Here is a 57,671-nt window from a genome sequence, read left to right as displayed (position 1 = left end):
GATGTAGTGGACGTTATTCATGAGCAGGCTGATCACTCCCTCATGAGCCTGGCTGGGCTCGGTGAGGAAGATGACATGTTTGCGCCCGTGGTCGTCAGTGCCAGGCGGCGCGCAATCTGGCTCGGCGTTAACTTAGCGACCGCGTTTCTGGCGGCGTGGGTGATTAGTCGCTTTGAGGCGAGCATCCAGCAACTCGTTGCGCTCGCGATACTCATGCCCATTGTTGCGAGCATGGGGGGTATTGCCGGTGTTCAGACACTCACCATCGCGATTCGGGGCATCGCCCTCGGGCAGCTCGGCGCCGCAAACGCGCGCGCTCTCATGCTCAAGGAACTCGCGGTTGGCCTAATCAATGGCCTATTCTGGGCGATGGTTGTTGGTGGACTTGCGATGTTGTGGTTTAGAGATGTTGGGCTTGGATTGATCATTGGGCTTGCTATGGTCATCAACCTCCTAACAGCGGCGTCGGCCGGCGCACTGATCCCACTTGCCCTGAAGCGCCTTGGAATCGATCCGGCCCTTGCCGGCGGTGTGCTTCTGACGACGGTGACGGATGTTGTGGGTTTCATGGCCTTCCTTGGCCTTGCGACGATTTTTTTAATTTCCTAATGGGAGCACCTGTCTGGCACGGGAGGCAACGTGGGTCTGCAGAAATCAGTATGGTGCGCCCGAGGCCAATCGCTCTCAATCCCATAGATCTCGCAATTCGGCAGCATGCTCAATGCGGTGGCGTAGGATAAGCTTGAATACATCCGGATCCTTAATGTGGGTGATTTCGCCTTGCCGCGGGAAGTACATGTCATGCAGCCGTGACAGCCAGAACCGAAGTGCACCGGCCCGTAGCATTACTGGCCAGGCGTCTTGCTCCTCAGGCGCAATGGGCCGAAACTGCTCCGTATAGGCATGGAGCATGGCCCGGGCGCGGTCTGTGTAGAAATCTCCATTCTCCACGTTGCACCAGTCATTAGCCGTCACAGCGAGGTCATAGATCAGGGCGTCATTACAAGCGTAGTAAAAGTCAATGACGCCGGTCAGCTGATCGCCCACGAACAGTGCATTGTCGCGAAACAGATCTGCGTGAATTACCCCGCGTGACAGTTTGTGATGGCGAAACTGGGATTGGTACGCAAGTTCCTCGGTAAGCAGCGATGCGTCGTCAGACGTTAGCTTGGATAAGACCTTCGCTGCTGTTTGTCTCCACCAACTCGGTCCGCGATCATTTTCCCTGTATAACCGAAACTGTTTTCCTACGGTATGTATCCGGCCGATGAATTCGCCAATAGCGAAGCACTGCTGTACCGTGGGCGCTTTGACGCTGAAACCTTTTAGACGTCGTACTAAAGCTGCAGGTCTACCATTCAGTTGGCGTAAGTAAGTTCCATTATCATCGCCAATTGGATGTGCGCTCGGAATATTATGCTCGGCGAGAAACGCCATAAGTTCGAGGAAGTATGGTAGCTCGGTGGCTTCTAGCGCTTCGAACAGGGTCAATACGAACTCCCCGTTGCTGGTAGTGACGAAGTAGTTCGTGTTTTCTATGCCTTCACTGATTCCTTGGAAGTGACTTAACTCCCCTAGTGAATAGTGTTCTAGAAATTTTTGAAGCTCTTGGCGTGAAACGGATGTATAGACAGACATGCGATTCCTGTGTCACTTGCTTTAGTTTGACACCGGTTCCGCAACGGCGACTCACGCTGCTTGCGCCGGTTCATTCCAGGCCTAGTTCTTAATCGCGCGTGTTATTAGAGTTCTGTGGAGTCACGAAGGACTATTTTGGCTGCATCCGTTTACCAGCTAAACAAGACCCATTGAGGGACGACGGGATCGGCGTATATACCGTCCATTTGCGTCTCCATCACCCCATCGCCGTCCTGGTCGATGAGATAATAGGGTAGTCCAACGCTCGGTGTGACTTTCACCATGTACAGGATCCCGTTAATGCGGTATTCCTCGACGGTGACCTCTTCCTTTTGAATAATGGTGATTTCCGGCTCAAGTACCTCCCCACTTTGTACAGGTTCCGGCAATGGCGGAGGTTCAGGAACGACTTCAAGGCCGTCCGGGTTAATAGGCTCACCAAGTATTTGCAGGGACGCTAAAAGGCCAATGACACAATATAAAATTGTGGAGGCTCTCACAGTGGTCCACCTGGTAGATATTGTATTAATTGGCTCAAATGATCTAACAAAGACGCGTGTTCGTCCATGTACGCAGGCAGTTTTGATCTTCTTGGTACCTCAAGATAGCATCCACTACTTCCGGTCGTCTGTCTACTTGATCGGGCGATTTTTTGGGCAATTGGGCGTCCGTGCTGTCAAGGCTCCGTCGTTGGGCCATGGGCAATCGATCCATGCAACATTACAAGATAGGCAGTCGCTCGCGAATCATCCATAATGTTACCTCTTAATACACGTCACCAGTCTCATATCGCATGAACAAGCCCACGTTGGTTCTGGTAGACGGCTCTTCTTATCTCTACCGAGCATTTCACGCGTTGCCCGCCCTATCCAACTCTAAGGGGGAACCTACTGGAGCGATCTATGGTGTGATCGGAATGCTGCGCAAATTGCAGAAGGACTACGAGCCGACTTATATGGTGGTTGTATTCGATACGAAAGGTAAGACTTTTCGTGACGAACTCTATCCGGAGTATAAGGCGAACCGCCCACCCATGCCGGATGAACTTGTCAGCCAGTTGCAACCATTACATGATGTCGTACGTGCCATGGGACTGCCGTTATTGATGATCGATGGTGTGGAAGGGGACGATGTTATGGCCACACTCGCCGCTCAGGCTAAGGCACAAGGACTTGAGATCGTCATAGCGACGGGCGATAAGGACATGACGCAGGTAGTCGATGAGCACGTTCGCCTCGTAGACACGATGACCAATGCAGTCTTGGACATAGATGGAGTGGAACGCAAATTTGGTATCCCGCCTTCACTGATGGTGGATTATCTGGCCTTGATCGGGGACAGTGTGGACAATGTGCCCGGTGTACCCAAGGTTGGTCCAAAGACAGCAGTCAAGTGGTTGAAGACCTATCGATCATTGGATTCGATTATCGCTCACGCGAACGAGATCCCGGGCAAGGTGGGGGAGAATCTGCGTGCGAGTCTCGATCAATTGCCCCTATCGCGTGAGCTAGTCACCGTCCGCTGCGACGTGCCACTTGAGCGAAAGCCCAAGGAGCTTAAACCTCAGAATCCGGATCGCGCTGCGCTAAGGGAATTGTTTACGCGCCTCGAATTCAAGTCGTGGCTTTCCGAATATTGTAGTTCCCCGGATGCGGCCTGCGAGACTAAAGCGGGAGAAACCGAGCATCAGCACAATTACGAGACGGTGGATTCCGAACGTAAGTTTCAGTCATGGCTTAGGCGCCTAGAAAAAACAGAGGTCTTTGCCTTTGACACTGAGACCAACAGTCTGGATTACATGGAGGCTGAGATCGTGGGCATCTCGTTTGCAGTGAGCCCAGGCGAGGCAGCTTATGTACCGTTAGCACATGATTATGAGGGCGCGCCAAAACAGCTATCGAGGGACGCAGTGCTGGCCGCTCTTCGACCACTCTTGGAGGACCGAGGTCGGGCAAAACTTGGACATAATCTTAAGTTTGATATGAGCGTTCTGGCTAATCACGGCATTGCACTTAATGGGATCCGCTTTGATACGATGCTTGAGTCCTACGTTTTGGACAGTACCGCAACTCGACACGATATGGATTCTCTCGCGCTGAAGTATCTGGGAGAAGATACTATCCATTATGAAGATGTTGCAGGAAAGGGGACGCAACAAATCACCTTTAACCAGGTCCCCGTTGAGCAAGCAAGTCCCTACGCGGCGGAGGACGCCGATGTTACGTTGAAGTTACATCTCGCCTTGTGGCCAAAGCTAGAGGCGGAACCCGGACTACAGAAGTTATTTGAAGACATTGAAATGCCGCTGGTCCCTGTCCTCTCGTGCGTTGAACGAAACGGTGTGATGGTGGACGCTGCGCTCCTGCAAAGGCAAAGTGAGGAACTTGCGGTCCGTGCACGCGATATTGAACGTCAGGCCCACGAGCTTGCGGGCCAAGCATTCAACATCGCGTCTCCCAAACAGATTCAGGGTATTCTGTACGACGAGCTGCAATTACCGGTGCTCGCGAAAACGCCTAAAGGACAACCGTCTACTGCCGAATCTGTCCTGCAAGAGCTGGCCCTGGACTATCCCCTCCCCAAGCTGATTTTAGAGTACCGGACCTTGAGCAAGCTCAAGTCAACCTATACCGATAAGTTGCCTGGCCAGATCAATCCACACACGAGACGTGTCCATACATCCTACCATCAGGCAGTGGCGGCCACGGGCCGGCTCTCGTCGTCTGACCCCAACCTGCAAAATATTCCGGTACGCACTGATGAGGGTCGGCGCATTCGTCAAGCCTTTGTCGCAGCGCCTGGTTACCAATTACTCGCCGCAGATTATTCGCAGATTGAGTTGCGTATTATGGCGCATCTATCAGGAGATCAAGGACTGACAGGCGCCTTCGCTAAAGGCGAGGATATCCACATGGCAACAGCAGCGGAAGTCTTCGGTATTTCTCAGGAACAGGTGAACAGCGAACAGCGCCGAGCCGCTAAGGCAATCAATTTCGGGCTCATCTATGGCATGTCGGCCTTCGGGCTGGCAAAACAGCTGGGAATCGACCGCAGTGCCGCACAGGTCTATGTTGATCGATATTTTAATCGTTATCCTGGGGTCAAGATCTTTATGGATGAGACGCGTGCGACGGCTTGTGAGCAAGGCTTTGTTGAGACGGTGTTCAAGCGACGTTTGTATCTTCCGGATATAAATGCCCGGAACGCCCAACGCCGGCAGTACGCGGAACGAACGGCGATTAATGCTCCTATGCAGGGGACCGCAGCTGATATTATTAAGCGTGCGATGATAGCAGTGCATGCCTGGTTGGCCGAGAGCGGTATCGATGCCAAGATGGTCATGCAAGTTCATGATGAGCTGGTTTTTGAAGTTGCCGAAGAGGCAGTTGATCAGGCGGGAAAAGTGATTTGCGAGATAATGGAGGGTGCAGCGCACCTGACCGTGCCACTCGTTGTTAGCGTTGACAGTGGCTATAACTGGGATGAAGCGCACTGATAATTCCTGCGTAATGCGAGACAGGCGGGATCAACTGGTTTCCTGTGCTACCATTTAGTAAACAAGCAATTTGGCGTAATAATTACCGAATCCCCATCCTGGCCTAACCTCCTGAAATCCACGATCGTCAGAAGCAAGCCGTCATGCTGTTGATACCTGCGATTGATATCAAAGACGGAAAATGTGTGCGTCTGCGTCAGGGCTGCATGAATGATGAAACAATCTATGCTGAGGATCCGGCTGCCATGGCCAAACGCTGGCTAGAAGCCAGCGCGCGGCGTCTGCACGTCGTTGACCTGAATGGTGCGCAAGCCGGACGGCCGGTAAACAGCGAGGTTGTGCGTGCTATTGTCGAGTGCTGCCGAGATGTTCCTGTACAAGTTGGCGGAGGCATACGTGACGAAGACACGATTCAAGCCTATCTAGATACTGGCGTGAGCTATGTCATTGTCGGGACCAAGGCGGTCACTGACCCTCATTTTGTTGCCAACGTATGTATGGAGTTTCCGGGACGTATTATCGTCGGGCTCGACGTGCGTGATGGCAAGCTTGCACTCGATGGTTGGTCCAAATTATCGCACCACGATGCCATCGATATAGCACAGCGATTTGAAGACGATGGCGTAACGGCGATCATTTTTACTGATATTGGCCGAGATGGCATGATGACGGGGCTCAACATAGACGCTACAGTCGCGCTTGCTCGCGAGGTCAATGTCCCGGTCATTGCTTCTGGCGGAATCACCGATCTAAATGACGTGCGCGCCTTGTGTAATGTCGCCGAAGAAGGGATTGAGGGAGCCATCACAGGGCGGGCAATCTATGAGGGTAAACTGGACTTCGCCGAGGCGCAGCGGCTTGCCGACGCACTAAGCAACCAGGGCGCGGGATAATGGCGTTGGCCAAACGCATTATTCCCTGTTTGGATGTGGATGCTGGCCGCGTCGTCAAAGGAGTGCGATTTGTTGATATTCGAGATGCAGGAGACCCGGTTGAAGTGGCGAAACGCTACGACGAACAAGGCGCCGATGAGCTGGCGTTTCTCGACATCACGGCAAGTAGCGAGGAGCGCGAGACCCTGGTGCACGTCGTGGAGGCCGTTGCAAGTCAGGTATTCATTCCACTCACCGTAGGCGGCGGCATCCGCACGGTGGAAGACATCAGGGGCCTGCTAAATGCAGGAGCTGACAAGGTCAGTATCAATACGGCCGCAGTTGAAAATCCTGGATTTATTGCTGAGGCTGCGAGACGCTTTGGATCACAATGTATTGTCGTTGCGATCGATGCCAAACAAGTGGAGCCCAAAGAGAATGCGCCGCGCTGGGAAGTTTTTACCCATGGCGGGCGCAGGGCCACAGGTATTGATGCTGTTCTGTGGGCTAGGAAGATGGTCAAGCAGGGTGCAGGGGAGATCCTGTTGACGAGCATGGATCGGGACGGGACCCGCAATGGGTTTGATCTGAATCTGACCCGTGCCGTCAGTGAGGCTGTGTCTGTTCCGGTAATAGCATCCGGCGGCGTCGGGTGCCTTGAACACTTGGTTGAGGGCGTCACACAGGGTAAGGCCGACGCCGTGCTCGCGGCCAGCATATTTCACTTTGGTGAGCACACGGTGCGCGAAGCGAAGGAGGTCATGGCAGCACGGGGAATTGAGGTGCGGTTGTAGAGCATGGAAGACATCCCGGACGCAGCATGGCTTGATGATGTTAACTGGGACAGTGACGGATTAGTGCCAGCCGTCGCGCAAGCAGTCGATAGCGGTGAAGTTCTGATGGTTGCCTGGATGAACCGTGAGGCCCTTTATCGCACAGTTGCCGAAGGACATGCGTTCTACTGGTCCCGCTCCCGTCAGTGTGTGTGGGAAAAGGGTGAGGAGTCCGGACACGTCCAGAAAGTGTCCGAAGTTCGCCTGGACTGCGACAAGGATGTTATTCTACTCGCCGTCGAACAAGTGGGTGAGATTGCATGTCACACAGGTCGGCACCGATGTTTCTTTCACCGTCTGGATGGGGATCGATGGGTTGTCGTGGAGCCGGTGATCAAAAACCCCAAAGAGATTTACGGCAGCAACTAGGATGCATATCCAGGCTTCTATAAGCGGCAGCCGATATTTGGGAGCAAAGAAGCTATCTTAGCTTTTTTGTGCCGCGGGCGAGACGCATAATCGACATTGATCCGATGACGATGCCCGATGTCCTCAGCCGCCTAGCGGATATCATTGAAAGCAGAAAACAGGCAGACCCGAGTGTGTCCTATGTCGCAAGTCTCTATGAAAAGGGCCTGGACAGCATTCTCGAGAAGATCGAGGAGGAAGCCGCAGAGACCGTACTCGCTGCAAAGGAGGGTGAAGCGAAGCGCATCGTGAGTGAAACAGCCGATCTGTGGTTTCACACGTTGGTGATGCTGGCACACCAGGGGCTCGGGGCGGCGGACGTACTGGCCGAACTCGAACGGCGCTTTGGACAATCAGGCCTTGAGGAGAAAGCGAGTCGCGAAGGTGATCATGGTTGAATTCGTCCGACGGCGGACGTTGACGATTTTGAACGGGTTTGAAGAGGTGGAGAGACAGCATGAATCTTGGGATCACAGAGTTGTTGATTATCTTGGTGATTGTGATTCTGCTATTTGGGACCAAGAAACTACGCAGTCTGGGTAGTGATATTGGCGGCGCCATCAAGAGTCTTCGGAGCGCCATGGCAGAGAGCGACGAGCAAGTTGAGGCGGGTAGCTCGAAGGACAATGATGGGGAAAAACGGACCGACGTCAGTGACGATGCGCGCCCTAAGGACGATAAATAGGCGAGCACGAGGCGTGGATCATGTTTGACGTTGGATTCTGGGAGCTCGTGCTCATCGGGATCGTCGCCCTTTTGGTGGTTGGTCCGGAGAGATTGCCAAGGCTTGCACACACGTTGGGGCTGTGGCTGGGGAAGGCTCGCCGGTTGGTTGATTCCGTGAAGGCCGAGATCGAGCAGGAACTGCATCTTGAGGAAGCCAAACGCCTGGTTAATGAGTCCCAGCTCTCTGGCCTCGATCCAGTGCTTGAGGATGTAGTACCCAACGTAGTTAAGAAGGAACGCGTGGCCAGTGGCGGAGATGCAAAGCGCCAGGCGTCGTCTAAACGTAGTGATCGCAGAGCTCGGGGGCGATCTGCAAAAACATCATCGTCTGATGCTGGCACGTAAACCGCGTCACGAAAACACTCAGGATCGCGAGCAATCATTTCTTTCTCATCTGATCGAACTCCGCGATCGGCTCTTGAGAAGTGTTCTCTGTATTCTCCTGATTTTTCTTGTGCTATTCCCATTTGCCAATGACATCTATCTCCTCGTTGCGACGCCGCTGATTGCACAGCTTCCGGCAGGGAGCGCCATGATTGCTACCGAGGTGGCTGCACCCTTTCTTGCACCTTTTAAGGTCACCGTGATGATGGCGATCTTCATCGGGATGCCGTTCGTGCTTTATCAGGCGTGGGCTTTCGTTGCCCCGGGACTCTATCGACAAGAGCGCGTCTTGGCGCTACCGCTTGTCATCTCTACCGCACTCCTGTTTTATCTCGGCGTTGCATTTGCCTACTTTCTTGTGTTCCCGCTCATCTTTGCGTTTTTTACCGCGGTTGCGCCGCAAGGGGTGACCGTGATGACCGACATCAGCAGATATCTGGATTTTGTCCTTAAGTTGTTCTTTGCGTTTGGCATGGCATTTGAGGTGCCCGTTGCCACAATTTTGCTGGTCTGGGCGGGTGTTACCACGCCAGAATCGCTGGCGGCGAAGCGCCCGTATGTGTTTGTTGCCGCTTTTATTATGGGAATGTTACTCACACCGCCCGATGTAGTCTCGCAGATACTCTTGGCAGTCCCGATATGGCTGCTTTTCGAGCTCGGATTATTTTTTTCCCGAACCTGGGTTCAGGGTAATGGCCCTAGCCGGGCGCCTACAATTGCCCAAGGGCGTAAACGTCGCTCGACCCGGCGCAAAAAGGTGGGTAAGAAACCTGGCGATAAGGATCCGGGAAGCCCTGAATCGGGTTCGTGACGGCTCGCAATGTGAAGCGACGGGAGTTTATTGCCGCGATTGGAGCAGGACCTGTGCTGCTGACAGGGTGTCGTCCGTGGCTTGATGAAGGTATCAGCAATCCGTGCCTTGCCGCTGCACTGCCTGATGATTTATCTCAGCATGAACTGATACTTGCTGCATTGGCGGATCTTGATGGCTCAGAGCTATGGGACTGCCACGTACACCTGCTAGGAACTGGCGATAGCGGCAGTGGGATCTGGGTAAACCCCAACCTGCGTAGCCTGGCCCATCCATTGCAATACGCCCGGTTTCGCTTCTATCTGGATGCGGCTTGTCTCGATCCCAATGCAGGAGTCGATCAGGGTTATCTCGAACGCCTCTTGGCATTACAGGACGGCCTCCCGCAAGGGGGGCGAATCATGCTGCTGGCATTCGATTACAACTACGATGAGGCAGGCCAGCGCGATCTTGTACACACTTTTTTCTACATCCCTGACACGTATGCGGCGTACGTTGCCCGCAAACACCCAAGACGCTTCGAATGGATCGCATCAATTCACCCCTATCGGTCGGATTGCATTCCGGCCTTGGAAAATGCGGTTACATCCGGAGCACGGGCGGTCAAATGGTTACCGAATACCATGGGGATTAATCCGGGATCGCCGCTATGCGATCGCTTCTACGAAGCCATGGTGCGTATGGACATCCCTTTGCTTGTTCATTCCGGCGATGAACACGCTGTACCGACTGGCGAGGCGCAGTCATTGGGCAATCCTTTGTTGCTGAGGCGCACGTTGGATCATGGTGTGCGGGTCATCGTTGCTCATTGCGCCTCAAAAGGGGTCGCCACGGATATTGACAAAGGCAAAACCGGGCCAACAGCCTCCAATTTTTCACTGTTTGCACGGATGATGGATGAGGTGGACTCCGAGGACCTGCTGTTCGGTGACATTTCCGGCTTGGCCCAGGTCAATCGCATCGGAGAACCGCTTACGACGGTAATCAAAAGAGGAGATTGGCACCACAGGTTACTGAATGGTTCGGACTATCCCTTGCCGGGGGTGATGCCCCTGTATTCTATGAATCAGCTGGTCAGCCTTAAGCTTTTGACCCGCGATGAGGCAAATGTTCTCTCGGCCATACGTCGCCATAACCCGTTATTGTTTGATCTTGTACTGAAGCGTTCCTTGCGGGTAAACAATCAAGGTTTCAGCCCAGCAGTCTTTCACACGCGACACATATTCGAACGACAGGCAAATAGGCCGGTCGCTTAATGTCAATGCGGGTTCTTTTCGGTCTGATCACAGGCGTCATCGCTGAGTGCCTACTTGCGCATTATCCACATCAGCGCAGTCACCAGAATACTGACGATGATCCCCGTCGTTAGCGGCAGATAAAATCTAAAGTTTTCTCGCTCGATGACGATATTACCGGGAAGTCGACCAAGTCCGATTTTGCTTAGCCAGGGCCACATGACGCCAAGGAGCACAAGCGCCAGGCCGATGCTAATTAGTAAACGAGACATCGTGGTAACGCGCGCATCAACGATCGTATGCCGTCATGTGAGTGTCCGAACGCCTTCATCGCTACCTACGAGCAGCACGTCAGCTGGACGCTGGGCAAATATACCGTTGGCTACGATGCCCGCGATATTATTCAAGGTTACTTCTAATTTGACTGGTTCTACGATGGATAGATTGCGGATATCCAAGATGAGATTACCGTTGTCGGTGGTAACACCGTCTCGTAAGCTTGGTTGGCCACGCAGCTTAGCGATCTCACGAGCGACATAACTGCGTGCTATCGGGATCACCTCAACTGGTAGTGGAAAGCGCCCTAACACATCAACGAGTTTCGAGTCGTCGACTATACAGACGAATTGTCTGCTTGCGGCGGCGATTATCTTCTCTCGCGTCAATGCACCTCCTCCACCTTTGATGAGGTGAAGAAACTTGGTCGCCTCATCACTGCTATCAACATAGACTGCGACCTCGTGGACGTTATTCAAATCGACAATTGGGATGTTGTGTTCCCGAAGGTGTGTGGCTGTCACCTCGGAACTGGCCACCGCACCATCGATTTTGTGCCTGACTCGGGCAAGGCACTCAATGAAATAATCGACGGTGCTCCCTGTTCCCACACCGATAGTCATTTCAGGCTTAACATAATCCAATGCCGCTTCCGCCGCGTGGCGCTTCTTCTCATCTTGTGTCATGGATTGACCTCCTCAATGGTATTTTACGCAAACGCCCCTACATGAAACAGCGTCTACGTCACCTAGGCGAGGGTTATTGTAGGGGGTTAAGTGGTATCTTATGCGTATGCTTGAACGATATGTGAAGATGATACTCCAAGCTCGCGTCTACGACGTGGCTAAGGAGACCCCCTTAGATTACGCGCCCGAATTATCGCGGCGGCTCACCAATCGCGTGTGGCTGAAGCGCGAGGACCTGCAGCCCGTGTTCTCCTACAAGCTCCGCGGCGCTTACAATTTGATGTCAGCGTTGTCTGAGCAGCAGCGAAAGCACGGCGTCATCGCGGCGTCTGCTGGGAATCATGCGCAGGGCGTTGCGCTCGCGGCCCAAAAGCTCGGGATCCGGGCGGTCATCGTGATGCCTAAGACGACGCCAGAGATTAAGGTGGTAGCCGTACGCCGCCTCAGCGCTGAAATCGTGCTCCAGGGGAACACCTATGACGACGCAAATGAACACGCGCTGCACCTTGCAACAGATGAAGGACTGACCTTTATTCCACCATACGATCATCCCCTGGTTATTGCCGGACAAGGCACTGTGGCCATGGAGATACTGCACCAACACCGTGGGGAGTTGGATACCATTTTTGTGCCAGTCGGTGGCGGTGGGCTTATCGCCGGGATTGCAGTGTACTGTAAACATCTCTCCCCAGGTATCCGCATCATCGGTGTCGAGCCTGACGAGGCGCCTTGTATGCAGCGTGCGCTGGAGGTCGGAAGACGCGTGGTTTTGGATCAGGTTGGAATCTTCGCCGATGGCGCTGCGGTGCGCCAAGTAGGTAGAGAACCATTCCGTATTGCCCGCAAATATGTCGACGACGTGTTGCTCGTGAGTACCGATGAAATTTGTGCAGCGGTCAAGGACACTTTTGAGGATACTCGATCCATTCCAGAGCCTGCGGGCGCTTTAGCTCTTGCTGGATTGAAGCAGTATGTTGGGCGAAAGCGTGTCAAGAACAAAGATCTGGTGGCGATTTTTAGTGGCGCTAACGTTAATTTTGACCGTTTACGGCACATCGCTGAACTGGCTGAGCTTGGCGAACAGCGCGAAGCGCTTTTAGGCGTGACAATTCCTGAAAGACCCGGTAGCTTCAGAGCGTTCTGTCATGCATTAGGGCCCCGCTCTATCACAGAATTCAATTACCGTTATTCCGATGCTAAAGAAGCACATGTTTTTGCTGGTGTGCAGTTACGGCAAGGGATTCCTGAGAAGAACACGTTGATTAAGAACTTGAGGAGCAAAGGTTACCGTGTCGTTGATATGAGTAACGACGAGGTGGCAAAGATGCATGTCCGCTATATGGTAGGCGGTCACGCGGGCTTTGTTGACAACGAATTGCTTTATCGGTTTGAATTTCCGGAACGACCTGGGGCCTTATTGCATTTTCTAACGCAGATGGGTGAACGTTGGAACATCAGCGTGTTCCACTATCGCAACCACGGCGCGGCCTACGGACGTGTGCTCGTGGGTACTCAGGTCAAAGACGAGGAACGCGACGAGTTTCAGTCCTTTCTCGATGGGTTAGGCCTGAATTATTGGGAGGAATCGAACAATCCGGCATACAGGCTATTTCTTAGCTAAATAACTTGGTGCGCGGCCATACTACGCGAGCTCGAGTCCTAAAATAAAGTCCCACTCTAATTTGCTTATCGGCATCACTGAGAGCCGGTTGCCCCTCTGAAGTAGCGGCACATTTGCAAGTGGTGGGTGCTCCCGTAACTCAGCAAGTGTAATAGCTCGTCCTAACTTGTGCTGAAAGCGAACATCGATGCGATACCACTTCGGACTGCCGGGATTACTCTTCGGATCATAGTGCTTATCCTTTGGATCAAATGCTGTGTTATCCGGGTAGCCTGCGCGGACAATGTCCATAATCCCGACTATCGCGGGTTCTACGCAGTTTGAATGGTAGAAAAAGGCTAAATCGCCAACCTTCATGTCATCGCGCATCAGGTTGCGTGCTTGGTAGTTGCGTACACCATCCCATGGCTCAGTCTGCCCAGGCCTCGCCATCAAGTCGTCGATGCTGAATTCGCTTGGCTCTGATTTCATGAGCCAGAATTGCATGGCTTCTCAGATACGCTTCTTTGAGTGTACGGTACGCTTTCGTCATGGAAGGCGGAGGAGGGAGGGTTTCCCCCGCAGAGCCGTTGCAGACCTTCATCTTGAACCAAAGGTTCAAGTGGGAACAACAGGCAGCGTATCAGGCTTTCCACTGTGCGGTGGACATGCTCAACAACACCGCCGTTTTGTCCCCAAGGTTGTGGTAAATAGGCTCAAGGATATCTCGGCCTACTGACGCACTCCGCAGGGGAAACCCAAATTAATTCCGTCTAAATTTCGAATTGCTTGCCCTTGGTCAGGGCGTCGTCAATCTTACTTTGCAAGCGGCGGATACTCGAGTCTACTTTTACAGTATAGTCCTCGCGTCGGTCTTTGCATTCTAGGTAATCATGCGCAATGTTGAGTGCTGTCATAACGGCAATTCGCTCAGTTCCGATTACTTTGCCGCTCTGCCGCAGCTCTCTCATCTTTGCGTTCAAATACTCAACGGCAGCATGAAGAGACTCTCGCTCACTGTCATCGCACGTTACCAGATATTCCTTGTCTAAAATAGTGACGTTGACGGGGGTCGTTTCTGCACTCATGAGCGCGTTTCCATTGCTCTGAGGCGGGATATCATGGACTCAATGCGGGTGCGCGCCTGTTCGGTCTTTTCAATCAGTGCGGCACGTTCGGTCACAAGGCTCGTTTGCTGGCCACGCAGAGCCGTGTTTTCAGTTTTTAACTGTTCGACCGTTCGGATGAGGTCGTCGACGCGAGCCTCAAGTGCTACCAGATCTAACTTGTCAGTGTCCTGCTCGCCCATCGTGCCTTACCTAGGAAATTGAGGATATGAATGCATAGGTGCCCGCGGTACATTATTATTTGACGCTCAATATAGAGCGGCCTGTCATAGCGGTCAACAGGCGATGCAGTCACGCCGGTCAGCACAATGTCCTATCAGCAGTTCAAGTCGCTGTGTGATTCGTTGTAGGTAGCGTCTGTGGGCACATATAGGCGTGTAGTGGAATACGTACAGGAAATACCTGGTCCTGTGCCTAGCTTTGATGATGTGCGCGAGGCCCTAGGGCAGATCGGCGCCAGCACGGGTGCCGCAGAATGGCATGGGTTGGTCTGCGGTCAGATCTGCGCTATCGGTGGGGTAGACGAAGGATCCTGTCTTCGAGAAGTACTAGGCGAGCATCAGGTGGATGAAGGGATGCTGGATGAGTCTTGCGTCGTGCTACGAGCCCTCGCCAGGGATACGGTGCGGCAGTTTAGTCCTATGGAATGGGGATTTTACCCCTTGCTTCCGGATGATGAAGAGCCGATGCCGGTACGGAGCGCGGCAGTGGGTGAGTGGTGCCGGGGTTTTCTGTACGGGATCCGTCAAGGCGGGGTCGGCGAAGATGCTTGGTTATCAGACGATTGCAGGTAAATTATGGATGACTTTACGAAAATATCAGGTCTAAGAGACTTGGACGAGGTGGCCGATGAGGGTCAGGAAACGGCCTATCTCGAGATTGTGGAGTATATACGTATCTGCGTGCTGCTCATGCACGAGCAGCTTCGTGGTGGAGACATCCGTGGTCATGGGCCAGATGGAGCGAATTAATGGATCGAAAAGAATTTGCCCGCCGACGTAAACGGCTAATGGATATGATGAACGAGGGGAGTATGGCCATATTCCCTACTGCGCCGGTGGTAGTGCGGAATCGCGATGTGGAGTATCCCTTTAGGCCCGACAGCGATTTTTTTTACCTTACGGGTTTCCCGGAACCTGATGCCGTCGCGGTGCTCGTCCCCGACCGTCCCCAGGGGGAGTATGTGCTCTTCTGCCGGGAGCGGGATCCGAAGATGGAAACGTGGCACGGTCGCCGTGCGGGCCTTGAAGGTGCTTGTGAGATCTACGGAGCCGACGACGCCTTCCCGGTAGATGATTTGGATGACATTGTCCCTGGGCTTCTGGAGGATCGTGACCGCGTATTCTACACCATGGGGTTCCACCCGGCATTCGATCAACGGGTGGTGGGCTGGGTCAACCAGGTCCGTAGTCGTGGCCGGGCGGGCGTCAACGCGCCAGGTGAGTTTATTTCCCTTGGGCATCTGCTTCATGAGATGCGCCTATACAAGAGTCGGCATGAAATTAAGGCGATGCGCCAGGCAGCCAAAATCTCCGCTGCGGCTCACATTCGCGCCATGAAGGTTTGTCGGCCAGGTCTTAAGGAGTATCAAATCGAAGCGGAATTACTGCACGAATTCATGCAGAGGGGGGCGCGTGTTCCGGCATATCCCCCAATCGTGGGAGGGGGTGCCAATAGTTGCATTCTGCACTACGTTCAAAATTCGGATGTACTCAATGATGGAGATGTATTACTTATCGATGCGGGCGCGGAGTACGACGGGTACGCAAGCGACGTCACCCGGACATTTCCTATCAACGGGCGTTTCACAAAGGAGCAAAAGGCAGTTTATGAAGTAGTCCTCGAAGCGCAGCATGAGGCGATCAAAAAAGTAAAGCCGGGTAACCATTGGAACGAACCTCACGAGGCTGCGGTACGCGTTTTGACCGGGGGTTTGATTGACCTTGGTATCCTCAAGGGCCGGGTAAAGACGCTTATTAAGCAGCAGGCTTATGGAAAGACGTTCATGCACCGAACTGGACACTGGCTGGGCATGGATGTCCACGATGTGGGTGACTACAAGGTAGACGGCGAGTGGCGCATGCTGGAGCCGGGTATGCTCATGACAATAGAGCCAGGGCTGTACTTCCCAGCCGGTAGCAAGGGTATACGCAAAAAGTGGTGGAACATTGGGGTGCGCATCGAGGACGATGTGTTGGTGACCCGTGATGGTCATGAGGTGCTCAGCAATGACGCTCCTACGGACCCGGACGATATTGAGACGTTAATGGCGAACGGCCATGCCGCGTGACTATGATGTCTTAATCATCGGTGGCGGCATGGTGGGAGCAAGTCTGGCGTGTGCCCTGGCTAGCCAGCCGTTGCGCATTGGTGTTGTTGAAGCGGTACCGTTCCAGGACGAAGGTCAGCCAAGTTACGACGATCGGGGGCTTGCACTCGCTCTGTCTTCTCAACGCGTTCTCGCGGCGCTTGGGCTGTGGGATCGGATAAGCGAGGAGGCTAACCCGATACGTCGCGTTCATGTCTCTGACCGAGGTCATTTCGGTTTCGTGCGTATGGACGCTGGGATGGTCGGTGTGGATGCCCTCGGTTATGTCGTACTGGCGCGTCTGCTCGGCAAAGTGCTGTCAGAGAATCTGATCTCTTTCGCGAACGTCGATCTATTCTGCCCAGCCCGACTCCACGCAATTCACCTTGGTGAGGAGAAAGTAGAGGTCTCCGTTCAGCTTAACGGGGATTGCGTTAGTCTGAAAACTCGCCTTGTGGTGGGGGCCGACGGGACCAACTCGAAGGTACGGCAAGCGCTCGGGACAGAAACCCGTGAGCGGGACTATGGTCAGACCGCGATTGTCGCAAATGTCACTCTTGAGAGACCGCATCGCGACACTGCGTATGAGCGGTTTACCGAAACCGGCCCGCTCGCGTTACTCCCGTTATCGGATGGGTGCTCAGCGCTTGTGTGGACCGTGGCCAGTGCTGAGGCGGACCGGATCTTGGCGATGGATGAGCAAAGTTGCCTTAGCAACTTGGAGAAATGCTTCGGTGGCCGGCTCGGCCGATTTTTGCGTATAGGCCAACGTAAGTCATACCCCTTGTGCATGATTGAGGCTGAGCAGCAAGCGGGTCCGCGGATCGTTGTGCTGGGAAACGCAGCCCACACGGTGCATCCCAATGCGGCTCAGGGGTTCAATCTCGGTCTGCGCGACGTTGCGGCGCTCGCCGAAGTGATATCGGATGCCATTCGTGCCGGGGAAGATCCCGGATCAGAGCAATGCCTCAAACAGTACGTTGCATCAAGGAGATCCGATCAGCGCCGGGTCATTGCGTTTACCGAAGGACTGGCCAGCCTTTTCTACAATGATTACCTGTCCCGGATCATGGTGCGCGATATCGGAATGCTGGCCGTAGACTTAATTCCGCCACTGAAGCGACAGTTCATGCGACAGGCAATGGGGCTCTTTGGACGACAACCACGCTTGGTGCGAGGGCTTGCGTTGTGAGCATTCGCAAGGCGCCCTGCACGGACACGGATATCGTCATTAGCGGCGGCGGGATCGTTGGTAGCACCTTGGCGTGCATCCTCGCTCGGCAAGGACTGCGCGTCGCTCTCGTGGAGGCGAGCGAAGCTCGGTCAATGAACGACACGCAGGAACATGACCTTCGGGTGCTAGCTATCACTCCTGCCTCTGCACAGATTTTCAAGGCTGTCGGTGCTTGGGGGCCTATTGAGGAAGGTGACATCGGATACTTTCGACGGATTGAGGTTTGGGACGCCAACGGGGACGGTAGTATCTGTTTCGATAGTGCCGATCTGTGTGAGCCGACGCTCGGCTATATCGCTGCAAACCAACTGATCCAGTCAGCGCTCGAGAGTGTAATCGCGAAACTTCCGGGGATCACATCGTATCGACCCACAGCACTCAGAAAATTTAACCTGGTAGATGATCATATCGCGGTTGAACTCGAGGACGGTATCTCACTAACCGCACGCCTTGTGGTGGGTGCTGATGGTAGCCGCTCCACCGTGCGGGATCTCGCCGGTATCGAAAATTCGCTGCACGATTACCATCAAAAGGCCCTGGTGTGTATAGTGACTACGGAAAGATCGCATGGCAACGTCGCCAGACAGAGGTTTCTGGCAACGGGGCCGCTTGCCTTTTTACCGTTAGCTGATGCACACCAATGCGCCATCGTGTGGTCCACTAAACCGGAAGAGGCAACGGCTCTTTTGGGACTGAATGAAGATACGTTTCGTACAGCACTAAAAAATGCTTTTTGCGGTCGCTTGGGGGACATTACATGGAGTAGTTCGCGAGTTGCATTCCCATTACAGCGTGCCCACGCGAGGCGTTATTGCCAGCAGCGGGTTGTCTTAGTGGGGGATGCGGCCCATTGTGTACACCCGCTTGCTGGCCAGGGTGCAAATTTAGGATTGTTGGACGCGGCGGCGCTCGCCGAGGTGCTTGATGATGCGAGCGCTGCTTCGTGCGACATCGGCGGCTTAAGCACATTAAGGCGCTATGAACGTTGGCGTAAGGGTGAAAACCTTGCGATGATGATGTTTCTAGACGGCCTGAATCATCTATTTGCTAACCAGTTCGAGCCTGTACAGTGGGCGCGCAATCTCGGATTGGATGTGGTCAATGCCATTGAGCCAATGAAGCATTGGTTTATGCGTCGAGCGATGGGGTTAGCTGGCGATTTGCCAAGGCTGGCACGAGTAGTGAGTTAAGGCGCGGGGTTTGTTGCGAGGCTTGGTCGCCGTTCGCTTGAGCGGTTCGATTGGCTCGTCAGTTGCGGCTTAGATTCCGGCCATAGAAGATCTCGACCATCTCCCGATGTAGCCGCTCCTCGATTTCCAATTGCTCCCTGGGATCAAGATCGTCCTTATCGATCCCAAATAGATAATCATCCAGATCAAATTCCTTAAGCATCATTTTCGTGTGGAAAATATTTTCTTGATAGACATTGACGTCAATCATTTGGTATCGGTTTTTCGTAGACCGCGAAATATAGTTTTGGATGGAGTTTATTTTGTGCTCGATGAAGTACTTCGTGCCATTGACGTCGCGGGTAAAGCCTCGTACACGATAGTCAATGATAACGATATCTGAGTCAAAGCTGTGGATTAGAAAGTTCAGCGCCTTTAGTGGCGAGATATGGCCACACGTAGCAACATCGATGTCGGCTCGGAACGTACTGATCCCAAAGTCGGAATGACCTTCTGGATAGGTATGGACTGTAATGTGACTCTTATCGAGGTGGGCAACGACTGCTTCAGGTAGTGGACCTGGCGTCTCGCTATTGGTTACGCCCTCAGGGACCGGCGCTTCTTCGGATACAAGCAGGGTAACGCTCGCGCCAAGGGGTTCATAGTCCGCTTTCGCAACGTTCAGGATCCGAGCGCCAATAATGTTCGCCACCTCTGTCAATATTTGGGTAAGTCGATCTGCGTTGTACTCATCGCTGATGTATTGCATGTATTCGCAGCGTTGCGCGTCGGTCTGCGCGTAGCAAATATCGTAAATGTTAAAGCTCAGCGTCTTGGTCAAGTTGTTGAAACCGTGCAACTTGATTCTGTTGGATATCTTGAACATGGTTGACTGCCGCTCAATTTGCCCGTACGTGCGATGTTTCAAGAATCGGCGATCGGCGGATGATAAAGCATCTGCACGGTATTGCCATCTGGATCATTACAGTAGAAGCTGCGAGCCCTATCGCGGTGTGTCTTAGGCACTGCTGTGATAACTACCCCATGGGTGCGCAAGTAGTCGTACCATGCGTCCACTTGGTCAGGTGTTTTAAGGATAAAGCCAATATGATGTAGGTGTTGGGGGCCGTCTAGTCGTTGGTCATTTGACATCCGGTGCAGTGCAAGATTGTCATTACCGGAGCAGAGATAAACATTATCCGCGTCCGGGCGCCATTCGACTTCCATCCCCAAAAGCTCTACATAGAAGCGCTCGCACGCTTCAAAGTTGCGTACATTGAGCGCAACGTGACGCAGTCCAGCCGTCGGTTCAGGTCGATTCATTGGCGTGTGACTTGAGGATTGGTTTGAAGCCATCGGGGTTGTGTTCGGCTTGCCGGCAGTGCCCCCTTTAAAGAAGCGGCACATTATACCAGTGGTGTGAGATTTGGAAGACGAGTCTCCGGTGTCGGCGGCTGGATTGCCGTGTCGCTGCCGTTTGACGAGGGACACCAACTTCCGTATGCGTTCTGCTCGCGCTGCAATGATGGTGGCGGCCCCTCGCGTATGGGAAAATCGGCACGGGGAATCGGCACAGGGCACACAGCCTATGAATGATCCAAAAACGGCACTCTTTCAGTCCGATATCGCAAGCTTGCCGCTTATTCATCGTGGCAAAGTAAGGGATATGTACGCGATTGGCGATGAACACGTGCTTATTGTGACCACAGACCGGATCTCGGCATTTGATGTGGTCTTGCCGAACCCCATCCCTGGTAAGGGCGTGGTGCTGACCGCCCTATCCAATTTTTGGTTTGGAAAGACTGCTCAGATCGTGCCTAACCATCTGGCGGGTATTCGCCTGGAGGACGTCTTGCCTGATGTTGCCGAACGCGAACCGGTCGAGGGTCGCGCCGTTGTGGTAGGGAGGCTGAGGACCCTCCCCCTCGAGGCGATTGTGCGTGGGTACTTGATCGGTTCGGGATGGAAGGACTATCAGAGGACCGGTGCGGTGTGCGGGATCCACCTGCCGAAAGGTCTGGAGCAGGCAGCGATGTTGCCTGAGCCTATCTACACGCCGTCCACCAAGGCGGAGGTTGGTGAGCATGACGCGAACATCAGTTTCGAGAAGACAGTTGAGCTTTTAGGCGAGGCCGTTGCTTCAGAGGTTCGTGATCTCAGTGTTGCCATCTACCGATATGCGGTGGACTACGCACGTCAGCGCGGGATCATCATAGCGGATACGAAAATGGAGTTTGGTCAGGATGAGAAAGGGAAGCTCGTGCTCATTGATGAACTTTTAACGCCCGATTCATCTCGTTTTTGGCCGGCAGACTCCTACCGTACCGGCACAAGCCCGCCTAGTTTCGACAAGCAGTTTATTCGAGACTACCTGGAGACCCTGGGGTGGGATAAGAAACCACCTGCCCCGGAACTTCCCGAAGATATCGTGTTAAAAAGCGCCGAGAAGTACCAAGAGGCGATGACGCGATTGGTGGAGGCTTGATAAGGCAGCGGGCCCCGGCAGTTCCAAGATGAGCGGCAATTCAGGAGAGCAGTAGGCGCAGTCGGCGAGCCTAAATTTGTTGAGGGTATGACCGATGCTCAGGCGGCCAATTCTTTTTCCAACGCCTCCGTGTATCGTCCAAGTGTTGCAAGCCCATTGCACTTTTCTCTGTGAAACAGGGCTTTTTGTGCCTCGTCCACGTTGTCCGCGTTTCCGCTCCAGATCTTCAGTGCGAGAGCCTGCAGTGCGCGCCCGTAGGAGAAGCTTAAAGGCCACGGATGGGTGACGGACATGGCATTCATCGCGTTCAGATGGGCTGTCGCGAGTTCCGCGCTTTGTCCGCCAGACAGGAAGACTACCCCGGCTATCGCCGTAGGCACCGCGTTCCGCAAACAACGCGTTGTTTGTTCGGCCACCTGAGCCACGCTGGCTTGCTTTTGGCATTTCTTGCCGGCGATGACCATGTTGGTCTTCAACACCAGCCCCTCGAGCTTAACACGCTGGTCATATAAGGCATTGAACAGGCATCTGAGCGTCGTCTCGGTTACCTCATCACAGCGTTCGATGGAATTGTCACCGTCCATTAAGACTTCCGGTTCAACGATCGGCACGAGCTCTTCCTCCTGGCACAGCGCAGCGTAACGCGCCAGCGCGTGGGCATTGGCCTTGAGGCAGCTGAGCGACGGTATGCCTTCGCCGATGGTAATGACGGCGCGCCACTTCGCAAAACGGGCGCCGAGTTGCCGGTATTCAGTCAGGCGCTCGCGCAGCCCGTCGAGTCCTTCAGTGACCTTCTCGCCAGGATGGCCAGCCAGCGCCTTGGCACCTTTGTCGACCTTGATTCCCGGCAGGATGCCCTCTTTGATAAGTACCTGGGGAAATGGCGTCCCCTGGGTGGTGGCCTGTCTGATGGTCTCATCAAAGAGGATCATGCCACTGATGAACTCATTGCTACCGGGTGATGTGATCAGCAGTTCCCGATAGGCCCGTCGGGTCTCCTCCGTGGACTCAATACTGATGCCATCAAAGCGTTTTTTGATGGTCGGAAAACTCTCGTCAATCGCCAGGATCCCCTTGCCCGCGGCGACCATCGCATTGGCGGTCGTTTGAAGATCTTGTGTACTCATCGATTTCAACCTCGCATACGGTAATTGACCACGGCGACCTGTAGGGAGAGGCAGGCTAAATCTGTATATTATAAATCGCGAGTCTGGAGTTCCAGTGAAATACCGCAATTGATCATGTAGCGACTAGTCTGTCCCGTGTCATGGCGGGTTTCATGACCTACACCATGTGATCGATTGGCTCTCCGACGCGCACAATCTTCATATTGTTCGTACCGCCCGTTCGACCGCGTAGATCACCCTTGGTAATGATCACCAGATCGCCATCGTCCACAGTGCCACGCTTTACAAGCTCACCGATCATCTCTTTATTAGCTACCAGTGGATCCGTGTGGGTGATATCAAATCCGATCGGATAGACTCCCCGGTAAAGCGTCATCTTTCTGCCGGTTTCTACATGTCGGGTAAAGGCAAAAATAGGGATGCCCGAGCTGATACGGGACATCCATACACAGGTTGCCCCTGTTTCGGTTAAGGCTGCAATGGCTTTCGCGCCAATGTGATTGGCCGCGTACATCGTAGACATCGCAATCGCTTCATCGATTCGCTTGAAGCGTAGATTGATGCGGTGATCGGACGTCCGGGCGATGTGTTGTTTTTCCGCCTCGAGACAAACCCTGACCATAGCCTCGATAGCCTTATCCGGATAATGTCCAATGCTGGTTTCCGCGGATAGCATCACCGAGTCAGTCCCGTCGAGTACTGCATTAGCGACATCAAATACTTCAGCCCGTGTTGGCATTTGATTATCGATCATTGACTCCATCATCTGGGTGGCGGTGATAGCTGCGCGGTCCATGTCACGAGCGAGTTTGATAAGGTTTTTCTGTACCGGTGGGAGCGCGGCGTCGCCAATCTCAACGCCAAGGTCACCCCGAGCGATCATAATGGCCTCTGACGCATCAACAATCGCGTCGATTGTATCCAGCGCCTCGGCCCGCTCGATCTTGGCGATGATGCCTGCTTTACCTCCGGCATCTTCAATAAGCCGACGAGCTTCGTGAAGGTCGTCCGCGGAACGCGCAAAGGAGATGGCGATGAAGTCGACGCCGATTTCGACAGCGTGCCGGACGTCAGCCCGGTCTTTGGCCGTCAGCGCCCCGGCCGACAATCCGCCACCTTGTCGGTTGATGCCCTTGTTATTCGATATCTCGCCTCCTAGTACGACCTCGCATTCTACTCGGCTTCCGCTCACTTTTTTTACCTGTAACACAACGCGCCCGTCATCGATCAGCAGCTTGTCCCCGCTGTGTACATCCCTGGGCAGATTCTTGTAACTTACACCCACGTGGTGCGCATCACCTTCATCCTCTCTTAGATCTGCGTCGATGGTAAATGGTGCACCCTCAGGCAACTGTACCTTTCCGGCCTTAAAGCTCCCGATCCGAATCTTAGGTCCCCTAAGATCTGCAATAATGGCAACTTCGGTGCCCAAGGCTCTTGATGCCGCGCGCAATTGCGTTGCGCGTTGCTTGTGCTTTTCTCGCGTTTCGTGGGAGTAGTTGAGGCGAACCACATCGGCCCCGGCCTTAACGATCTTCTCCAGCATGCCGGGCTCATCCGTCGAGGGGCCTAGTGTCGCGACTATCTTGGTCCTTCGTATCATCGATTTAATATGTACGTAATGCAGCTTTGGTATATAAGACGCCTCGATGGCCTATTCGTTGCACGAGTGGCCAGCTAGAGTATCTCCGCGGGCGCGCTCCTCTAGAATGCTGACAGCCGGCAAGACTTTACCTTCGAGGAACTCCAAGAAGGCCCCGCCGCCGGTGGAGATATAGGAAATGTCTTCCGCCACACGATACTTAGCGATGGCAGCAACCGTATCGCCTCCGCCCGCGATCGAATAAGCATCGCTTTGGGCAATGGCCTTTGCGATTGCCTTGGTTCCATCACCAAAACGGTCAAATTCAAACACGCCGAGTGGGCCGTTCCAGACGATTGTGCGCGCTTCTTTCAACAGCGCGACAAGGCGTTTCGCGGTCTTAGGACCCACGTCCAAGATCATGTCATCGTCCGCGAGCTTGCTAACAGGTTTTACAATGGCCTTGGCGTCCTCACGAAGTGCCTTTGCGCAGACAACGTCGATTGGAAGCGGAATGTCGCTACCGCGGTCCTTTGCCAATTCAGATAGATGCTGTGCCTCGGCGATGAGATCCGGTTCATGCAGCGAGCACCCAATGTTGTACCCTGCGGCGCGAAGAAACGTATTGGCAATCCCTCCCCCCACAATGAGTTGATCTACCCGCTCGATGAGTGAGTCGAGGAGCGTCAGTTTGGTCGATACCTTCGCTCCTCCCACAATGGCAAAAAGGGGTCGTGCGGGTTTCTCCAAGGCTTTCGCAAGGGCCTCAAGCTCCCCAAGAAGCAGCGGGCCGGCGCACGCGATAGGCGCGTACTTTGCAACTCCATAGGTAGATGCTTGAGCCCGGTGAGCGGTCGCGAACGCATCATTAACAAATACCTCACAGAGTGCGGCCATGCGCTGCGCTAAATCATCATCATTCTGTTTCTCACCCACTAGAAATCGTACGTTCTCGCAAAGCACCACGCCGCCATCTTCGACGTCCACACCGTCAAGCCAGTCCTGTACAAGCGAGACATCTTGACCGAGTCTAGCCGATAGGCATGCGGCAACTGGGCGGAGCGAGAGTGTCTCGTCATATTGCCCCTCCATTGGGCGTCCAAGGTGCGAGATCAGCATGGTCTTAGCTCCCATATTCATCGCGTGCTGCAATGTGGGCAGGCACGCCTGGATACGCGTGTCATCCGCCACTGTGCCGTTTTTCAGCGGCACATTGAGATCTTCGCGGATCAGTACGCGTCTGCCCGAAATGTCTACATCGGTCATTTTGATGACGTTTATCAAGGACGGCTCCGTTGACTAGCGGCACGCTATCGAAGCTCGGTTACTTAGCATGCATGAGTGCGACAGTGGTATCCAACATGCGATTGGCGAAACCCCACTCGTTGTCATACCAGGCAACGACCTTAACGAGCGTACCATCGATCACCTTAGTCAGCGACGCATCGTAAATTGACGATGCTGGGTTATGGTTGAAGTCGATTGACACGAGCGGTTTATCATTGAATTCCAGAATTCCGTTGAGTGATCCCTTGGATGCTTCTTTCATGATATTGTCGATTTCATCCTTACTGGTTTCTCGTGCCGCCTGAAAGGCAAGATCTACGATCGAGACATTCATGGTCGGTACGCGAATGGCGTAACCATCGAGCTTGCCATCCAACTCCGGTAATACAAGGCCCACAGCCGCTGCCGCCCCAGTTTTCGTCGGTATCATTGACTGAGTCGCCGAGCGGGCGCGCCGTAAGTCTTCGTGAAATACATCAAGCAATACTTGGTCATTCGTGTAGGCATGTACCGTCGTCATGACGCCGTGCAATACCCCGATATGCTCATGTAGAGGTTGGACTAGCGGCACGAGGCAGTTCGTAGTGCACGATGCATTGGAGATGACGGTATGAGATGCTCTGAGAACGTTGTGATTCACTCCAAACACGATGGTGGCATCTACATCTTTTCCCCCAGGTGCTGATATGACCACTTTTTTTGCGCCGGCGACTAAATGGGTACTTGCCTTATCTTTGCTCGCGAACAGTCCGGTACATTCCAGCACGACATCAATGCTCAGATCCTTCCACGGTAACTTTGCTGGGTCTCGCTCAGCCAAAACACTGATCTTGTCACCGTTGACGATCATGCAATCCTCGTTGACACTGATCTCACCAGGAAACTTACCGTGAACGCTATCGTATTGTGTTAGGTGCACATTCGTACGGGCGTCGCAGAGATCGTTGATTGCGACTATTTGGATTTCGTTTGTGCGACCAGATTCGTATAGCGCGCGGAGTATGTTGCGCCCAATGCGCCCATATCCATTGATTCCCACTTTAATCGCCATTGGTTGTCTCCGCTTTGGTTTCGATGATGCCATGCCTGGCCAAAACTACGGTGTTCTTCTTTCTGTGCACCATCTAATTCTGCGATAGTGCTATTTGTCAGGCCGCTAGAAGGTCTTTGACGACATTGATTACGTTGTCCACCGTAAAGCCGAAGTGTTTGAACACCACCTGAGCCGGTGCTGACTCGCCGAAGGTATCGATTCCAATCACCCTGCCGTTCAAGCCGACGTATTTGCGCCAGTAATCAGTGACACCCGCTTCCACCGCTACTCGCTTGCCGCACTCGCACGGCAGAACCGACTCCTTATATACATCATCTTGATTGTCGAAGACGTCGGTGGACGGCATGGACACAACCCGGATTTTTATGCCATCGATCTTTAGCTGTTCGGCCGCATTGACTACAAGTTCTACTTCTGATCCCGTGGCGATGATGATGGCATCTGGCTTTCCTTTGCAGTCAATTAACACGTAACCTCCTCGCGCAATGATGCTAACCTGCTTCGGTGTCCTTGAGTGGTGGGCAATCTTCTGGCGCGTAAATAATAATGCTGTTGGCCCGTCCGTCCTTTCAATGGCTGCCTTCCACGCCACTGCAGCCTCCACCGCGTCGCAGGGTCGCCAGACAGACATGTTGGGCATGAGCCTGAGGCTTGCGGCATGTTCAACCGCCTGATGAGTTGGGCCATCCTCGCCGAGACCGATGGAGTCGTGGGTCAAGACAAGGATGCTGCGGATCCTCATTAGCGCAGCCAATCGTAAGGCATTGCGGGCGTAATCGGTGAACACAAGGAATGTGCCACCGTAGGGAATGAAGCCACCGTGCGAGGCGATCCCGTTCATGATGCCGGCCATGGCAAATTCGCGAACACCATAATGAATATAGTTCCCGTCCACTGACGCCTTCGTGATGGGTTTGGACCCGGACCACTTGGTGAGGTTGGATCCGGTAAGGTCTGCCGAGCCGCCGATGAGTTCCGGGAGTAGCGGTCCGTACGCGTCTAAGGCGTTTTGCGAGGCCTTGCGCGATGCCATCGCATCGCTCTTCGATTGTGTCTCGCGAATGTAATTTTTTGCCTTCTTCTCCCAGTCAACAGGGAGATCACCGTGCGTGCGGCGTTCAAACTCTGCCGCGAGGTCAGGATATTCCTTACGATACGCAGCGAATCTGTCATTCCACTCCGCCTCGAGTCTTGCGCCACGAGCACGTGCATCCCAGCCCGCGTAATGCTCATCAGGGATCACAAATGGCTCATGGCGCCAGCCAATGGCTTCCCGCGCCAGTGCTACTTCGTCTTCGCCCAGCGGCGCGCCGTGACTGGCCGCTTTGCCTTGCTTGTTAGGTGATCCCCAACCGATCACGGTGTTGCAATTGATGACGCTCGGCTTATCCAGAACAGTGCGGGCCTTCTCGATGGCCTGTGCGATTTCATCGGGATCGTGTCCGTCGATGTTCGGGATCACGTGCCAGCCGTAGGCCTCAAACCGTTTGTTTGTGTCATCGGTGAACCAGCCTGCGACCGGTCCGTCTATAGAAATCTGGTTGTTGTCATAAATGGCAATGAGCTTGCCAAGGCCAAGCGTGCCGGCAAGAGAGCAAGCCTCGTGAGAAATGCCTTCCATGAGGCAGCCATCTCCCATGGTGACATAGGTATAGTGATCGACAATGTTATGGCCGTCCCGGTTAAACTGGTCAGCGAGTACCTGCTCGGCAATGGCGATACCAACAGCATTTGAGAGCCCTTGACCTAACGGTCCGGTGGTTGTCTCGACGCCGGGCGTAGCGCCATATTCCGGGTGCCCGGGTGTCTTCGAGTGCAGCTGACGGAATTGTTTTATCTCTTCCAGTGGCAGGTCGTAGCCCGTGAGGTGCAACAGCGCGTACCACAACATGCAGCCGTGCCCGTTAGACATGATGAAACGATCGCGGTCAATCCAACGAGGATTGGCTGGGTTATGGCGTAGATAATCATTCCATAGCACTTCAGCGATATCTGCCATCCCCATGGGCGCACCCGGGTGTCCGGAATTGGCTTTCTGTACTGCATCCATGCTCAACGCCCGGATGGCATTGGCAAGATCTCTCCTAGAGAGCATATAAGTCTCCTGTTTACGGCGCTGACCCATTTAGTCTACGGCAGGTTTGGCTGCATAGTTTGGACGGCTTGACGTTGCTAAAAATTGATTGCCTGTCAAATAATTTCGTTGTTCTTAATTGTTGGCTCAAGGCGATGTTTCGCCACTTTTCCAAGCGCTTTGAGCACCACCCGGGAGGGTGTGATGTGAGGATTCAAATGACAGGTTTGAGTCCCTGAGTCAAGGGCGATATTCTCTCGCAGCTTCCCAACAGCGGCAATAGCAAGCGGTCTGACGGACGTGTTTTCTGATCACATTGTTACCGGGTTTCGTGCTTCCATTTGATGGAACATCCCATACTGGGGAACTGTTCTTTTGGCCCCTCACCGCTCTCGGCGATCTGTTTTATTGCTTCAAACAGATCGTGCTGCGCGTCGGGTGACGCTGGTTTTATGCCGCTGGCGTCCAGTCGTCCACGGTACTGAAGTTCAAGCGCCGCGTTATAGCCAAAAAAATCGGGAGTGCAGACAGCACCGTAGGCCCTGGCAGTTTCCTGGGTTTCGTCAAAAAGGTACGGAAATGAATAATCAAACTTGGCTGCAACTATCTTCATGTTCTCAAACGAGTCTTCGGGATAATCGGCAGGGTCGTTCGGCATGATCGCGACGCTCTTGACACCGTAGCCCAATAAGTCGCTTGTATCGCGCACGAGGCGTTCCTGTATGGCTTTCACGTAAGGGCAATGGTTGCAGATGAACATGACGAGCGTGGCACGTTCCCCTGTGCAGTCCGCCAAGGTCCAGGTCTTGCCATCGATGCCGGCCAGCGTAAAGTCAATAGCAGGTTTACCGAACTCGCAAACTTCGGTTTCCATAGGAACCATAACGAGGACTCCGTGATATGAGGTTAGTTAGCTATTACGCAATTTCGGCAAGATTTGCAATTCTTGCCTCGTAGGCCGTCTAGGTGCTACGGGACAATGGTGTAAAAAGACCGAAAGAGCGGATACACTACGCCAAAATCGGCCAATAGGGCCAGGAAGTTGCCATGCTAGAGAGCCGTCTATTTACCTCTGAGTCAGTATCTGAAGGGCATCCGGATAAGATTGCGGATCAGATTTCAGATGCCATATTAGACGCGATATTGAGCGACGATCCGCGCGCGCGTGTAGCATGCGAAACGCTGGTTACCACGGGGGTTGTGATGCTGGCCGGCGAGATAACGACCTCTGCCAAAGTTGAGTATCGTGACGTTGTCCGCGAGACGATCCGGGACATCGGCTATAACGACCCTGATATAGGATTTGACTGGGAGAGCTGTGGGGTCCTGGTCTCCATCGGTAAGCAATCGCCCGATATTGCCATGGGGGTCGATGAGAGCGAGGGCCATGAACAGGGCGCGGGCGACCAAGGCATGATGTTTGGGTATGCCTGCAACGAAACTGAGGTGTTGATGCCCGCGCCGATTACTTACGCGCATCGGCTCGTCATGCGCCAGGCGGAGGTACGGAAGAACGGGACCCTACCCTGGTTGCGCCCCGACGCAAAGAGCCAGGTTACCTTCCGGTATGAAGAGGGCCAGCCCTGTGGTGTTGAAGCCGTGGTCTTATCCACACAGCATACCCCTGAGGTTAGTCTGTTGGATCTTAGAGATGCCGTGATTGAAGAAATCATTCGGCCGGTCCTGCCGGCCCATTTTGTAACGAAGGACACGCATTTTTACGTCAATCCGACGGGGCGGTTCGTGATTGGGGGGCCGATGGGGGACTGTGGCTTGACGGGCCGTAAGATCATTGTGGATACCTATGGGGGTCTGGCCCGCCACGGCGGCGGGGCATTCTCCGGTAAGGACCCATCGAAGGTCGATCGGTCAGCTTCCTATGCTGCGCGTTATGTCGCGAAGAATGTGGTTGCGGCAGGTTTGGCGGACCGTTGCGAGATCCAGGTTGCCTATGCCATCGGGGTTGCCGAGCCGATGTCCCTCAGGGTCGATACATTTGGTACGGGTAAGGTAGATGAGGCGCGGTTAACCGATGTGATCCGGGAACATTTCGATCTAAGGCCAAAGGGGATAATTAAAATGCTCGACTTATTGCGCCCGATCTATCGTAAAACGGCGGCCTATGGGCATTTCGGTCGTGAGGAGCCGGAGTTTAGTTGGGAGCACACAGACAAAGCCGAGGCGCTGCGTGATGCACTCGGGAATTCCCATTCCCATGAGGTGATAGAGCATGTGCAAGCTGGCTGATAGCATGGTAAGTCTGCTTGAAGGAGCATGGGTATGAGCGGCCAACCGATTGAGAGCATTAAGCTGGATTATAAGGTTGCGGACATCTCACTTGCCGAATGGGGTCGCAAGGAGATCCGTATTGCGGAGAAGGAAATGCCGGGCCTCATGGCGTTACGTGAGGAGTACCGAGGCAAAAAGCCACTGGCGGGAGCACGTATCGCCGGATGTATCCACATGACTATCCAGACGGCGGTGTTGATTGAAACACTCGTAGAGCTAGGTGCTGAGGTTCGTTGGTCTTCCTGCAATGTCTTTTCAACCCAGGATCATGCGGCTGCGGCAATGGCGGCTGAGGGGATCCCGGTCTTTGCGTGGAAGGGTGAGAGCGAGGAGGAATTCTGGTGGGCCATCGAGCAGACGATCTTTGGCCCCGAGGGTTGGCGGCCCAACATGATTCTCGATGATGGTGGGGATCTCACCAAAGTTATGCATGAGAAACATCGGGACCTGTTAGAGGACGTCAAGGGGCTTTCTGAGGAGACAACAACCGGGGTCCATCGTCTGTACGAGATGATGGAGCATGGGACGCTCGCCGTTCCAGCGTTTAACGTCAATGATTCGGTAACCAAATCAAAATTTGACAACCTCTACGGTTGTCGGGAATCGCTAGTGGATGGGATCAAGCGGGCGACAGATGTCATGATCGCTGGCAAGATCGTCGTCGTGTGTGGTTATGGTGATGTTGGCAAAGGTTGTGCGCAAGCGCTTCGTGGCATGGGCGCTACCGTGTGGGTGACTGAAATCGATCCGATCTGTGCGCTACAGGCGGCAATGGAGGGTTATCGGGTGGTCAGTCTGGACGAGGTTGCACCGCTGGGCGACGTTTTTGTGACCGCCACCGGTAATGTCCATGTGATCACACAGGATCACATGCTGCGCATGAAGGATGAGGCTATAGTCTGCAATATTGGCCATTTTGATTCGGAGATTGATATCGATGCACTACGGCAGTATCAATGGGAGAACATCAAGCCACAGGTGGACCATGTCATCTTCCCGGATGGCAAGCGGCTCATCGTGCTGGCCGAGGGTCGTTTGGTTAACCTAGGATGCGCGACTGGGCATCCTAGTTTCGTCATGTCTGCATCCTTTACCAATCAAATCCTTGCTCAGATTGAACTCTGGCAAAACCATGCAAGCTACGAAAAGAAGGTATACATGCTACCAAAGAAACTGGATGAAAAAGTCGCACGACTGCATATGGAGAAGATTGGGGCAAACTTGACCCGACTTACGGCGGAGCAGGCAGATTACATTGGCGTAGACAAGGATGGCCCGTATAAGCCTGACTATTATCGCTACTAGTTAGTTCTTGCAGGCGGCAATTTGCGGCTGCTTGGTTTATGCGTTAAGTCGCTTGTCGATAGCCAGTATGAAATCGCAAAGTAAGTTCCCTCAAACATATAGTTTTGAGTTCTTCCCGCCCAGGACGCCGGAGGCGGTCGGTAAGCTGCAAACTGCCCGCGATAGACTGGCGCAACTGAAGCCCGATTATTTCTCAGTCACATTTGGTGCCGGCGGCAGTACTCGGGAACGAACGTTCGAGACGGTTCTCGAGATCAGGGACAAGACAGGCATTGAAGCGGTGCCGCATATCTCATGTATCGGCTATCCAACCGACAGTATTCGCGAGGTCCTTAATCTTTACAAGGCGAACGGTATACGTCACGTAGTAGCCCTCAGAGGCGACCTTCCGTCCGGATCAGTCGGTTTTGGGGAGCTACGTTATGCTAATGAACTCATCGCGTTTATCCGAGCAGAGACAGGCGATCACTTCCATATCGAAGTGGCAGCTTATCCCGAATTTCATCCTCAGGCGCCGAGCGCCGAGAGTGATTTTGATAATTTTGAACGCAAGGTAAAAGCTGGGGCAGACAGTGCAATCACCCAGTACTTCTATAATCCCGATGCGTATTTCTACTTTGTCGACGCTTGCGAGAAGCGTGGGTTAGATATTTCCATCGTGCCAGGCATTATGCCCATCATCAACTGCACGCAACTGGTTCGTTTTTCCGAGGCCTGTGGTGCGGAAATACCGCGCTGGATCTTGCGCCGGTTGAAGGACTTTGGTGATGATAGGGTCGCCATCAGGCGGTTCGGCATAGACGTCACGACCGAACTATGTCAACGATTGTTAGAAGGTGGCGCGCCTGGCTTACACATCTATACAATGAATCAGGCGGAGGCCAGTGAGGCGATCTGGCAAAATCTGGGGTTGACCGACGCAACGCAAAAGAAAACCCCTGCATCCGTTGGCTGAGGTGTTCCGCGCTCTAAGCGGTTAGCTCTGCCTCGTTCCAAATTCCCCAAACGCGCAAGTCCCAAGTGAGTTCGTTGTATCATCACGGGACGCCGCTCAGTTGCTCGATTTATTTGAACGATGTATGTTGATTGTAGGGCGTTTATTTAGGAGAGCCTCTCTTGCCTGATGATATTGCCAAGGTCTCTCGCGCCGAGCCTCACAACAAGCCGGGCCTGATCCTCATTGATGACGACCCGCTGATCGTCGAATCGCTGTCGTTCGTATTAAAGGAAGACTATGAGGTCTATACGGCGGCGACCCGACCAGATGCCAAGTCCCTGTTGGTAGAATTGGAGATCATGCCATCACTTGCGTTGGTGGACCTTGGGTTGCCTCCGACGCCGCACGTACCCGACGAGGGTTTTGCACTCATCTCTGAGCTTTTGGGCCTTAATCGATCCATCAAGATCCTAGTACTATCCGGCCAGAGCGCGCGTTCTAACATCCAACATGCACTTACGCTCGGTGCGGTGGACTTTATTCCGAAGCCGTGCGATGTGCTGTTGTTAAAGGCGCGTCTCCAACATCAGTTAATGATCTTGGATGCTGAACAGCACGAGACACGCGCAGATGTCGAGGAAGGAGGGCTTTTGGGACAGAGCTCGGCGCTTGAAACGCTGCGGGCACTGATTACGCAATTCGCGGACACGCCCTTCCCAGTGCTGATTGAAGGTGAATCAGGCAGTGGCAAGGAACTTGTAGCGCAGTGTCTCCATAACCAGAGCGCGCGATCCCAAGAGCCTTTTTTGACAATCAACTGTGCGGCTTTTACTCCAGACCTCCTCGAGGCACAACTGTTCGGTCATGCCAAAGGCGCGTTTACCGGGGCAGCGACAGCTCGGCCGGGCTTCTTTGAAGAAGCAGGTGATGGGAGTCTGCTTTTTGATGAAGTAGGGGAGTTGCCATTGGAATTGCAGTCGAAGCTCCTGCGTGTGTTAGAGAATGGTGAATATTACCGTCTGGGTGAAACGCGGCCACGAATTGCCAGGGCAAGAATGATTGCAGCGACCAATAAAGATCTTCGGGAAGAGGTCCGCGCCCGCCACTTTCGTCAGGACCTATACCACCGTTTGAGCGTGTTAACGATTAATGTCCCACCGTTGCGTGAGCGTGGCGTAGATTGCTTATTATTGTTTGAGCACTTTCGGCAGTTGTACGCACCGACGGTAACGCCGTTTACTCTAAGTAAGGAGGCAGAAAAGTATCTCGAGCAGTATTCGTTCCCAGGCAATGTGAGAGAGCTTCGCAACATCGTGATCCGTCTCGGAGCCAAGTATCCGGGCAAGTGCGTCGGCGCCGAAGAGCTGAATGCCGAACTCGAGTCCGCGTTCGTGGAGCCGATCGGGACAACAAATTCGGATCTGGATGAAGCGGCCGAACGTGAACTTATGTCGTCCGGGTTTAGGTTGGATGAAACGCTTAACGAATGCGAGCGACGCTATATCAATGCTGCACTGAAGCTTAGTGACGGAAATTTGAGTAAAGCAGCAAAGTTGCTTGGCATAAATCGTACTACACTGTATAGCAAGCTTCAGCGGCTCTCGTTGGGAGAGGTGTAATATGTATTATGGTTATTTCGGCCTGAAGCAACCGCCTTTTAAGATAACGCCAGATACACACCTGTTTTTCCCGGGTGGTAACCGCGGCCCCATTTTAGAGGCCTTGATGTATGCCATTGTTAGCGGCGAGGGGATTGTCAAGGTTGTTGGCGAAGTGGGAAGCGGCAAGACTATGTTGTGCCGCATGTTGGCAGTCGAGTTGCCGGCCAACGTTGACGTCGTCTATCTCGCTAATCCCAGTGTCGCGCCGGAGCATATTCTGGACATCATTGCTTTTGAGTTAAAGCTCCCGATTCGTGCCTCCGATAGCCGCTTGCAAGTCATGCAGACCCTGCAGGATTGGTTACTGAAGCGGCATGCTGAAAACCATCTAGTGGTGGTTTTTATCGAGGAGGCTCAGAGCATGCCGGTCGAGACGCTAGAGGAGATCCGGCTACTTAGCAACCTCGAGACCCAACAACACAAGCTGCTTCAGATCGTGCTTTTCGGGCAGCCCGAACTCGACCAGCTCCTGGGCAGGGCTGAAATTCGCCAGCTGAAGGAACGCATCACTTACAACTTCAAGCTTCTCCCGTTCAAGCCGGGTGAGATCCGGGATTACGTCAACGCGCGCCTGAGGACCTGTGGTTATATGGGGGCAGAGCTCTTTACGCCAGCGGCGATCCGTGAAGTTGCTCGGCGCTCTAATGGTTTGGTTCGACGCATCAATATCCTTGCGGATAAGTCTCTGTTGGCGGCCTACGCAGCCAATGGCAAGCGGGTCACCTCAAGGCATGTGAAGGCGGCCGCGCGGGACAGCGAGTTCGTGGCTCGGTGGGGGTGGCTGCGCGCTGCCACTCAGGCCGTAGTGGGCTTCGTGATTGTGGGGGCCGTCGTGCTGTGGGCGTGGGATCAAGCGCTCTGGAAAAGCGACGCGTTTTCTGAGCTGGCTGCCCTTGCCATGGGCACCGTAACCCATGAACTGACGGTGGGGGGCGGCGGTGAGGAGGCCATTGACGAGGTGGAGCCCGTGGAGCCGGCTGAACCCGCGAGTGCGCCCGATGCGGTCCCAGACGCCTCTTTGGCCGAGACGGATACCGTAGCAGTGGACGCCCCGGCCGATGGGCTCGCGCATTCACGGCGAGCGGAGGAAGTGGCATACCGTAGCGCATCCCTTGACCTGTTTCCCATCGCTGAGGAAAGTCGGGACGTGGTCGCAGTGGGGCCCGATGACGAGCTGGTCTTGGCAATGGATCTGCCCGATGAGCGCCAGCCAACGGCAACCTCCTTGCCCTCGAATGCGGTCCAAGTTCAACTTGAGACGGCGCTTGGCATTGCCCCGGTGTCTCAGGTCGATGATATGCCCCTGGGTCAGCTCTCAGCCAAGGAGGCGGCACGCCTTGAGCAGCAGATTGCGGTGTTGCCCCCCGAGGTCGTCTTCGACGACGGACCGGTCCTGTCTGAGAAGGCCTGTACCCGCTGTACGTCCATCATCTATCGGGCCATTCCTGCGAGCGACGCCCACACCCGCCCCGGATCGCCCGAATCCCGGTAGGGGTATGGGCATCCCGGGCTTTATTGCCGTTCTCTATTAGCTACACTTTAGTATTGCGTCCGGCTTCATGCCCCCTCGCCGATGTCTGGCTTCCATGAGAGCCCCGCATTCGAAAACCGATGTAAGTGAATTGCTTCTATAATATTTATAATATGCTAGTTTAGAGAGGTGCCGAATCTTGTATAAAGCCAATAATGGGGCCCACACGATGGGTAAATTCTCATTAATCAGTAGCTTAACGATCCTATTGGCCGCCTGTTCCCTGAACTGGGACGGGCCCGAACCTTTCGAGCCCTCTCCTGGCCACCTAGTCCCGGACAAGGAGGTGGCGCCCGCAGAAGAGATCCCCGAGCTGGTGCAGGCAGCCCCGTTCGTCCCGGCGCCTGAGCCTGTACCCGAGCTCGAGCGATATACGGTGGTCGTGAATCAGGTGCCGGCCGGTGAGCTATTGTTTGCCCTTGCCCGTGACGCCAATCTGAATGTGGATATCGACCCCAGCATCGAGGGCGTCGTCACCCTGAATGCGGTGGACCAGACACTCCCGCAGATCCTGGACCGGATCGCAAGGCAGGTGGATCTCCGCTACGAATACAAGCGCGACACTTTGATTCTCTCGCCGGATCGCCCCCATCTTAGGACCTATCCGGTGGACTACGTCAACATCACCCGGGAGACCACCAGTAGCAACCAGGTGACCACGGAGGTCGCGACAACGGGCCTCGCGGCGCTTGGTGAGGGAGGGGCAGGCGGTGCTGCCGGGACCAATGCCTCTACCACAAATGTAACTACACTCCACTTTAATCGCTTCTGGGAAACGCTCAGCAGAAACATCCTGGCGATCATCGGCGAAGGGGCGGGCGCGACCCTGGGAGGCGGGGGCGGCATCCCCTCCTCGGAGTTCGTGATCGTGAACCCCGAGACCGGGCTCATCAGCGTCGTGGCCACCGCCCGCGAGCACGAGCAGGTGCAGGCCTTTATTGACCAGGTCATGGCGAACGCCGAGCGCCAGGTGCTGGTTGAGGCCACCGTGGCGGAAGTGACGCTGTCGGATAAATACCAGGCCGGAATTGACTGGTCCGTAATTAACATAGGGGGCGAGGCCATCGACATCACCCAGCTGCTGCTCCCGGCTGCCCCGGCCCTGACAACGACGTTTTTTACCATCGAGCGATTCCCAACCGGCGGCAACAATGACGTGACCGCCTTGGTCAGTCTACTCGATGAGTTTGGTGACACCAAGGTCCTCTCCAGTCCCCGGCTGATGGTACTGAACAACCAAACGGCGTTGCTTAAGGTGGTTCGAAATGAGGTTTATTTTACGGTCGAACAGACAGTCGATACGACGCAGGGGGTATCCTCTCAGGCCACTTCGTCGACGGTGCATACGGTGCCCGTCGGGTTCATCATGACGGTAACCCCGCAGATTAGCCAAGACGGTGCCGTGACGCTCACCGTGCGCCCAACCATCTCTCGGATTGCCAGTTTCGCGACTGATCCGAATCCTGTTTTGACGGTGCAGAACCAGGTCCCCGTGATCGCGGTACAGGAGATGGAGTCGGTGCTCAGGATCAACGATGGTGACATTGCCGTGCTTGGCGGTCTGATGCAGGATATCACTGACGACCTTACCACCTCGGTGCCGTTTCTCTCCAAGCTGCCGCTCATCGGCGAGCTGCTCTTTACCAGCGTGACCAAGGACTATCTAAAGACAGAGCTGGTCATCTTCTTGCGCCCCGTGGTGGTGCACAGGGCGAGCCTTGCTGGGGACTTGGCCGATTACCGGCCCTTCCTGGAGGACGTTACGGCGGGGGCCCCGCCTGCAGAATACGCCGGTTCGGAGAGTGGACTATGAGCCTCTTGATGGACGCGCTCAAGAAGGCCGAAAAGGAGAAGAAAGCGGCGGCTAAGCGCCGGCGCGAGGCGGAGGCCGAAAAACCGGAAGGGGAGATTTCGAGCGCTAAGCCGGCTGCCACGGCCGAGACCCCAAAGGCCACGCCACCGAGCGCGGAGGACGTGCCCATTGAGGCAAGCGTCGATGATCTCCCAGGCGAAGAAGAGGGCACGCGGCTCGGCCTCGAACCCATGGAGGCGGAGGCAGAGGACACAGCGCTTGGCCCCGAAGGGTCTCACGACCCTGAGAAGACCACAGAGCTCGCAGCGGACACCATGGTCCTAGAAGGGTCAGCTGCGCCCTACGATAACGAGGACGGGCAGACGGATCCCGAGATGCAAGTCCTTGGGGAGGACTCCTACGATCAGGTCTCCACCCTGCCGTCACAGCGCGCGGTGCGGAGTTCGCTTGAGGGCTATTTTGATGCCACCGGCTCGTACGACAGGACCGTGACGGGGGAGCCCGGGATAGGTGCCCGTGGGATTGGCCCGGGCGTGTCCGAGCAACCGACACCGGTTGCAGCGCAGACGGTATTCACTGCCGCCGGGACATCCGCCTCGGGCAGCGGTCTGAAATGGGGCGCGTTCAGCGGTCTTGTGTTGGTGGCGGTGCTCGCGGGCAGCGTCATCTACTATCTGATGGTGACGCCCATATCGCGGGATGTGCCCTCACCGTTGGTGGCAAAGGGCATTGAGTCTCCACTTCCAGTTCAGCCGGTTGCTGAGCCGCCTATCGGGGAAGTGGTCGTGCCCGCCCCAGATGTTGCGGTGGCCGGCGAGGTGGAAGTTGAGACGGTGGCGTCCGTACCAACCAGCCCCGAGGTTGCCGTGGGGACGCCGCGGAGCTTGGCGGGTGAGGCCGAGGTGGCAGCCGGTGCGCCACCCCAGACGCTCCGCACCGAGCCTGAGGTCAAAGTAGCGCCTACAACCCGATTCGCCGCGCAAGCCCCAGCGCCCATGAGGGGTGAGGGTGAAAGCCTGATGTCCCCCGGACAGTTCGTGGTGGAACCCAGGCTGATCAGGATCACGCGCAGCCGGTCCCCCGATCGCGTAGCCAGCTTGGTGACGAGTGCCTATCAGGCCTACCTTGCAGGGAACTACCCTCAGGCTGCGGCAGGCTACCGAGAGATCCTAAGCACGGAGCCGGAAAACCGGAATGCGTTACTCGGGCTTGGAGCCATTGCCACGCACCATGGCGATTTGCAAATAGCGTACCGGATATACAGTCAGCTGTTGACACTTAATCCCAAGGACACCGTCGCCCAAGCAGCCATGTTGAACCTGCGGGGTAGTGGAAGCGATCCTGTCTTGGTTGAGAGCCGGGTCAAGCTTTTGATCGCTGAGAATCCCGGTGCACCCTACCTTAAGTTTGATCTCGGTAATGCCTATGCAAGACAGTCGCGTTGGGCGGAAGCACAGGGCGCCTATTTTAATGCGTATAGTGCCGATAGCACTAACTCAGACTATGCGTTGAATCTTGCGGTCAGTCTGGATCACTTGGGACAGTCGAAATCAGCGTTGACCTATTATAATCGCGCATTGGAGTTGGCCGGGCGAGACTCGGTTAACTTTAATAACACTGCAGTCAAATCACGTATAACATCCCTGTCTGCTGCAGTTACTACGGAGTAACCGTGGATGCCCCGAAGAAAAACCTTCGTATCGGCGAGCTACTGGTAAAAAAGGGGGTAGTCAGCCTCGACCAGATCCACATCGCCCTCACGGAACAGCAAAAAAATCGAACAAAGGAACACCTCGGTAAAATCTTGGTGCGCTTGGGTTTTGCCACAGAGGCGATCATCCGGGATGTGGTCGGAGGCGCGCTGGGGCAGGAAAGTATTGATCTATTAAAGGTCGTAGCGGACAGCGAGGCCATCAAGCTTATTCCCAAGGAAATGGCAGGGCGCTTCCATATCCTGCCCATTACTTACGATGAAGATAGTCATCAATTGACCGTGGCTATGGCAGACACATTTAACGTGGTCGCATTGGATCAGATCAGTGCGCAGTTAGGGAACAATGTGGAAATCGTTCCTTTGCTGGCGGGCGAGGCGGAGATCCAAAAGGCGATCGACCAGTTTTATGGTTTCGAGCTATCCGTTGACGGCATCTTGCATGAGATCGAAACCGGTGAAATAGATTACCAAAGTTTGGATGCGGAGAGCGACGAGTACAGTCAGCCTGTTGTACGCCTCGTGAATGCATTGTTGTCCGATGCCGTTAAGCGCGGGGCGTCGGATATTCACTTCAATCCGGAGCAGGATTTTCTACGCTTCCGTTATCGCATCGATGGCGTGTTACGGCAGGTTCGCAGTCTCCACAAGAACTATTGGTCGGCCATTGCCGTTCGATTAAAGGTCATGGCTGGGATGGATATCGCAGAAACCCGCGCGCCCCAGGATGGTCGAATTTCCCTGTCGCTTTCTGGACGGCCCATCGACTTCCGGGTCTCTACGCTTCCTATTGTCCACGGCGAGAATATTGTGCTCCGTATCCTCGACCGCCAGAAAGGGATCATGCAGCTGGAAGAGCTCGGATTACATGAAGAGGCGCTTGAGACGCTTAAGGTCATGGTGGCGCGTCCGGAAGGAATCATCCTGGTGACAGGCCCGACAGGGAGTGGCAAGACCACGACGCTTTATTCGCTACTGAACTATTTAAATGACGAGTCTGTCAACATCATGACCTTGGAAGATCCTGTGGAATACCCGACGGCCATGATACGTCAGACCTCAGTGAACGAAGCCATAAGGCTCGATTTCGCTAGCGGTATTCGTTCTGTGATGCGCCAAGATCCAGACATCGTGCTGGTCGGCGAGATACGTGATGTAGACACTGCAACAATGGCGTTCAGAGCTGCAATGACCGGACATCAGGTGTTTTCCACCTTGCACACGAACTCTGCTATTGGCGCCATCCCGCGCCTGCTCGATATTGGTATTTCGCCAGACATCATGGCTGGAAATATCATCGGTATTATAGCCCAGCGCTTGGTCAGAACGCTTTGTTCGAACTGCAAGGAGGCCTATGAACCGTCAGATACGGAAAGACACTTGTTGGGGCTCAAGGTCACTGACAAGTCCCAGAGCATCTTCCGCGCCAAAGGGTGTGATGCATGCGACCATCAAGGATACAAGGGTCGCACAGCACTGATGGAACTGTTGCATTTTGATTCAAGTTTGGATGAACTGATCGCGCGCCATGCGACTCGGCGTGATCTCACTAGGGCCGCGTTGGCCACGGGGTATCGACCTCTCGCCGAGATGGGTGCTAATCGCGTACTTCAAGGTATCACCAGTCTCGATGAAGTTGCCCGTGTCGTCGATTTGACAAGTCGCTTGAAGCAATAACCACCTATCATGGAATACTACAAATACAAGGCGATGAATGCGGACGGCAAGGTCCTTCAAGGACGCGTTGATGCATTTAATGTTTCTGATCTTGAGCTACGCCTCAAGAAGATGGGGCTAGACCTTGTTAACTTTAAACAGCTTGCTTTTCGTGGCCTAAGCATCGCTAGGCGGGGCGTAAAACGCCGAGACCTGATTACTTTTTGCTTTCACCTTGAACAGACGTCACGAGCCGGCGTGCCAATTCTGGAAGCGCTAACCGATTTGCGGGACAGTGTAGACAACCCGCGCATGCGTGAAGTTACTTCAGCGATGCTTGAAGCTATTGAAGGCGGAAAAACGTTGTCAGAGACGATGTTTGAGTTTCCCTCCGTTTTTAGCGACGTATTTGCAAACCTCGTCAAAGCGGGGGAGCGCAGCGGTCAGGTTAGCGAGGTGTTCCGGAATCTTGCTGAGAATCTTAAATGGCAGGATGAGCAGGTGGCCCATACCAAAAAGTTATTCATCTATCCCTTGTTTGTAGTGGGTGTTGTGATCGCTGTTCTTTTTTTCTTGATGACCTATTTAGTGCCTGAACTTTTGAAGTTTGTTCAAAGCATGGGGCAGGAACTGCCGATGCATACCAAGGTGCTTATCGGCGTATCAGGAATATTTGCTAACTATTGGTATATCATTTTACTTGTGCCCGTCGTCGTGATTGTCGCCTTAATACTAGCGGTTCGGGTGAGTCCCGCAATGCGGTACAAAGTTGATTATTATAAGTTGAAAATCCCGATTTTCGGGCCTCTGCTTAAAAAGATCATACTCACTCGCTTGGCGAACTTCTTTGCTATGATGTATGCATCAGGTATCACGATTATGGAGTGCATACACGTTGGCGAGGAAATTGTGGGTAATAAGGCAGTTCAAGAAGCAATGCGCCAGGTTGGCCGGCAAATTGCCGATGGTGCAAGCCTGAGTGCAAGCTTCCAGGCGACTGGGCTTTTCCCGCCCCTCGTAGTTAGAATGTTGAAGGTTGGTGAGACTACAGGCGCGCTCGAAAATGCTCTTTTGAATGTGAGTTATTTCTACACCCGCGACGTTAAAGAATCGATCGAGCGACTACAAGCGACGCTTGAACCCGCTATGACGGTGACATTAGGCCTTATCGTTGCTTGGGTAATGCTATCTGTTTTGGGTCCGATTTATGATGTCATTACTCAGATCAAAATTTGATTTTCTTGGTAGACGGGTTTTCTTTTTGGGCGGTGGCAAGCTTACTGTCTACCATTGGCACAAAGGTGGTTTGAGCAATTCTTATGTCTTTGATGCCACCGAGGAGGGGTTATTTCATTTTTCGCGATATCTAGAGGAAACACCGGACGTGCCGGTTTATTTATTAGTGGATATCGTGGAGGAGGAATTTAGGCAGGAACACATCCCTCATGTTTACCTCGCCGACAGGCGGACCCTGATCGCTCGAAAGAAGAACCGGCTATTTAGGGATTCTCCTTACATCTGTGCCTTGATGCAGGGACGTGATTCAGAGGGCCGTCGTGATGACAAGGTGCTATTCACGGCGCTGATGAATCAGGAGATCCTGAAGCCCTGGCTTGAACTATTACCACAGCACAAGATACCACTAGCCGGGATCTATTCTGTCCCAATCCTGAGCGAAACGCTATTGAAATCCTTGCCGGGCTCATCAACTTACACTTTGATTGTGAGTTTTCAGCAGACGAGCGGCTTGCGGCAATCGTTTTTTCACAATCAGCAGCTTAAGATGAGTCGTCTCGCGACAACGCGGCGATTGGGTGAGGTACCGGATGCGTCATACATCCTGGAAGAGGTTGGAAAGATCCACAAATATCTTAATAGCCTCCGCCTCACATTGCCGGATGAAGCGTTAGACGTTTACCTGTTGAGCCATGGCAGATTGCTCTCCGATCTTAGGACGCAGTGTAACGACTCGGCGTTGATACGCTACCACTTAGTGGATGTTAATGAGGTAGGCCGACGGATCGGTATGAAACGCATGCTATCGTCGCCGTTTTGTGAGCCACTGTTTGCCCACCTGCTATTGAAATCTCCTCCGAAGCACAATTATGCGACTCCCAGTCAAACTCCGATTTATCAGTTGCATCGGATTCGCAATGGGATGCTGGTTGGTAGTCTACTCTTGATACTTGGAAGCGCATTATGGAGTGGCTTCACATTAATGGAAGGGATTGGCTTCAGGCAAAAACGTATCGCTGCCGAACAAAAAGCGGATTTTTACGAGGCGCGCTACCAGATGGCTCGGGAGCGATTAAAGGATACCCCGGTATCTCCCGCAGAGATCAAGGTGGCGGTCGATTTGGTTGACACAATAGATCAGTATAAGACGTCACCCTTTGAAATGATGAAGATAATTAGCAAGGGACTGACTAGGTTCCCAAACATACAGCTGGAAAAATTGGATTGGAGTGCAAGTACGGATCCCAACGATCAGATCGGTAACATCCGTACGCGGGGAAGTGAGAATCGAATTGCTGCGCCAGCTACAGCCGAGGCAACGAATACATCATATCGATTTTTCCAAATTGCGTTGGTCACGGGTTATCTTGACCGATTCGATGGTAATTATCGCAAAGCTTTGGCAACCATTAGTGAGTATGCCGAAACGTTACGAACGATGGACTCTGTTTACGATGTGAGTGTCGTTACATTTCCGTTAGATACGAGTTCGGACGCACGCCTTCGTGGTACCACTGGCAGTGAAGCGGGCAAGGCTAACTTTTCCGTAAGAGTCGTCTTGGGTATGGGCAATGAAGCTAGCTGACATAAATTGGCCTATACTTCGTGGCGCACTCACTGTGTTTGTGCTTTGTTTTCTGGTTAGCGGCGCTATGCTTGCGGCTAGTATCTATTTTCGCGACGAGATGGAATCTGATTTTAATAAGGATCAAGTACGATTCCAAAGCATTAGCCGTAAGTATCTTGCGATCGATGAGGAAGACCGATTTATTAAGCAGTTCTATCCAAGATTTAGGGAACTGTATGCGGAAGGAATCATTGGAAATGAACATAGGCTGAACTGGATTGAAACGCTGCGAAGCGCGGGGGCGAGGATTGATCTTCCGTCGTTAAGCTATGAGATTACGTCGCAAAAAGAATACACCCCCGGTTATGCTATTTACCGAGGCAGCTACCAGATTTATGTGAGTAAAATGAAGCTTACATTTGGATTATTGCATGAGGGCGATCTTGAGCGCTTGTTTGACGAACTTAATCAACGCGCGTCAGGTCTATACAGTGTAGCTGACTGCACGTTCACGAGTTCACAGAAGACCATTGAGCGTGATCCGAAGCAGGAGAACATTTTGGCTCAATGCGAGTTATTGTGGTATACGATAAGACCATCTGATGGTAGGCAGTTAGTCATTTCGTGAGGCACATTTATGCTGGCTAACAAAATGTCACTCGGATACAGTTTATTTATAGCAACAATCGTTGCGTTAGGGTTGTATGCGAGTGCTATCCAGGGGGATGAATTAGGCAGGCTGTTTATGACGGCGAAAGAACGAGCAATGCTGGAGGAACTTCGACATGAACGGCCGTTCATGGACATCGAGCCCATCGAGATAACAGTCGTTGAGGAAGAAGTAGAAGTTGTTGAGCCAACACCCGTTATTGAGGGCGTCACGGTCAACGGCCTTGTATATCGTAAGGGTGGACGCAGTACGGCATGGGTGAATGGAAGCAGCACCTTTGATGGGGACCTGGAATCTCAATACATCAGTGTGGATACAGCAGGAATTCGGGGTGACCGGGTTCCGGTGGTTATGCCGGATAACGTTACCAGAGTGGAGCTCAAGGTTGGGCAGACCTACGAACCGTTGAGTGGCGCCGTCATTGATGTTAACGAATCGAAACAGAAACCAAGTTCACCGGCACCAAGTCGGTAGTAACTATATCGGCGCCAATCGTTAAACCATAAAAGCTATCCCTGATACGCATTTTGGCTGCTTTGCGATATGGTAAGCGGACTTGATAAATATTCACCCCGTTATCAATCGGGGGCTGCGCTGTTAGCGTTTGCACTCGTCATGGTCGTGGGTGCATCAACCTTGTTGATAACGAAGTTAAATGCAGCAAGCGGGCAGGCCACAGATCTCTACGCAACGGCGTCATCCCTGGCCAGGGCAAGGGATGCTCTTGTGGGTTATGCAATAACCTATGCTGAAACGCGTCCTGGACAGCCGCAAGGCTATCTTCCGTGCCCTGATTTCGATGGTGATGGCGTTGCTAGTACCTGTGCTGCGACGGGAGAGAGCGCCATCGGCCGGTTACCTTGGCGCACACTTGGGTTACCACCCCTTCGAGATGGCGCTGGCCAGTGCTTGTGGTACGCCGTCTCTGGTAACTATAAGAATAATCCAAAACGAACGCTGACAAGCAATAGCGATGGCCAGTTTGTTGTGGAGACGGCGACCGGGAGCCCAATTGCGGGTCCCACGAGTCCCGGGCGCGCGCTAGCGATCGTTTTTGCCTCCGGTGAGCTAATCGGCTCGCAGACTCGGGGGGTCAGCTCACCTGCAACACTGACTGAGTGCGGAAGCACGAATCCTGCCGATGGTATCAGCCTGCCCGCGAACTATTTGGAGACGCTTAACGGAGTGAATAATGCACAGGGCACTAAGGTGGGAGCGCCCGTGGGCACACCGGGTAGTAATGCATTGCCGAGTGCGACGCCGTCTGTATTCGTGGCGAGTCCTCAAGTTCGGGGCGCGAGCGCTAACGTCATCTTTAACGATGTTTCGTTGCTCATAACGCCGCAACATTTTCAGAGAATTTATGAGCGCATGGATGAATGGGTCGCGGAAAGAGCGCAAGCCTGTCTGGATGACTACGCCGCCGATGTCACCAACGGCGGGCGATATCCGTGGGCAGCGGTTTTGAATGGAGGCAGTCCGCCTGCATACGACGATGATCCTACCGAGCGCTTTGGACGTATCCCCGATACCTTGGATGATACAGCCGGTACGGGCATGTTGGGCGCTTGGAAGACTGATCCCGATCCAGCTATCCCGGTGGCTGATTTTGTCCCCTTTACCGGTAATCCCTATCCGGTATGCTTTGACAAAGATCTAGGTGCGACCGGCCTGGACTGGTATTGGTGGTGGTGGGACGAATGGCGGGAGATGGTATTTTTTGGGGTGGACGATGCGTACAGACCAGGAAGTCCGGGGAGCGGCGTGCCGATACTATCCCTCAATGCAGCGAACGCAAAAGTTGCTATGGTGGTTGCGAGCCGGAGTCTAGGCGTGCAGACACGTGCAAATGATGTTGATAAGGGAAATATCGGTAACTATCTGGAAGCCGACAATGTGCCGGGAGCAGGACCGGGGAGTATTCCGGCAGGCGATGAAGCCTTTGTCAATGGGCCGCTAACGCCGATTTTCAACGATAAAGCATGCCAGGATGGTGGTTGCCCATAATCCGCTAAACGGGCATGGATCTATGGATAATCTGATGCACACGCTGCGTCGGCGTAAGCTACCTCGCAAGAGTCTCCATGATGGGTTCTCCCTGATTGAGGTGGCCATCGTGTTGATCATTCTGGCCCTTTTGCTGGGGAGTTTGCTGCCGGCGCTGTCGATTCAAGTAGAACAGTCTGAGCGCAAAAAAGCACACGAAACCCTCGATCAGGCGAGGGAAGCGCTGATTGGGTTCGCGATGACCAATGGACGACTCATATGTCCGGACTGTCGCGACAACACAGGCTTGTGTGTCTCCGTTACAGCCAATGATGGGCAGGAAGACCGGGTGAACACGCCCAAGGTATGCTCGACAGCGGTTGGTAATCTTCCCTGGGTAGACCTTGGGGTCCCAGAAAGGGATCCGTGGGATTCAAGGTATACGTATCAAGTCACCACGGCCTTTGCAGATGATCCAGTGCCGTCTTTTGTTCTGGCGGATAATGGCAACATCACTGTCAAGGATGCAGCAGGCGGAGCGGATATCGCTCAAAATATCCCAGCTATCATTATCTCCCATGGAAGTAACGGAAAAACACTTCCACCGACCTCAGCACAAGAGATCGAGAACACCGATGGGGATACAATCTATGTACTGAAGATCTACAGCCGTGATCCCATCCTTGAGTTTGATGATCTGGTGACCTGGATCTCGCCGAGTGTCCTAAGAAATCGCATGGTGGTTTCAGGCCAACTACCCTGACCAAATGATTAAAGTAAGTCCTGCGAGTCTTGCCAGTTCACTCTGAGGTGAACAGCCCGAATTGTGGATTGTCATCGGTATGGACCGTGCTTCGGGATAGCTCAAAACACACCTGACCCGGTTCGTTATGCTTCAGCACAAGCGTGTAACCCATGAGTTCTGCCTGTTTGGCGGCTTGATACAGGCCAATACCTAATCCACTGTCTGACGCCACGGGCTGTTTAAACAGCGCATTGGCTCTGTCGGGTTCGATTCTACTCCCATTATCACAGACATCTAAGATAAGTTCGGCTTCGTCTGCGAATAGGCTCACAGTAATCTTCAGCGCAGTTTCTATTTGCTGCTTGCTTCGCACATTCTCCAGAAGATTTTCAACGATACTGTCGAAAAGATCAGCAGGGATAATCGGATCTGCCTTAATATCCGATGTAAACTCAATATCTCCTGTCTTATACCGCCCTTTTAGTAGCTGCCACCACGATTTTAGATGGGTTTCTTCATTGGTAGCCTTTTCTGGTGCTTGTAACTTGTCGAGGGCGAGCTGCAGCCGCTGAGAGAGGTGGGGCAGCTGTCGTTGCAACAAATTGAAAATGTCCGTCTTCTTACGGCTCATGTTATTTTGCATAGCAGCCGTTATGATCTGCAATGACTGCAGCAGATTTTTTATGTCATGGGTCACCCGAGCTCCGGTCTCATAGATCGCTTGTAGATGGGCGCGGTGTGTAAGTTCCCGTTCCCTCGTTTTGGCTATGTGAAAGTTTGCAAGTAGCTGCATTAATAACTTGCAATGAAGTAGCAAGGCAGCTCCAACAGGCCTATTGCTGTTAATCGTCACGGAGATCTCTGAAATCTTTAACTCGATCCTGTGCGTGGCCATGACGCCTCGTGTTCCTTCACTTCCAGGGGCTCGCCACTTGACGCCTGCGACCCACGGCAATTCCACGAGTGCGTCCATTGACGCTTCTAAGAATTTTTCCGGGGTTTGTTGTTGTTCCGCGAGCCTTGAGAGCTTTGTGAGCCATTGCTCGAAAGGGGTTCCTATACTGAGTAGCGAACGGGTCCAGAGCTGCGCCAAGCCACTGAATCCAGCCGTTGGCGAAAGAAGCCAGCTGATGGCGGATAAAAACAGGGCGATCGCAATGAGGGTTTGGAGTAATGCGATCGGGTACTCTGCACCGGTAGAGTACATATTAACGAGACTGCCAAGCGCCAAAAGGCTGATGAGCAGCGACATGGTAATGCCGTGTAGAAAGTCCACCGGGCGTGCTTGCTTTTCGATACTTCGACCTGGCGGTATTAATACTAGCGATACCAGCAGTAGTAGCAGCGCAAATTCAAAAAGCTCCGGTACTCCTCGCAATATTCGAATGGAAAAAAGTTGCGTGACACATCCGATGAGCAACTCGGATACGAGAAATATCAATACAATCATGTAAGCATTTCGCTCATTCTGATCCAAAAGTATTCGCCCGCCTACTAAGCCGATTAAGAGCACTAGCCAGCCAAAGATCAGCCACCAATTGATCCACATCAGAAAGGCTAGAGTTAGAACAATAAAAACCACCGTATCCTGCCATTTCAGTTGCTGATCACCACGCCACAGCGGCTGCCAAAGCAAAAATAACCCAAGGTGGGCGAGCATAAGTGAACGAGATAAGGGGCTACCAAACTCTGACCAAATGGACAGATGGAGCAGGAGAAGCATCAATGCGATGATCAAATGCTCCTGTCGCTGACGAATTAGTGTCACAATCTGCGACATAGAATTGATTCTCAAATAATTCCAGACCCTATAGTAAACTATACAATTATTCTGTAAAAAAGCAGCCTAGCAAAGAATATGTTTTATTCTGCATTAACAATCGGCGTTTTCACAGTTTTAGAGGCGCTGCGCAACCGCCTCCTTTGGCTGGTTATCATCGTAATAATAGCGGCGTTTGCTCTGAGTGAGTTCGCTGGGGAACTGGCAATAACCGAAAGCAACGAGGTACAGAGCAGTCTCTTGGCCGCTACGTTGCGCTTATTTTCTGTTTTCGTGGTCAGTCTTTTCGTAATCACCAGCATGGTACGTGAGTTCAACGACAAAGGTTTCGAACTGGTATTGTCTTTGCCTATTGCGCGCGCAACCTATTATTTCGGGAAGTTGATCGGGTTCTCTGTGCTCGCAGCTGTTATTGCCGTCCTCATTAGCTTGGTTTTATTGCTCCATGCGCCGGTAGCACAGGTCGTATTGTGGGGTGCATCATTGACTTGTGAATTATGGATGATTACGGCATTGAGCTTACTTTGCATGTTCACCTTTAACCAGATCACGCCTGCTTTTAGTGCCGTTATGGCGTTTTACATACTATCGCGCAGCATCAGCGCCATACAGCTGATCGGACAAAGTCCGTTGCTTGAAAGTGGAACCCTGTCACAAAATGTAATCAACAAAATAGTTGATGGCATTGCCTTCATTCTGCCGAGCCTGGATCAGTTTACGCTGACGGATTGGCTGATCTATCACACCGGTCAGTGGAACGTACTTGGCCCAATATTTGCGCAAACGGTCATCTACGTTGGCTTGTTAGTCTCTGTGGGGCTTTTTGATCTTTATCGTAAAAACTTGTAGCAGGACTTCCTGGCGGTGAACCTTCATGCCAACCTCGTATTTCGGAGATTAAGCGACTTGCTGTTTGTTCTTTGAACGGAGCCGGAATTGAGCAGAGAGCGTCCGATAAGAGATATTCCAAGACTAGTGGTAGCGCTCGTTGCAGTGATGTTGGTGATACAGATTGTCTGGCACGGCACTCGTCCGGCACCTGAGGCAACCGCCGCCGCATTGCCGACGCCCCTACCGCTGGAACAACTACGCGCGGTGAGTCTCGGCGATCCCGTCGCATTAGCCAAGCTGTTGATGCTTTGGTTGCAGGCCTTTGATAATCAGCCCGGTATCAGCATACCGTTTAAAGAACTTGATTACGACAAGGTGACTGGGTGGATGGAGCGTATTCTACAGCTCGATCCAGACGGACAATATCCATTGCTTGCGGCTAGCAGGGTATATGGTGAAGTCCCTGTAGAGGCTAAGCAGCGACAGATGTTAGCCTTTGTATATGACCAGTTTTTAGCGGATCCGAACAGGCGCTGGCCCTGGCTCGCGCATGCGATTTACGTTGCCAAGCATCGCTTAGAAGATTTGCCCTTAGCGTATGAGTACGCCCGTGCGTTGAGGGAGCATGCGACAGGGGAGAACGTGCCCCATTGGGCTCGTCAGATGGAACTCTATGTGCTTGAAGATATGGGTGAGTTAGAAAGCGCGAAGGTGTTGATCGGTGGTCTACTAGAGAGTGGCACAATCACCGATCCGCATGAGATCTGGTTCTTGACGGAAAGGCTTAAACAACTCGAGCAAAATGATAAGGGATCATCTGACGATCAATAGCCGGGCGGTCTGTCGTACATCACCACGGTTTTAGACCCCGATTTCGCTCTATAGCGCGTAGTATCGCGTCTCGCCTCCCCAGTCATCCGGTGGCGGCTGTTCTCTGTGCGTGTCAATGCGACTGATAATTAGCGCATAGTATTCGGCGTAGTCCGGGACTTGCGGTTGCAGCCGTTGAAACATCGATCTCGCCTTGTCCCATTCGCGTGCGTAATAGCATTGCAGAGCCTCATCGTGCAGCTCAAGGTGTTCTTGGAGCGATTTGTCCGCTTCTTGGATTGCACAAATAGGGTTAAAGATTCGTGTCAGGACCTGTTTGCCTCTAACCTGTACCAGATCAAGCTCTTTGAATAAGGTATTGTTTGCCGCGTGTTTCGTTGATTCACTCACTATCGTATCGACTTTATAGATCCGTGTTAGTGGCTCTAGGCGAGAGCCAAGATTTACGGCATCACCGACAATCGTATATGCAATGCGAAACTCGGAGCCCATATTCCCTACGTTCATGACTCCCGTGTTAATTCCAATTCCCATGCTGATATCCGGCCAACTCTTGTGCTTAAATGCCATGCGGATGTTCTCCAGTTCCTTTTGCATATGCAGTGCGGCCATGACGGCCCTTTGTGCATGATCTGGCTGTGGAAGCGGCGCCCCCCAAAACGCCATGATTGCATCGCCCATATACTTATCTATTGTGGCGCCATGCTCATGCAGTATTTTGGTCATCGCCGTAAAAAATTCATTAAGGAACTGAACGAGTTGTTTCGGATTCAACTGTTCTGATATGCCTGAAAAATTCTTGAGGTCACAAAAAATCACGGTAAGTTCGCGGGATTCGCCATCGAGAGATAGTTTGCCTAATTGCTTGCTTATATCGCCAACCACTGCTGCAGGAACGTATTGACCAAATACAGCGATTAGTTTCTGTTTCGCGTGCGTTTCGACAAAGTAACTGATTAGCACGTTTACTACGAAGAGCATCAAGATGGTTAACAGGCTGTACTCCATTGGTAGAAGCGTATTTTGCGTTGGTCCCGCATAATTCATATAGACCGGCGGTATCATGGCGAGAAGCGTTAGAATCGATGCTTTGACGGGGCTCAATAAAGGCAGGAATATACACAAGGTCAGACCAATCAAGACAAAGGCAAAGAACTCGGGCGTCTTCATCGCCTCAGGTAAGGTGAGTTCGCCGTACTGAAGCATCTGAGTAAGGAGCCCTTGCTGAATAGAAATATCCGAGCCCACGTGGAATTTAAAACGCAGTAGACCGATTCCATTGAATAGAAACACCAAGAAGACCGCGAATATCAGAACGACCTTGATGCTATTCTGGCGAGTGATTCTAGGCATCGTTCGCTAGTGAAATGAGTTGAGGTGTTACGGCGTGCATCTTATAGAAGCGTTTTTAACCTAACTTTTTTGATATATCCACCTATCCGAGCTAATGCCAGTCAGGTGGAATCTTTAACAACCCCCTGCAAAGAAGGCACGAGTTAACCTGTGTGCTTGCTTCAATGCGCCGCATTTGGCGTCGACTGTCTGCTTCGCAGATAAAACTGTTCGTCGCAGTCTAGCGATCGTATTTTTCAACCTCAAGGGTATCCCCAGGCATTTTGTGGATAGCATCGGATAATTGATGATATATGCAAAAAGCGTGACATAAAGCGTGTGACTCAATGTGCGGCGGTATCGTCCGTGATCCCTATGATGGTTGAGGCTCACCATAGCTATCGCTGGGCTCAGCACGTCCGGATGCGCCTTGGATAGGTACCTTACCGTTGTTTTGTGCTGTGGTGCCTGAGGTTTCCATGATAAATGTTGAATTTTCGACGTTTTTGTTGATATGCTGACACAGCGGAGTCGGTTAGGGACGAGGAGGTCTGAGAAAAGTCTCTAACTATCAAGTAGATATGAAGATGGCATGCAAAATGCATATGAACCAATAGGCGTTTTTTAATAGAGTGAGGCGGTAGATCATGATGAAGAATTTGGTGTCAAAACAGTCCGGTTTCACGCTCGTGGAGCTTGCTATTGTGCTGGTGATTATTGGCTTGCTGCTCGGCGGTATTTTGAAGGGCCAGGAGTTAATCAACAGCGCGAGGGTGCGTAACCTGGCCGATATGAACTCCGGGATCCAGGCGGCGTACTATGGCTTCATCGACCGTTACCGCCAGGTCCCGGGCGATATGGCTGCGGCGTTGGCGACACAGGCGATTGGTCAGGCCATCGCCAATCCAGCTGCGGCGGTGACTGTCGGCAACGGGCAGATCGACGCCGGGAACTGGGATGAAGCCTCGGCGGCGTGGGAACAGCTCTCCAAGGCCGGGTTTATCCAGGGGATCTACCCGGGCGGCGCCACAACGGCAGCCGCGTATGCAGTTGCTGGCGTCGCCCCGGTCAATGCCTTGAATGGCACATTGATCTTGGCGCGCAATGCCGACTATTCCGGTACGGCTGCGGTGGCACAGAGGCTCAACCTTATTATGGGCAATAACATTCCGGTCAATATCGCCCGGGAGCTGGATGTGAAGGTTGATGACGGACAGCCACTGACTGGTGTCCTGCGCTATACCGGTGTGACTCCCATGACCGATTTTGATCCGGTGAGTGCGTCGACCTCGGTAAACTGCATAACGGCGGCGGCGCCCATTATTTGGGACATCGCAAACGACGCGCAGAACTGTAATCTGGCTTTTCTCTACTAACGGGTAGGAAGCGCTCGACGGCAAGCACATTTTTTTGTAGAGCATCTATCCGCTTCTCAGTGTGCCGCTGGCTAAATTGTGCGCAGCGGCACGCTGATCCCTTGTTCCTGTCTACAGCAAAAGCTTCCCGGCTGACGTAAGCTTCCAGATGACGTGATTCCTTTTCCAGGACTATGTAATGGCGAAGACAGTGTTGGAACTTGACAGTGTTGCCAAGGCCTATGGCAAACAGGTTGTGTTGTCCAAGGTTGATCTCGTTGTTGACGAAGGCGAATTTTTCGGTCTCGTTGGTGTCAATGGTGCAGGAAAAACAACGCTCATTAAGGGTATGCTGGACTTTTGCGGTATAGATGATGGCACGATCGAGTTCTTCGGGATAACACACCGAGATACGAAAGCGCGATCGCGGCTTGCCTTTCTGCCCGAACGATTTGTGCCGCCCTATTTTCTCCGCGGCAAAGATTTTCTTCTCTACATGTGCAAACTTCACTCCGTCAAATATGATCGTGACAAGGTCAATCAATTGTTTAGTGCGATTGATCTAGATCCCTCGGCGCTGTCAAAACCCGTCCGTGAGTACTCCAAGGGCATGGCGCAAAAATTGGGTCTCGCGGCGTGCATTCTGAGTGAGAAAGCATTGTTTATTCTGGATGAGCCGATGAGCGGTCTGGATCCGAAGGCACGGGCACAGTTCAAACACCTTCTCCTTGGTCTGAAAGAGTCACAACATACGATCTTTTTCAGTACGCATCTGCTTGCCGATGTCGACGCATTGTGCGATCGGATGGCGATACTCCATGATGGGGAGCTACGTTTCGTAGGCTCGCCAACCGAGTGCTGCCAGCACTATGGCGTGGATGATCTAGAGCAGGCTTACCTAGCGTGTGTCACTTCAAAGACGCCAGTGCACTAGCGAGCACGGTCCTATTCGTGCGCTCCGGCAGGAGACGCACTTAAGCTAATCCTGAAACTTGAAGAACGGTGACGCGAATCACATCCCGACAGCACCATAAGCAAATGAAAACCATGATGATAAGACAGACGGGCTTTACGCTCGTCGAGATCGCCATTGTGTTGGTGATCGTCGGCTTGATTCTTGTCGGCGTCGTGAAGGGTCAGGAATTAGTCAACAGCGCGAGAGTGCGTGGCCTGGCTGAGATGAGTTCCGGGATCCAGGCGGCGTACTATGGCTTCATCGACCGTTACCGTCAGGTCCCGGGCGATATGGCTGCGGCGCTGGCGACGCAGGCGATCGGCCAGGCCATCACCAACCCGGCTGCCGCAGCGACTGTGGGCAATGGGCAGATCGACGCTGGGAACTGGGATGAGGCCTCGGCGGCGTGGGAACACCTCTCCAAGGCCGGGTTCATTCAAGGGGTCTACCCGGGCGGTGCCACCACGGCAGCGACATATCAGGTTGCGGGTGTGGCCCCGGTCAATGTTTTGAACGGTACCGTACTGCTCGCAGTGAGCGTCGACTATGTCGATACGGGTGTGGCGACGCCGAGACTCAACCTTGTTTTGGGCGATAACATTCCCGTCGACATTGCCCGAGAGTTGGATGTGAAGGTTGATGACGGGCTTCCACAAACCGGCTCCGTGCGCTATACCGGGATGAGCCCCACGACCCATTTTGATCCGGTTAGTGCGGCCCCCACCGAGTGCCGAACGGCAGTAGCACCCATCATCTGGGATATCGCAAACGACGCCCAGGATTGCAATCTGGCGTTGCTGTTTTAAGGGGCTAGGTGGAGCCTCGGTACTGGACTGTACTCAATTGACGTCTTGAATCTCGAAATCGTGCGTGATCTTCGCTGTCTTTCCGAGCATCAACGTTGCAGAGCAGTATTTCTCGGCGGACAGTGTGACGGCCCGTTCAACTTGAGGCTCCTTTAAGTGATTGCCGCTGACGACGAAGTGGACGTGAATACGGGTAAATACCTTTGGATGGTCTTCGGCGCGCTCGGCTGTCAGTTCAACCGTGCAGTTGGTCACGTCTTGGCGTGACTTCTTTAGGATGTGGACGACGTCATATGCCGTACAGCCCCCCATCCCAAGCAATATCATCTCCATCGGCCGGGGACCTAGGTTACGACCGCCGCCTTCCGGTGGCCCATCGATTATAATGGCATGACCGCTGTCCGTTTCTCCGATAAATGCGGCGTCGCCCACCCATTTAAGACGGGTTTTCATCTCGTTCTCCTGTTATTTGGCACCCCTAGTAACACTAACATAGTTCGACATCTTGCTGGAGCTTGCCTACACTATTCAACAATGCGTGCACGCAGATGATGGGAGCGGGGGGGCTTGAGTCATGGCGAATGCGTCGACACAATCTATTGAGCAGGCCATTGAACGGTTTTTGGAGAACTGCCGCCATAAGCGTTTTCGGGCAAAGAGCAGCATCATCAAGGAGGGCGATCCGTCTTATGATCTCTTCTATGTCATCAGCGGATCAGTAACGGTCCTGACCGAAGATGATAAGGGCCGGGAGATCGTACTTACATACCTCAATCCAGGCGACTTTTTTGGTGAAATCGGCATGTTTGATGATGACAAACGAAGCGCGTTTGTGCGCGCCCGCACGAATTGTGAGATAGCGCAGATGAGCTACAACAAGCTCAAGAGTTTGAATTCGCTGTTTCCTGAACTGTTGATCGCGATTGCCTCCCAGATGGCTGTGCGACTCAGGAAGACAAGCCGGAAGGTCACGGATCTGGCTTTCACGGACGTGCAGGGGCGCGTAGCGCGTACTTTACTGGATCTCTGCAAGGAACCCGATGCCATGACGCATCCGGACGGTATGCAGATACGCATTACCCGTCAGGAACTGGGCCGAATAGTCGGTTGTTCCCGGGAAATGGTGGGTCGCGTACTGAAAGGCCTGGAAGAGCAGCACCTAATCGCGGTAAGTGGCAAGACCATGGTGATTTTCGGCGCGAGGTAGTAGAACAAAACTGTGTCGCCTTGACATCGCCCCTTGTCACATCCAAGATCGCGCGTCCTGCAATCCCCCTGTTTACTGCCTATGTAGCTCAGCTGGGTGAGGTGGAGAAAGAAAAAGGTCCGGTGAACCTTTTTCCCACCGAGCGCCGAGCCACCGGATGGCGAGGCCGGAGAGTATCGATGGCTACGTAGTCGCGCCATGGACGGCCGGAAAAAACGTTCAACCATGGCTATGTAGCTCAGCTGGGTGAGGCCGATTAAGAAAAAAGTCCAGTGGACTTTTTTCCGGACGAACGCCGAGTCAGTGGATGACGAGGCCGGGCCATTAGCGAGACCCGGACGGTCGAGCTTAGGGCTGTGGTTATAGTAGTGAAGCAATTAATTACTGCAAGAAATCAAAACTATGGCTATGTAGCTCAGCCGGTTAGAGCGCGGCACTCATAATGCTGAGGTCGGTGGTTCGAGTCCACCCATAGCCACCAGCTTTACTAGTCTGAAGCAACAAACTAACCCAGACGTTAACTTCTCCGCTTGTGAAACACCGACCTAAGGTCGGGGCTGATGACGTACGTCCCTATACAGTCGTTCATCGCTGCGCAATCCTGCTTTGCTTGAACGCCAGGGCAAGCCATCCGCGGCTTGCCCGCTCGGCGGGGCGAAGATTCACCGGATCTTCGCCCATTTCCGCCTCTCCCCTGCGGGCGTGCTGCGCACGTCCCGATTTGATCCCGTCAAATCGGTCCCTTTCTTCGCTGCACATTCCTGTTCCACTCGAAAGTCCAGGGTCGACCTTCCCTGGCCAACCCGTTCGTCGGGATAACGGTTCACTGGACCGTTATCTGTATCCGACTCACCCACCCATAGCCGCCAACGAACACAATAAGTTATTGCTAGATTGCCTCTCTTGTCCATCCCCGGTTTCTTTCTGGTGGTGCACAGGTGGTGCGGGGTGATCCCATTTCGGTCCCCTTAACGCCCCAGAAAATTGCCCCTTCGGGCTTGGTTAGGCCCCGCGTTTTCGACCACCAGCCCCCCACCCCCTTTTACACTCTGCGT

The 57,671-nt window shown here is 53.4% G+C and carries 55 protein-coding genes, 1 tRNA gene, 1 other RNA gene and 1 pseudogene (1 of these 58 running past the window's edge); 38 read left to right on the top strand and 20 right to left on the bottom strand.

What is annotated here, in order from left to right; translation table 11 throughout:
- Nucleotides 1-609, top strand: partial view of a magnesium transporter gene (gene mgtE, locus O6944_06405; protein MCZ6718764.1) — the end only. The gene continues 753 nt to the left of window position 1, outside the view; only the last 609 of its 1,362 coding nucleotides appear in the window; its start codon lies off the left edge, out of view; its stop codon occupies nucleotides 607-609.
- A gap of 75 nt (nucleotides 610-684) precedes the next feature.
- Here mgtE and O6944_06400 read toward each other — a convergent pair whose 3' ends face one another.
- Entirely contained in the window at nucleotides 685-1,638 is a 954-nt protein-coding gene (locus O6944_06400) for a homoserine kinase (GenBank protein MCZ6718763.1), read from the bottom strand.
- A 149-nt stretch (nucleotides 1,639-1,787) separates the two neighbouring features.
- Entirely contained in the window at nucleotides 1,788-2,069 is a 282-nt protein-coding gene (locus O6944_06395) for a DUF2782 domain-containing protein (protein ID MCZ6718762.1), read from the bottom strand.
- 362 nt (nucleotides 2,070-2,431) lie between these two features.
- Here O6944_06395 and polA point away from each other — a divergent pair, with 362 nt between their 5' ends.
- The 9 genes and pseudogenes from polA to O6944_06350 all read left to right on the top strand — a co-directional run bounded on the left by polA (nucleotide 2,432) and on the right by O6944_06350 (nucleotide 10,424).
- A complete protein-coding gene (gene polA / locus O6944_06390; GenBank protein ID MCZ6718761.1) occupies nucleotides 2,432-5,134 on the top strand; it encodes a DNA polymerase I in 2,703 nt (900 codons plus the stop codon).
- Nucleotides 5,135-5,277: 143 nt separating this feature from the next.
- Complete coding sequence (gene hisA, locus O6944_06385; GenBank protein MCZ6718760.1) at nucleotides 5,278-6,027, top strand: 1-(5-phosphoribosyl)-5-[(5-phosphoribosylamino)methylideneamino]imidazole-4-carboxamide isomerase; 750 nt, start codon at nucleotides 5,278-5,280, stop codon at nucleotides 6,025-6,027.
- Nucleotides 6,027-6,800 carry an imidazole glycerol phosphate synthase subunit HisF gene (gene hisF, locus O6944_06380; GenBank protein MCZ6718759.1) on the top strand — a complete coding sequence of 258 codons (774 nt, stop codon included), beginning with the start codon at nucleotides 6,027-6,029 and terminating at the stop codon, nucleotides 6,798-6,800. Before hisA ends, hisF begins: the two co-directional genes overlap by 1 nt.
- A 3-nt stretch (nucleotides 6,801-6,803) precedes the next feature.
- The gene (hisI, locus tag O6944_06375; protein ID MCZ6718758.1) at nucleotides 6,804-7,208 is read left to right on the top strand and encodes a phosphoribosyl-AMP cyclohydrolase; all 405 of its coding nucleotides are present in this window, start codon (nucleotides 6,804-6,806) and stop codon (nucleotides 7,206-7,208) included.
- A 110-nt stretch (nucleotides 7,209-7,318) separates the two neighbouring features.
- Nucleotides 7,319-7,645 (top strand): phosphoribosyl-ATP diphosphatase, encoded by a 327-nt coding sequence (locus O6944_06370; protein ID MCZ6718757.1) that lies wholly within the window; start codon nucleotides 7,319-7,321, stop codon nucleotides 7,643-7,645.
- 59 nt (nucleotides 7,646-7,704) lie between these two features.
- Nucleotides 7,705-7,932 carry a twin-arginine translocase TatA/TatE family subunit gene (gene tatA, locus O6944_06365; GenBank protein ID MCZ6718756.1) on the top strand — a complete coding sequence of 76 codons (228 nt, stop codon included), beginning with the start codon at nucleotides 7,705-7,707 and terminating at the stop codon, nucleotides 7,930-7,932.
- Between the two features lie 20 nt (nucleotides 7,933-7,952).
- Complete coding sequence (gene tatB, locus O6944_06360; protein MCZ6718755.1) at nucleotides 7,953-8,318, top strand: Sec-independent protein translocase protein TatB; 366 nt, start codon at nucleotides 7,953-7,955, stop codon at nucleotides 8,316-8,318.
- Nucleotides 8,305-9,033: pseudogene (tatC, locus tag O6944_06355) on the top strand (twin-arginine translocase subunit TatC). Before tatB ends, tatC begins: the two are co-directional and overlap by 14 nt.
- Nucleotides 9,034-9,164: 131 nt before the next feature.
- Entirely contained in the window at nucleotides 9,165-10,424 is a 1,260-nt protein-coding gene (locus O6944_06350) for an amidohydrolase family protein (protein MCZ6718754.1), read from the top strand.
- Between the two features lie 50 nt (nucleotides 10,425-10,474).
- On the opposite strand, the gene O6944_06345 is transcribed toward O6944_06350, so the two are convergent.
- Both O6944_06345 and rpiA read right to left on the bottom strand, forming a co-directional pair.
- Entirely contained in the window at nucleotides 10,475-10,675 is a 201-nt protein-coding gene (locus O6944_06345) for a DUF2905 domain-containing protein (protein MCZ6718753.1), read from the bottom strand.
- 33 nt (nucleotides 10,676-10,708) lie between these two features.
- The gene (gene rpiA, locus O6944_06340; protein ID MCZ6718752.1) at nucleotides 10,709-11,365 is read right to left on the bottom strand and encodes a ribose-5-phosphate isomerase RpiA; all 657 of its coding nucleotides are present in this window, start codon (nucleotides 11,363-11,365) and stop codon (nucleotides 10,709-10,711) included.
- 106 nt (nucleotides 11,366-11,471) lie between these two features.
- Here rpiA and ilvA point away from each other — a divergent pair, with 106 nt between their 5' ends.
- Nucleotides 11,472-12,986: a threonine ammonia-lyase, biosynthetic gene (ilvA, locus tag O6944_06335; GenBank protein MCZ6718751.1), complete on the top strand. Its 1,515-nt coding sequence runs from the start codon at nucleotides 11,472-11,474 to the stop codon at nucleotides 12,984-12,986.
- Nucleotides 12,987-13,007: 21 nt separating this feature from the next.
- Here the strand turns inward: ilvA and O6944_06330 are convergent, their stop codons facing one another.
- The 4 genes from O6944_06330 to O6944_06315 all read right to left on the bottom strand — a co-directional run bounded on the left by O6944_06330 (nucleotide 13,008) and on the right by O6944_06315 (nucleotide 14,274).
- A complete protein-coding gene (locus O6944_06330) occupies nucleotides 13,008-13,472 on the bottom strand; it encodes an EVE domain-containing protein (protein ID MCZ6718750.1) in 465 nt (154 codons plus the stop codon).
- Nucleotides 13,473-13,537: 65 nt separating this feature from the next.
- Nucleotides 13,538-13,722: non-coding RNA, 6S RNA (gene ssrS, locus O6944_06325), on the bottom strand.
- A gap of 16 nt (nucleotides 13,723-13,738) precedes the next feature.
- The gene (locus tag O6944_06320; protein ID MCZ6718749.1) at nucleotides 13,739-14,053 is read right to left on the bottom strand and encodes a cell division protein ZapA; all 315 of its coding nucleotides are present in this window, start codon (nucleotides 14,051-14,053) and stop codon (nucleotides 13,739-13,741) included.
- Complete coding sequence (locus tag O6944_06315; GenBank protein MCZ6718748.1) at nucleotides 14,050-14,274, bottom strand: TIGR02449 family protein; 225 nt, start codon at nucleotides 14,272-14,274, stop codon at nucleotides 14,050-14,052. The genes O6944_06320 and O6944_06315 overlap by 4 nt, the downstream gene beginning before the upstream one ends.
- A gap of 198 nt (nucleotides 14,275-14,472) precedes the next feature.
- Here O6944_06315 and O6944_06310 point away from each other — a divergent pair, with 198 nt between their 5' ends.
- The 5 genes from O6944_06310 to O6944_06290 are packed head-to-tail and all read left to right on the top strand — an operon-like array spanning nucleotide 14,473 to nucleotide 18,824.
- Nucleotides 14,473-14,886, top strand: coding sequence for a UPF0149 family protein (locus tag O6944_06310; protein MCZ6718747.1), 414 nt, complete (start codon nucleotides 14,473-14,475; stop codon nucleotides 14,884-14,886).
- 3 nt (nucleotides 14,887-14,889) lie between these two features.
- The gene (locus O6944_06305; protein MCZ6718746.1) at nucleotides 14,890-15,063 is read left to right on the top strand and encodes a hypothetical protein; all 174 of its coding nucleotides are present in this window, start codon (nucleotides 14,890-14,892) and stop codon (nucleotides 15,061-15,063) included.
- A complete protein-coding gene (pepP, locus tag O6944_06300) occupies nucleotides 15,063-16,382 on the top strand; it encodes a Xaa-Pro aminopeptidase (protein ID MCZ6718745.1) in 1,320 nt (439 codons plus the stop codon). Before O6944_06305 ends, pepP begins: the two co-directional genes overlap by 1 nt.
- A complete protein-coding gene (gene ubiH, locus O6944_06295; protein ID MCZ6718744.1) occupies nucleotides 16,372-17,592 on the top strand; it encodes a 2-octaprenyl-6-methoxyphenyl hydroxylase in 1,221 nt (406 codons plus the stop codon). Before pepP ends, ubiH begins: the two co-directional genes overlap by 11 nt.
- Entirely contained in the window at nucleotides 17,589-18,824 is a 1,236-nt protein-coding gene (locus O6944_06290; GenBank protein ID MCZ6718743.1) for a UbiH/UbiF/VisC/COQ6 family ubiquinone biosynthesis hydroxylase, read from the top strand. Before ubiH ends, O6944_06290 begins: the two co-directional genes overlap by 4 nt.
- Nucleotides 18,825-18,882: 58 nt before the next feature.
- Here the strand turns inward: O6944_06290 and speD are convergent, their stop codons facing one another.
- Together speD and O6944_06280 are read right to left on the bottom strand one after the other, a co-directional pair.
- Nucleotides 18,883-19,689 (bottom strand): adenosylmethionine decarboxylase, encoded by an 807-nt coding sequence (gene speD, locus O6944_06285; protein MCZ6718742.1) that lies wholly within the window; start codon nucleotides 19,687-19,689, stop codon nucleotides 18,883-18,885.
- Between the two features lie 38 nt (nucleotides 19,690-19,727).
- The gene (locus O6944_06280) at nucleotides 19,728-20,126 is read right to left on the bottom strand and encodes a VOC family protein (protein MCZ6718741.1); all 399 of its coding nucleotides are present in this window, start codon (nucleotides 20,124-20,126) and stop codon (nucleotides 19,728-19,730) included.
- A 265-nt stretch (nucleotides 20,127-20,391) separates the two neighbouring features.
- On the opposite strand from O6944_06280, the gene O6944_06275 reads away from it, so the two are divergent.
- Nucleotides 20,392-21,288, top strand: a complete 897-nt coding sequence (locus O6944_06275) for a phosphoribosylaminoimidazolesuccinocarboxamide synthase (GenBank protein MCZ6718740.1) — start codon at nucleotides 20,392-20,394, stop codon at nucleotides 21,286-21,288.
- 98 nt (nucleotides 21,289-21,386) lie between these two features.
- Here the strand turns inward: O6944_06275 and O6944_06270 are convergent, their stop codons facing one another.
- The 6 genes from O6944_06270 to O6944_06245 all read right to left on the bottom strand — a co-directional run bounded on the left by O6944_06270 (nucleotide 21,387) and on the right by O6944_06245 (nucleotide 29,295).
- Nucleotides 21,387-22,415 carry a fructose-bisphosphate aldolase class I gene (locus O6944_06270; protein ID MCZ6718739.1) on the bottom strand — a complete coding sequence of 343 codons (1,029 nt, stop codon included), beginning with the start codon at nucleotides 22,413-22,415 and terminating at the stop codon, nucleotides 21,387-21,389.
- A 157-nt stretch (nucleotides 22,416-22,572) separates the two neighbouring features.
- A complete protein-coding gene (gene pyk, locus O6944_06265) occupies nucleotides 22,573-24,015 on the bottom strand; it encodes a pyruvate kinase (GenBank protein MCZ6718738.1) in 1,443 nt (480 codons plus the stop codon).
- Nucleotides 24,016-24,069: 54 nt separating this feature from the next.
- Nucleotides 24,070-25,278 (bottom strand): phosphoglycerate kinase, encoded by a 1,209-nt coding sequence (locus O6944_06260; protein ID MCZ6718737.1) that lies wholly within the window; start codon nucleotides 25,276-25,278, stop codon nucleotides 24,070-24,072.
- Nucleotides 25,279-25,321: 43 nt separating this feature from the next.
- The gene (gap, locus tag O6944_06255) at nucleotides 25,322-26,335 is read right to left on the bottom strand and encodes a type I glyceraldehyde-3-phosphate dehydrogenase (protein MCZ6718736.1); all 1,014 of its coding nucleotides are present in this window, start codon (nucleotides 26,333-26,335) and stop codon (nucleotides 25,322-25,324) included.
- Nucleotides 26,336-26,432: 97 nt separating this feature from the next.
- Complete coding sequence (gene tkt / locus O6944_06250; protein MCZ6718735.1) at nucleotides 26,433-28,433, bottom strand: transketolase; 2,001 nt, start codon at nucleotides 28,431-28,433, stop codon at nucleotides 26,433-26,435.
- 298 nt (nucleotides 28,434-28,731) lie between these two features.
- Nucleotides 28,732-29,295: a thioredoxin family protein gene (locus tag O6944_06245; protein MCZ6718734.1), complete on the bottom strand. Its 564-nt coding sequence runs from the start codon at nucleotides 29,293-29,295 to the stop codon at nucleotides 28,732-28,734.
- 164 nt (nucleotides 29,296-29,459) lie between these two features.
- Between O6944_06245 and metK the strand changes: the two genes are divergently transcribed.
- The 14 genes from metK (at nucleotide 29,460) to O6944_06175 (ending at nucleotide 47,537) form a co-directional block, all read left to right on the top strand.
- Nucleotides 29,460-30,659, top strand: coding sequence for a methionine adenosyltransferase (gene metK, locus O6944_06240; GenBank protein ID MCZ6718733.1), 1,200 nt, complete (start codon nucleotides 29,460-29,462; stop codon nucleotides 30,657-30,659).
- 33 nt (nucleotides 30,660-30,692) lie between these two features.
- Nucleotides 30,693-32,006: an adenosylhomocysteinase gene (gene ahcY, locus O6944_06235; GenBank protein MCZ6718732.1), complete on the top strand. Its 1,314-nt coding sequence runs from the start codon at nucleotides 30,693-30,695 to the stop codon at nucleotides 32,004-32,006.
- A 67-nt stretch (nucleotides 32,007-32,073) separates the two neighbouring features.
- On the top strand, nucleotides 32,074-32,961 hold the full coding sequence (metF, locus tag O6944_06230) for a methylenetetrahydrofolate reductase [NAD(P)H] (GenBank protein MCZ6718731.1): 888 nt from the start codon (nucleotides 32,074-32,076) through the stop codon (nucleotides 32,959-32,961).
- A 161-nt stretch (nucleotides 32,962-33,122) separates the two neighbouring features.
- Entirely contained in the window at nucleotides 33,123-34,562 is a 1,440-nt protein-coding gene (locus O6944_06225; GenBank protein ID MCZ6718730.1) for a sigma-54 dependent transcriptional regulator, read from the top strand.
- Between the two features lies 1 nt (nucleotide 34,563).
- The gene (locus O6944_06220; protein MCZ6718729.1) at nucleotides 34,564-36,096 is read left to right on the top strand and encodes an AAA family ATPase; all 1,533 of its coding nucleotides are present in this window, start codon (nucleotides 34,564-34,566) and stop codon (nucleotides 36,094-36,096) included.
- Nucleotides 36,097-36,304: 208 nt separating this feature from the next.
- Complete coding sequence (gene mshL, locus O6944_06215) at nucleotides 36,305-37,948, top strand: pilus (MSHA type) biogenesis protein MshL (protein ID MCZ6718728.1); 1,644 nt, start codon at nucleotides 36,305-36,307, stop codon at nucleotides 37,946-37,948.
- Nucleotides 37,945-39,618 carry a tetratricopeptide repeat protein gene (locus tag O6944_06210; GenBank protein MCZ6718727.1) on the top strand — a complete coding sequence of 558 codons (1,674 nt, stop codon included), beginning with the start codon at nucleotides 37,945-37,947 and terminating at the stop codon, nucleotides 39,616-39,618. Before mshL ends, O6944_06210 begins: the two co-directional genes overlap by 4 nt.
- 2 nt (nucleotides 39,619-39,620) lie before the next feature.
- Nucleotides 39,621-41,336 carry an ATPase, T2SS/T4P/T4SS family gene (locus O6944_06205; GenBank protein ID MCZ6718726.1) on the top strand — a complete coding sequence of 572 codons (1,716 nt, stop codon included), beginning with the start codon at nucleotides 39,621-39,623 and terminating at the stop codon, nucleotides 41,334-41,336.
- 9 nt (nucleotides 41,337-41,345) lie between these two features.
- On the top strand, nucleotides 41,346-42,551 hold the full coding sequence (locus O6944_06200; protein MCZ6718725.1) for a type II secretion system F family protein: 1,206 nt from the start codon (nucleotides 41,346-41,348) through the stop codon (nucleotides 42,549-42,551).
- 70 nt (nucleotides 42,552-42,621) lie between these two features.
- The gene (locus tag O6944_06195) at nucleotides 42,622-44,136 is read left to right on the top strand and encodes a hypothetical protein (protein MCZ6718724.1); all 1,515 of its coding nucleotides are present in this window, start codon (nucleotides 42,622-42,624) and stop codon (nucleotides 44,134-44,136) included.
- Entirely contained in the window at nucleotides 44,123-44,746 is a 624-nt protein-coding gene (locus O6944_06190) for a hypothetical protein (GenBank protein MCZ6718723.1), read from the top strand. The genes O6944_06195 and O6944_06190 overlap by 14 nt, the downstream gene beginning before the upstream one ends.
- Nucleotides 44,747-44,755: 9 nt before the next feature.
- Complete coding sequence (locus O6944_06185) at nucleotides 44,756-45,262, top strand: hypothetical protein (protein ID MCZ6718722.1); 507 nt, start codon at nucleotides 44,756-44,758, stop codon at nucleotides 45,260-45,262.
- Between the two features lie 69 nt (nucleotides 45,263-45,331).
- A complete protein-coding gene (locus tag O6944_06180) occupies nucleotides 45,332-46,795 on the top strand; it encodes a hypothetical protein (protein MCZ6718721.1) in 1,464 nt (487 codons plus the stop codon).
- A gap of 34 nt (nucleotides 46,796-46,829) precedes the next feature.
- A complete protein-coding gene (locus O6944_06175) occupies nucleotides 46,830-47,537 on the top strand; it encodes a prepilin-type N-terminal cleavage/methylation domain-containing protein (GenBank protein MCZ6718720.1) in 708 nt (235 codons plus the stop codon).
- Nucleotides 47,538-47,574: 37 nt separating this feature from the next.
- Here the strand turns inward: O6944_06175 and O6944_06170 are convergent, their stop codons facing one another.
- Complete coding sequence (locus O6944_06170) at nucleotides 47,575-49,299, bottom strand: HAMP domain-containing sensor histidine kinase (GenBank protein MCZ6718719.1); 1,725 nt, start codon at nucleotides 49,297-49,299, stop codon at nucleotides 47,575-47,577.
- A 78-nt stretch (nucleotides 49,300-49,377) separates the two neighbouring features.
- Here O6944_06170 and O6944_06165 point away from each other — a divergent pair, with 78 nt between their 5' ends.
- Complete coding sequence (locus tag O6944_06165) at nucleotides 49,378-50,148, top strand: ABC transporter permease (protein ID MCZ6718718.1); 771 nt, start codon at nucleotides 49,378-49,380, stop codon at nucleotides 50,146-50,148.
- An 87-nt stretch (nucleotides 50,149-50,235) separates the two neighbouring features.
- Nucleotides 50,236-50,961 (top strand): hypothetical protein, encoded by a 726-nt coding sequence (locus O6944_06160; protein MCZ6718717.1) that lies wholly within the window; start codon nucleotides 50,236-50,238, stop codon nucleotides 50,959-50,961.
- Between the two features lie 48 nt (nucleotides 50,962-51,009).
- Here O6944_06160 and O6944_06155 read toward each other — a convergent pair whose 3' ends face one another.
- Nucleotides 51,010-52,314: an adenylate/guanylate cyclase domain-containing protein gene (locus O6944_06155; GenBank protein MCZ6718716.1), complete on the bottom strand. Its 1,305-nt coding sequence runs from the start codon at nucleotides 52,312-52,314 to the stop codon at nucleotides 51,010-51,012.
- 626 nt (nucleotides 52,315-52,940) lie between these two features.
- On the opposite strand from O6944_06155, the gene O6944_06150 reads away from it, so the two are divergent.
- The 3 genes from O6944_06150 to O6944_06140 all read left to right on the top strand — a co-directional run bounded on the left by O6944_06150 (nucleotide 52,941) and on the right by O6944_06140 (nucleotide 55,409).
- Nucleotides 52,941-53,669, top strand: a complete 729-nt coding sequence (locus tag O6944_06150; GenBank protein ID MCZ6718715.1) for a prepilin-type N-terminal cleavage/methylation domain-containing protein — start codon at nucleotides 52,941-52,943, stop codon at nucleotides 53,667-53,669.
- A 178-nt stretch (nucleotides 53,670-53,847) separates the two neighbouring features.
- Nucleotides 53,848-54,582: an ABC transporter ATP-binding protein gene (locus O6944_06145; protein MCZ6718714.1), complete on the top strand. Its 735-nt coding sequence runs from the start codon at nucleotides 53,848-53,850 to the stop codon at nucleotides 54,580-54,582.
- A 113-nt stretch (nucleotides 54,583-54,695) separates the two neighbouring features.
- On the top strand, nucleotides 54,696-55,409 hold the full coding sequence (locus O6944_06140; GenBank protein ID MCZ6718713.1) for a type II secretion system protein: 714 nt from the start codon (nucleotides 54,696-54,698) through the stop codon (nucleotides 55,407-55,409).
- Nucleotides 55,410-55,442: 33 nt separating this feature from the next.
- Here O6944_06140 and O6944_06135 read toward each other — a convergent pair whose 3' ends face one another.
- Nucleotides 55,443-55,862 carry an OsmC family protein gene (locus tag O6944_06135; protein MCZ6718712.1) on the bottom strand — a complete coding sequence of 140 codons (420 nt, stop codon included), beginning with the start codon at nucleotides 55,860-55,862 and terminating at the stop codon, nucleotides 55,443-55,445.
- 121 nt (nucleotides 55,863-55,983) lie between these two features.
- On the opposite strand from O6944_06135, the gene crp reads away from it, so the two are divergent.
- Together crp and O6944_06125 are read left to right on the top strand one after the other, a co-directional pair.
- The gene (gene crp, locus O6944_06130) at nucleotides 55,984-56,616 is read left to right on the top strand and encodes a cAMP-activated global transcriptional regulator CRP (GenBank protein MCZ6718711.1); all 633 of its coding nucleotides are present in this window, start codon (nucleotides 55,984-55,986) and stop codon (nucleotides 56,614-56,616) included.
- Nucleotides 56,617-57,020: 404 nt separating this feature from the next.
- Nucleotides 57,021-57,097 (top strand) — tRNA-Met (locus tag O6944_06125).
- A gap of 181 nt (nucleotides 57,098-57,278) precedes the next feature.
- On the opposite strand, the gene O6944_06120 is transcribed toward O6944_06125, so the two are convergent.
- Complete coding sequence (locus O6944_06120; protein MCZ6718710.1) at nucleotides 57,279-57,527, bottom strand: hypothetical protein; 249 nt, start codon at nucleotides 57,525-57,527, stop codon at nucleotides 57,279-57,281.
- Nucleotides 57,528-57,671: the final 144 nt, after the last annotated feature.

The organism is Gammaproteobacteria bacterium, assembly GCA_027296625.1.
Lineage (GTDB): Bacteria > Pseudomonadota > Gammaproteobacteria > JAKEHO01 > JAKEHO01 > JAKEHO01.
This window is presented reverse-complemented; position numbering and strand designations above follow the sequence as displayed.

Coding starts and splice junctions, on each gene's coding strand:
- O6944_06400 (MCZ6718763.1), bottom strand. CDS start 1,638: ATGTCTGTCTATACATCCGTTTCACGCCAAGAGCTTCAAAAATTTCTA.
- polA (MCZ6718761.1), top strand. CDS start 2,432: ATGAACAAGCCCACGTTGGTTCTGGTAGACGGCTCTTCTTATCTCTAC.
- hisA (MCZ6718760.1), top strand. CDS start 5,278: ATGCTGTTGATACCTGCGATTGATATCAAAGACGGAAAATGTGTGCGT.
- hisF (MCZ6718759.1), top strand. CDS start 6,027: ATGGCGTTGGCCAAACGCATTATTCCCTGTTTGGATGTGGATGCTGGC.
- hisI (MCZ6718758.1), top strand. CDS start 6,804: ATGGAAGACATCCCGGACGCAGCATGGCTTGATGATGTTAACTGGGAC.
- O6944_06370 (MCZ6718757.1), top strand. CDS start 7,319: ATGCCCGATGTCCTCAGCCGCCTAGCGGATATCATTGAAAGCAGAAAA.
- tatA (MCZ6718756.1), top strand. CDS start 7,705: ATGAATCTTGGGATCACAGAGTTGTTGATTATCTTGGTGATTGTGATT.
- tatB (MCZ6718755.1), top strand. CDS start 7,953: ATGTTTGACGTTGGATTCTGGGAGCTCGTGCTCATCGGGATCGTCGCC.
- O6944_06345 (MCZ6718753.1), bottom strand. CDS start 10,675: ATGTCTCGTTTACTAATTAGCATCGGCCTGGCGCTTGTGCTCCTTGGC.
- rpiA (MCZ6718752.1), bottom strand. CDS start 11,365: ATGACACAAGATGAGAAGAAGCGCCACGCGGCGGAAGCGGCATTGGAT.
- ilvA (MCZ6718751.1), top strand. CDS start 11,472: ATGCTTGAACGATATGTGAAGATGATACTCCAAGCTCGCGTCTACGAC.
- O6944_06330 (MCZ6718750.1), bottom strand. CDS start 13,472: ATGCAATTCTGGCTCATGAAATCAGAGCCAAGCGAATTCAGCATCGAC.
- O6944_06320 (MCZ6718749.1), bottom strand. CDS start 14,053: ATGAGTGCAGAAACGACCCCCGTCAACGTCACTATTTTAGACAAGGAA.
- O6944_06315 (MCZ6718748.1), bottom strand. CDS start 14,274: ATGGGCGAGCAGGACACTGACAAGTTAGATCTGGTAGCACTTGAGGCT.
- O6944_06305 (MCZ6718746.1), top strand. CDS start 14,890: ATGGATGACTTTACGAAAATATCAGGTCTAAGAGACTTGGACGAGGTG.
- pepP (MCZ6718745.1), top strand. CDS start 15,063: ATGGATCGAAAAGAATTTGCCCGCCGACGTAAACGGCTAATGGATATG.
- ubiH (MCZ6718744.1), top strand. CDS start 16,372: ATGCCGCGTGACTATGATGTCTTAATCATCGGTGGCGGCATGGTGGGA.
- speD (MCZ6718742.1), bottom strand. CDS start 19,689: ATGTTCAAGATATCCAACAGAATCAAGTTGCACGGTTTCAACAACTTG.
- O6944_06280 (MCZ6718741.1), bottom strand. CDS start 20,126: ATGAATCGACCTGAACCGACGGCTGGACTGCGTCACGTTGCGCTCAAT.
- O6944_06275 (MCZ6718740.1), top strand. CDS start 20,392: ATGAATGATCCAAAAACGGCACTCTTTCAGTCCGATATCGCAAGCTTG.
- O6944_06270 (MCZ6718739.1), bottom strand. CDS start 22,415: ATGAGTACACAAGATCTTCAAACGACCGCCAATGCGATGGTCGCCGCG.
- gap (MCZ6718736.1), bottom strand. CDS start 26,335: ATGGCGATTAAAGTGGGAATCAATGGATATGGGCGCATTGGGCGCAAC.
- tkt (MCZ6718735.1), bottom strand. CDS start 28,433: ATGCTCTCTAGGAGAGATCTTGCCAATGCCATCCGGGCGTTGAGCATG.
- O6944_06245 (MCZ6718734.1), bottom strand. CDS start 29,295: ATGGTTCCTATGGAAACCGAAGTTTGCGAGTTCGGTAAACCTGCTATT.
- metK (MCZ6718733.1), top strand. CDS start 29,460: ATGCTAGAGAGCCGTCTATTTACCTCTGAGTCAGTATCTGAAGGGCAT.
- ahcY (MCZ6718732.1), top strand. CDS start 30,693: ATGAGCGGCCAACCGATTGAGAGCATTAAGCTGGATTATAAGGTTGCG.
- metF (MCZ6718731.1), top strand. CDS start 32,074: ATGAAATCGCAAAGTAAGTTCCCTCAAACATATAGTTTTGAGTTCTTC.
- O6944_06220 (MCZ6718729.1), top strand. CDS start 34,564: ATGTATTATGGTTATTTCGGCCTGAAGCAACCGCCTTTTAAGATAACG.
- mshL (MCZ6718728.1), top strand. CDS start 36,305: ATGGGTAAATTCTCATTAATCAGTAGCTTAACGATCCTATTGGCCGCC.
- O6944_06210 (MCZ6718727.1), top strand. CDS start 37,945: ATGAGCCTCTTGATGGACGCGCTCAAGAAGGCCGAAAAGGAGAAGAAA.
- O6944_06200 (MCZ6718725.1), top strand. CDS start 41,346: ATGGAATACTACAAATACAAGGCGATGAATGCGGACGGCAAGGTCCTT.
- O6944_06190 (MCZ6718723.1), top strand. CDS start 44,123: ATGAAGCTAGCTGACATAAATTGGCCTATACTTCGTGGCGCACTCACT.
- O6944_06185 (MCZ6718722.1), top strand. CDS start 44,756: ATGCTGGCTAACAAAATGTCACTCGGATACAGTTTATTTATAGCAACA.
- O6944_06180 (MCZ6718721.1), top strand. CDS start 45,332: ATGGTAAGCGGACTTGATAAATATTCACCCCGTTATCAATCGGGGGCT.
- O6944_06175 (MCZ6718720.1), top strand. CDS start 46,830: ATGCACACGCTGCGTCGGCGTAAGCTACCTCGCAAGAGTCTCCATGAT.
- O6944_06170 (MCZ6718719.1), bottom strand. CDS start 49,299: ATGTCGCAGATTGTGACACTAATTCGTCAGCGACAGGAGCATTTGATC.
- O6944_06165 (MCZ6718718.1), top strand. CDS start 49,378: ATGTTTTATTCTGCATTAACAATCGGCGTTTTCACAGTTTTAGAGGCG.
- O6944_06155 (MCZ6718716.1), bottom strand. CDS start 52,314: ATGCCTAGAATCACTCGCCAGAATAGCATCAAGGTCGTTCTGATATTC.
- O6944_06150 (MCZ6718715.1), top strand. CDS start 52,941: ATGATGAAGAATTTGGTGTCAAAACAGTCCGGTTTCACGCTCGTGGAG.
- O6944_06145 (MCZ6718714.1), top strand. CDS start 53,848: ATGGCGAAGACAGTGTTGGAACTTGACAGTGTTGCCAAGGCCTATGGC.
- O6944_06140 (MCZ6718713.1), top strand. CDS start 54,696: ATGATGATAAGACAGACGGGCTTTACGCTCGTCGAGATCGCCATTGTG.
- O6944_06135 (MCZ6718712.1), bottom strand. CDS start 55,862: ATGAAAACCCGTCTTAAATGGGTGGGCGACGCCGCATTTATCGGAGAA.
- crp (MCZ6718711.1), top strand. CDS start 55,984: ATGGCGAATGCGTCGACACAATCTATTGAGCAGGCCATTGAACGGTTT.
- O6944_06120 (MCZ6718710.1), bottom strand. CDS start 57,527: ATGGACAAGAGAGGCAATCTAGCAATAACTTATTGTGTTCGTTGGCGG.